Here is a 57,671-nt window from a genome sequence, read left to right on the forward strand (position 1 = left end):
TTTTGTGAACAGAACCAAGTTTTTTTGTTTCACGTGAAACAGTCGTGAAACAACAGAGAATTTTATTGTATAGATTTTCTCCACAAGTCTATTTTATTCGGTATGGAAATAATAATGTTTTGTTTTCTTTAAGTTTTCTTTAGCCTTCCTTTAAGTTTTCATCCGTAAAATGGCTCTAGTTACAAGAAAGACAAGGGGAGAATCCATGGCTAAAAAAACATTTAAAGATAAATTTCAACGATTTGAAACCAAATACATTATTTCCAAAGAAACTTTGGCCGATTTATTGACCGAGTTTGAAGGCCATCTGGTGGAGGATGAGCATGCTTATTCGACCATCAACAATCTTTACTACGACACCCCGACCTATCAAATGATTCGTGAGTCTTTAGAAAAGCCGTATTTTAAAGAAAAATTGCGCGTGCGGACCTACGATGAAAATCCAAGAGAAGACAGTCAAGTCTTTTTGGAAATCAAGAAAAAAGTGCGTAAAATTGTCTACAAACGCCGCATTTCGACAGATTTAGTCGCTGCAGAGGCTTACTTGGAGGGCGATCACAGTAAGATTGAAGATTGTCAGATTCGTGAGGAAATCGACTGGCTGAGTCAGCGCTACGGTGGCCTGCAGCCCATGATGTATATCTACTACAATCGTTATTCTATGAAGGGGATTGAGGATCCCAATGTTCGGATTACCATTGACCACGATTTGACCTACCGCAATTATGATTTGAGCCTCTTGCATGGTCATTACGGAGAAAATCTTCTGCCGGATCATCATGTGATTATGGAAGTCAAGGTGCCAGGAGCCTATCCGCTCTGGCTGAGTGAGATTTTGGATTGCCATCAGGTCTTCCCAAGCTCCTTTTCCAAATACGGGGTTGCCTACAAGAAAACGACAGACTATAAAGGAGTTGTAAATCATGCTTAATCACTTATTTTATGATATTTTTACCGATACGGCCGTAGATCCGGCCATGATGATGCTGGCAATCGGAGTGTCCTTGCTTTTGGGCTTGGTCGTTGCCAAGGTTTACCAGTTTAAGACAGTTTACAGCAAATCCTTTGTGATGAGTTTGGCGCTTTTACCGACCTTGATTGCAATTGTAATCTTCTTAGTCAATGGAAGTCTAGGAGCAGGGGTTGCTGTCATGGGGGCCTTCAGCTTGATTCGTTTCCGTTCCGCACCAGGAGGGGCAAAGGAGCTGGTGTCCATTTTCTTGGTCATGACAATCGGGATTGCCATCGGAATGGGCTATCTGGTCTTTGCGACCGTCTTTACCCTCATCATGTCGCTCGTCATGCTGTTGCTTGAGGTGGTTAATTTTGGTCAGATGAAGCATTCCATGCGCCAGCTGACTGTCGTCATACCAGAAAGTCTGGATTATGAGAGCATTTTTGATGATATTTTCAGCAAAGCTACCAATCATGTTGAACTGGCTAATGTCAAAACCTCTGATATGGGAAGTTTGTTCAAGCTTAAATACATCATTCAGCTGAATGGTCGAATGACCGAAAAAGAACTCATCGATGCCCTACGCACGCGCAATGGCAACCTAGAGATTGCTATCAGTCGCTACATTACGAAAGAAAATGAATTATAATATCTAGAAAGAGGCCGATCATGAAAACAGGCAAGAAAAAAATAGTTCAGAAAATAAAACTAATGGTGCCTCTAGCGCTAATGAGTGTCACCTTGGGAGCTTGCAGCTTGACCAGCCAGTCCAGCACTCCTACGAGTGCTAGTGCCACGACCACTCAAACGGCTACCAGTACGACAAAGGCAGATACATCTAGCTATTTCACGGATCGTGATCAGGATGCTTCTTATGATGAGTCGACAGCGACCAAAATTAGCTTGAGCGGCTCTACAGCCAAGACATCCGGTGACGGAGCCAGCGTTTCTGGCTCAACGGTGACCATTATGGCAGCTGGGACTTATGTCCTCTCTGGCAGCAGTGAAAATGTGCAGATTGTTGTCAAGGCTGGCGATCAAGACAAGGTTCAGATCGTCTTGGATGGCGTGACTATGACAGGGACGGATGCAGCGATTGTGGTAGAAAATGCGGATAAAACCTTCATTACCCTAGCTGAAGGCAGCAAGAATAGCATTTCTGACTCAGCCAATCACACCAATACTGACTACGATGCGGCCATTTACAGCAAGGACGATTTGACCTTTAACGGCTCAGGCAGTCTGACTATTGAAGGAAAATATGGTAACGCGGTCGAGTCTAATGATGACCTGCGTATCACAGGCGGGACTTATACGATTAAAGGCTACAAGAATGGCTTGTCAGCCAATGATGCCATTAACATCAAGGAGGCTAGTCTGGATATTACCGCGACGGAGGATGCCATCCACGCAGATAATGACGAGGACACTTCGCTCGGAAATCTCTATATCCAGTCTGGGATCATTACGATTAATGCTGGTGATGACGGTCTTCATGCCAGTAATGCAGCGGTGATTGACGGCGGAACGATCACAGTCAAGTCTAGTGTCGAAGCGTTAGAGGGAACAAATGTCACGATTAACGGCGGTACACTTGATCTTTATGCGACGGATGATGGTATCAATGCAGCTAGTACGGCGACTGGGGCTGAGATTTTCATCAAGATTACTGGTGGTGATATCAAGGTTGAGGTCGGCCAAGGCGATACAGATGCTCTTGATTCCAATGGCGATATCATCATGACGGGCGGCAACTTAGCTATCACTTCCACGGTATCTGCCTTTGACTTTGATGGCAAGGCTACCTATATGGGCGGGACTATCACGGTTAATGGGCAAAGCCGAACCGAAATCACAGCAGATGGCCCTGGTGGTGGCGGTGCCCCAGACGGCCAAGGTGGCGGTCCCGGTGGACACTAAGCCTAATCATGAAAGTTTAATTGAATAGAACCAAAAAGAAATCTCCCTCATTCCAGCTGGAACGAGGGATTCTTGTTTATTCATCAATTCTGATGGCCATCTTTTCCGTATCAACCGTCACCTGAGCACCGATGGTAATGGTAAAGAGTGGCTGAGTATGAGCAAAGTCCAAGTCATAGAGGACAGGAATTTGTTTGAGAATTGGATGTTTGTCCAAGATATAAAGGAGCAACTCCTCTGTCATCAGACATTCTTTTGGAAAGCGGCCGATGAGAAGGGCCTGTGGGTTAGGATAGGCCTGAAGGAGGGCAGCTAGATTGCGGTCAAACTCCACATAATCATCTTCCTCCGCCTCTTCAACAAAAAGGACATAGTTTTCATCTGTCGGGGCATAGGGTGTGCCACGTAGAAGCGAGAAGGTAGAGAGATTGCCGCCGATAGCAGTGGCTTGGGCTTGCCCATGGTTGTAGACTTTCCATTCTGTCTTATGGAAGGTCAGTGGCGCATCGGGCAGATACCAAGCATTACTGCCCCATTTTTCACTAGGAGTCAATTCATAAGAAGTCTGACTGACGGCCTTGAGCCAGCTCTCGGTCTGATAGTCCTGCAGGGCATCCATCTTAAAGCTAGAGTAGGAGGGACCCATGTAGGTTTTCATGCCAGTCTTACTATAAATTGCGCTGAGCAAGGCTGTTGTGTCCGAGTAGCCGCAGAAAATCTTAGGATTTCTAGCAATCAATTCAAAGTCCAGATAGGGCAGGAGCTCATTGCAGTTGAAACCGCCGATGGTGGCCAGAATAGCATCAACCGACTCATCTGCGAAGGCAGCATGGATGTCTGTCACCCGGCTTTCGATGGAGGCAGAGCCTAACATATCATTTTCCAGATAATGCTCCGAAAAAGACACGGTAAATCCTAGCTTTTCCAACCGCTCCTTGGCAGCTAGATTGGCCTCAAATCCTCCGATGTGCTCGATTGATGCCGAAGGGCTGACGACCCGAATGTGCATACCAGGTGTGAGTTTTTTCATAGGAACCTCCTTGTGATAAATTTTATAGAGTATCATAACATAAAGGCTATAGGAAGTAAAGGTGGAGTTAGAGAATTTTTAGCAGGTCCGATAAGGAATTTACAGTAAAATCAGGTTCTTCTGATGGTGATTGGATTGGACTATATGCACTAAATCCTTGTTTTATCCAAATAGTTTTCATGCCCAATGCCTTAGCTGGCGCAATATCATTATCAAGTCTGTCACCAATCATAGTAGCAGATGAAGCAGAGCATGAAGCTTGTTGAAGGGCTAGTTGAAAAATTTTAGAACTAGGTTTAGAAAATCCACAATCAGCTGATGAGATAACCAGGTCAATCCATTGTCTGATACCAAAGTTTTCTAACCGCTTTTCTAAGTTAGGTAGCTGATTAGCAATAACACCTATTTTATAGCGATTATGCAAAGTTTCTAAAACTATTTTTGCATCTGGATAAAGTATTTCTAGCTCAGATTTCCACTTTGGTTGTTCTAAACTATACTCTTGTAGCGCTATTAAATCCCCCTTTAGCCCCTCTTGAAATAAGACTAGCATTCTTTGATAAAATGTATCATAAGTGATATTTGTTTCTGCGATTGCTTGTTCAATCCTATCCTGATAAGCTTTCTCTTCATTGATTAAAGTAGAACCAATATCAAAAAATAGCCATTTATAGTTTGTCATTCGAAACACCTCTTTATCTTATTTTACCATTTGGACTATAAAAAACGGAACCAATCAGGCTCCGTTCTATTTTTAATGATTAATCTCAATGCTGCCGGTGCTGGTGCGGGCGGTCAGCTTGGCTTGGGCCCGTTCATTGGTGTGGATGACTCGATCGCCGATAAAGTCATCTTGTTCGTGGCTCGTCTGCATCTCCTTGGGTAGTTCAATGTCACCTATATCTGTCTGCAGATCCAGTGAGATGGCTTTGTAGGTCTCTTCGGTGAGATGGAGATCGATGGAGCCATTGTCGCTGGACATGTTGATATTGCCCTTGAGGGTTAATTTATCGCTATGAATACTCCCGTTGGCGAGACTGATTTGAGTATCGGTCAGGCTGGTTTGGACTAGCTCGATGCTACCGTTAGCACTTTCAATGCTACCGCTCTCAATCTGGCTGTGACTGAGTTCGATAGAGCCATTGCTGAGATCGGCTTTTAATTTTTTGATTGTCAGGTCATTGATTGATAGGCTGCCGTTAGCCAAACTGGCCTTAACCTCTTCCAAGTTCCTTCCCTTAGGCAGGGATAGGATAACTTGTTGAGTCCTTTCTAATTCTCCATTTATCAAGCCGAGTAAGGAGCGCAGGCCGCTGTTAATGTTGATAAAAAAGCTTGATTCGTTAATGTATAAACTTCCGTTTTCAGCTTTAGTGGTTACTTTTTCAGATGTCTTGCCATCTCCTTGATAATAGGTCAAGTGAACCTTATCATCGGGCGATTCTTCGATAATAACCGAGCGGTTGCTCAACTCTAGATTTAAGGAATGGATATTGTCATAGGTTTCTTCTTGCTTGGCCATCTTGGTGCTAGCGGCTGAGCTCTTCACCAGATCCTGCAGACCACCACTAGCTAGCCCTGCCAGTATGAGGCCTAGACCCAGCAGACAGGCAGCAATAGCAAAGCTGAATATGGTTTTTCTTACTTTAGACATGACGGCCTCCTTTCCGTGCCAAGGCTTGGGCGAGTTTGACAAAACTCAGTTTGATAAAGCAGAGGATAGGACCAATGCTGAGATAGAAGAGTCCAGCCAAGCCTAAGGCTAAGAGGCTCATTCCCAAACTGAGGGCAAAAGCAGGAATAGAAGTGCCCATGCCGAGAGTCAGACTGTCCCAAATCAGACTAGCCCCCATGACAAACATAGCAAAAGCAAAGGTGGCCATAACAAAAGCAAAGACACTGATGAGGAGGAAGAAAGTAAAGACCAAAGTCAAAGCCAAGATTAAGAGAGGGATTGCCAGCGGTGCTGCCAAGATGGACAGAATGGCAATCTGGACGATCTGCTTGCTGTTTTTGACAGAGCTATCTTCTTGGCTGTCTTCTTCTATTTTCTTGTCCAAAAGATTGATGATAATCTCGTGAGCCGCTTCCTTGGGACTGCCTAGCTCAGCCATAGCCGCTGCCTCGCCCTCAAGGCCGACCTCGTCAAAGTACTCGGTAAAGTAGTCCATGGCTTCTTGGTAGTCTTTTGCTGGCAACTTTTTCAAATAGTTATCTAGTTGAGCTAGATATTCAGTTCTTGTCATGGCGAACACTCCCTTCGATAATGCCATTAATCATGTTGGTATAAAGCTCCCATTCATCTTTGAGGCTGACCAGTTGTTTCTGACCTCTTGGGGTCAGAGAGTAATATTTTCGTTTTCGACCTTGATATTCCTGAGAGTATGTCTCTAAATACTGACTCTTTTCCAATTTTTTCAGGATAGGATAAAGAGTGGACTCCTTAATATCGGCAATGAGCTTGATGGTCTGGCTAATCTCGTAGCCGTAGGAATCCTCTTTATCTAAAATCGCTAAAATCAGAAATTCTATCAGGGTAGAAGATGTAGGAAAATACATGTACTACCTCCTATATATAAAAATATTATATATAAATTTTCTACATATAGGATAGCCCCTTTTGAACTAAAAGTCAAGCAATGTATATAAATTTTAGATATATGTTTTGAAAAGGATTTCATCCATGAAAAATAAGGGAATCAGCTTTTCTCCTCTTTATTTCCTTACAAGAACTTTACACAATCCATAGCTTTTATATTGAAATCTTTCTCTATAAAATGGTAAAATAATCTATGTCTATCTAAAAAAAGATAAGAGTGAATGAAATGACGAAATATAAGACGATTTATAAGTTTGTAGGGCAGACATTGCTATACTTTGTGATTTTCGTAGCCCTGCTTTATTTCTTTAGTTACCTTGGTCAAGGTCAAGGTGGCTTTATCTACAATGAATTTTAATGTAAGAGAGTACTATACACATGTCAAATACAGCAATTACAGATATGATTGAAGCAATTGAGCACTTTGCTCAGACGCAGCCAGATTTCCCTGTCTACAATGTCCTCGGACAAGTTCATACTTACGGAGATCTAAAGGCCGATTCCGATGCACTGGCAGCCAAGATTGATAGCTTGGGGCTGGCTCCTAAGTCACCCGTCGTTGTCTACGGTGGTCAGGAGTATGAAATGCTGGCTACTTTTGTGGCTCTGACTAAGGCAGGTCATGCCTATATTCCTATTGATAGTCATTCAGCCTTGGAGCGCGTGACTGCTATTGTGGAAGTAGCTAAACCAAGCCTGATTATCGCCATTGCAGATTTTCCGCTGGCTGATACAGATGCAGCTATTCTCAGTCTGGATCAGGTTCGAGCGGCTTACGCAGAGAAGACTGCCTATGAGATTAGTCATCCAGTCAAGGGAGATGATAATTACTACATTATCTTTACTTCTGGTACGACTGGTAAACCTAAAGGTGTGCAAATCTCTCATGATAACCTGCTCAGCTTTACTAATTGGATGATTACGGACAAGGAATTTGCGACACCGAGCCGTCCGCAAATGCTGGCGCAACCGCCTTATTCTTTCGACTTGTCAGTTATGTACTGGGCGCCTACTTTGGCGCTGGGAGGCACGCTCTATGCCCTACCTTCTAGTCTGACTCAGGACTTCAAGCAGCTATTTGAAACGATTCTCAGCCTCCCTGTAGCAATCTGGACTTCTACACCGTCCTTTGCGGATATGGCCATGCTTTCGGAGGATTTTAACAGCCAAAAGATGCCAGGCATTACGCATTTTTACTTTGATGGAGAGGAGCTGACGGTCAAGACAGCTCAGAAATTGCGGGAGCGTTTCCCTGAGGCTCGTATTATCAATGCCTATGGTCCGACTGAGGCAACGGTGGCTCTATCTGCAGTTGCCATCACAGATGAGATGCTAGCGACCCTCAAGCGCTTGCCAATCGGCTATACTAAGGAAGATTCTCCAACCTTTATCATCGATGAAAATGGGCAAAAATTGCCGAATGGTCAGCAGGGAGAAATCATTGTCTGCGGACCAGCCGTGTCCAAGGGTTATCTCAATAATCCTGAAAAGACAGCTGAAGCCTTCTTTGAATTTGAAGGGCTGCCAGCCTATCATACAGGTGATGTGGGTACGATGACTGATGAAGGTCTCTTACTCTATGGCGGTCGTATGGACTTCCAGATTAAGTTTAACGGCTATCGCATCGAGCTAGAGGACGTATCTCAAAACCTCAACAAATCCAAGTATATCGAGGCGGCAGTAGCAGTGCCACGCTACAACAAGGACCATAAGGTTCAAAACTTATTGGCCTACGTTATTTTGAAAGAGGGTGTTGCAGAGCAATTTGACCGCGAAATCGATATTACCAAGGCTATCAAGGAGGATCTACAGGATATCATGATGTCTTATATGATGCCGTCTAAGTTCCTCTATCGGGAATCTCTGCCCCTAACACCAAATGGCAAGATTGATATTAAGGGGCTGATTAGTGAGGTCAACAAGTCATGATGGATTTCTTGAAACAGCTTCCTCATCTGGAGCCTTACGGAGACCCACAGTATTTCCTTTATCTTATCTTGGCCGTTTTGCCAATCTTTATCGGACTCTTCTTTAAAAAACGCTTCCCAGTCTATGAAGCCTTGGTCAGCTTGGTCTTTATTGTCTTGATGCTGACCGGCCCTAGTCTGGCGCAGCTTTATGCTCTGCTCTTTTATGTCGTCTGGCAGACGGTCTGGGTTTATTCTTATAAATTCTACCGCAAAAAGCGGGATAGCAAGTGGATATTTTATTTGCATACAGCATTGGCGGTTCTGCCCCTATTCTGGGTCAAGGTCGAGCCGGCTATCAGTGGCCATCAATCGCTCTTTGGCTTTCTGGGAATTTCTTATCTGACCTTCCGCTCAGTTGGGATGATTATTGAGCTGAGGGATGGCGTACTGACTGATTTCAGCCTCTGGGAATTCCTCCGCTTTATGCTCTTTATGCCTACTTTTTCGAGTGGCCCCATTGATCGTTTCAAGCGTTTCAATGAAAATTATCTCCAAATACCAGAGCGAGATGAGCTTTTGGATATGCTGGAGCAATCGGTCAAATATATCATGCTGGGCTTTCTTTATAAGTTTGTCCTCGCCCATATCTTTGGCCACATGATTTTAGGGCATGTCAAGACCTATGCCCTCTATACTGGCGGTTTCTTCAATCTAGGAACGCTAGGCGTCATGTATGTATTTGGTCTGGATCTCTTCTTTGACTTTGCCGGTTATTCGATGTTTGCGGTGGCCATTTCCAATCTCATGGGCATCAAGAGTCCTATCAACTTTGACAAGCCTTTTGTTTCACGCGATTTGAAGGAATTCTGGAATCGCTGGCACATGAGCCTGTCCTTCTGGTTCCGCGACTTTGTCTTTATGCGACTGGTCATGGTGCTCATGCGCAACAAGGTCTTTAAAAACCGCAATACGACTTCCAGTGTGGCCTATCTGATCAATATGTTGGTCATGGGCTTCTGGCATGGTGTGACCTGGTACTATATCGCCTATGGTCTTTTCCACGGTCTGGGCTTGGTGGTCAATGATGCTTGGCTTCGTAAGAAAAAGACCATCAATAAAGAGCGTAAAAGCAAGGGACTGCCAGCCCTACCTGACAACAAGTGGACCCAAGCGCTGGGGGTTGTTATCACCTTCCATGTTGTCATGTTCTCATTCTTGATCTTTTCAGGATTTTTGAATGACCTTTGGTTTAAAAAATAAAATGTAAACGAGGAAACTATAATGGATGTAAAAGCAGAAGTAATTGAAATTATTGACGAATTATTTATGGAAGATGTTTCGGACATGATGGACGAGGATTTGTTTGATGCCGGCGTTTTGGATAGTATGGGAACAGTGGAGCTAATTGTTGAACTGGAAAACCGTTTTGATATCCGTGTGCCAGTATCAGAATTTGGCCGCGATGACTGGAATACAGCCAATAAAATCGTTGAAGGCGTAACGGAGCTTCGTAATGCTTAAACGACTCTGGCTGATTCTGGGGCCAGTCTTCTGCGCCTTGATCATGGTCGCCCTGCTCTTTTTCTTCTATCCGCTTGAGAAAAAGCATGATGTGGAAGCAGAGAAGCGGGCAGCTGTGACCCTTACAGCAGAAACTTTCAAGAGCCGTAGCAAAAAAATGACGGCCCTGACAGATCAAGATACCCGTTTTGTGCCCTACTTTGGCTCCAGCGAATGGCTGCGCTTTGACAGTATGCACCCAGCTGTTTTGGCTGAGAAGTATGACCGCAATTACCGACCTTATTTTCTAGGGCAGCGGGGGGCGGCTTCGCTCAACCAATATTTTGGAATGCAGCAGATGACCTCTGAGCTGGAAAATAAGACGGCTGTCTATGTCGTTTCTCCTCAATGGTTCACCAAAAAGGGCTATGATGCGGCGGCTTTTCAGCAGTATTTCAATAGCGATCAGCTAGCTGGTTTTCTTAGCTGGCAGGACGGTGGTGTAGGCTCTCAGTATGCAGCCCAGCGGCTTTTGCAGCTCTATCCTAACATTGCTATGGGGGATATTGTCAGGAAAGTGGCTGATGGACGCCAACTGACTTCTTTTGAGCAGCAGTATATCAACACCATGAGCCGGATTTATCAGCGGGAAGATGCTCTTTTCAGCACTCTTGCGGCTGGCAATAATGACAATTTTGACACGAAGGTCTTGCCTCAGCTTTCCCGTCTTCCGGATGAATTCTCCTATGAAGAATTGGAAAAACTGGCTACGGCAGATGCTATGGAGCGAACTAATAACAATGATTTAGGCATCGATAATGACTTTTATAAGAAGCGTTTGGCCAGAAAAATCAAGAAGTTTAAAGGTTTCCAATCCAAGCAGTCTTACGAAAAGTCTCCTGAGTACAATGATTTGCAGCTGGTTTTGGAGCAATTTGCCAAATCAAAAACCAATGTCATCTTTGTCATTCCACCGGTCAATGCCAAATGGATGGCCTATACTGGACTGAGCGAAGATATGTACCAGCGGACGGTTGAGAAGATTAAGTTCCAGTTGGAAAGTCAAGGTTTTACGAATATTGCTGACTTTTCTAAGGACGGCGACAAGCCTTACTTTATGCAGGATACGATCCACATGGGCTGGAATGGCTGGCTGGCCTTCGACAAGGCTGTAGATCCTTTTGTATCTAACTCCCAACCTGCTCCCAACTATCAGATCAATGAAAAATTCTTCAGTAAGGAGTGGGCTAATTACACGGGCAACTACGAGGAATTTGTCAAATAAGAATGCAAGCTGGAGGGAGAAGACATGATTCGCTTGGCGGAAACGCGAGATATCCCGGCAATTTTAGCAATTTTTGAGCAGGCTAGGGAATTTATGCGGACTATGGGAAATCCAAATCAGTGGCCGGCTTCCTATCCGAATCGTCAGTTGGTAGAGGAAGATATTCGGGCGGGTCACTGCTATGTCTTTGAAGAGGCTGGGCAAGTTGTTGGAACTTTTGCGTTCATCATCGGACCAGATCCGACCTACCAAGAGATTGAAGGTGCTTGGCATTTTTCAGAGCCCTACGGTACAATCCACCGTATCGCTTCAAATGGACAAGTCAAGGGTCTGGCTTACCAGTGTTTTGACTTTTGCCTGCAGCAAATTTCCTATCTCCACATCGATACGCATGCGGATAACCATCCGATGCAAGCAGCCATTCTCCGCTACGGCTTTAGCCAGTGTGGTACGATTTATTTGCCAGACGGTAGCCCTCGGCTTGCCTATGATTACCATCAATAAAAAAATCTGCTCAAGGGCAGATTTTTTCGTTACATCAAAACATACTTTTCAATAGCTTTTGCGACACCGTTCTGGTTGTTGCTTTTAGTGACAACTGTTGCCTCGAGTTTAACTGCTTCAGGGGCATTACCCATGGCGACTCCCAGACCAGCCATTCGCAGCATCGGAAGGTCATTGAAGTTGTCTCCAATCGTCATGGCCTGCTCTTTTGACACATGTTTATGTGTGACTTCCAAATAGTTGTCCTTGGACAGGTAGAAGGCTGTGTTGGGGAAATCCAGCGTTTGCAAGTAAGCATGCAGTTGCTGGATAACAGCTGCTTCATCAATCAATAGCAACTTATGGACTGGAATGAGGGCATCCAGAACGGGCAATAGAACATTTTGAATAAGAGGTCGCTCACCTGTAATCTCAGCTTCAATTTGTACCCACTTGTCCAAACGGTCAGTAATCCAATCTTTACCAGAGTAGAGATTGCTGGAAATACTAGGAAACTCAGTCTTGACCAACTCCAGAAAAGTGCGGATTTCTTTTTTATCCAATGGATGCTCGATAATGGTCTCGTAATCTTGCGGGTCACCCTTGATGACCAGAGCACCGTTGTAGCAGGCTAGTGGGTTATCACCCAGTCCCAGCTCGCGCGCAATTGGCTCCATTCCCAGAGGAGAGCGGGCAGAAGCTAGAATAAAGGGAATATTTTCTTTTTTCAGCAAGGGGATCTGCTCCCTCAGTTGTGGATCTACTTGGTGCTGGTCATCAAGGATTGTGCCGTCAATGTCGCTGATAATCAAACGAATAGGTTGCTTGGTCATGGTTGCTTCCTCCATAAGCTACAAAATGAAATCTTGTCGAGCTAGTAAATAATGGTGACTTTCCCAGTCAGAAGAGCTTCTAGCTCAGGGCTAGGTTTTTGATCCGTGATCCAGTAGTCAAAATCGCTGATATTTCCTAAAATATAGTTTGATTCTTTCTTAACTTTGGCCTGCTCGGCCAGCAGAATCTTTGTCTTAGCCTGCTTGAGAGCGAGCTTCTTCAGATAGGCATCTTCTTGGTCTTCAAAGCTGACTTGGCCATTTTTTAGCCCTGCAGCTCCGATAAAGGCTAGGTCGAAAGAAATTTCTCTGAGCAACTCAGCTTCATTGAGGGCGTAGTAAAAACGATTTCTCGGATAGAACCTCCCACCTAAAAGATGGAAATCAACCTGCTCTTGATCACTCAGCATGATGGCATTATCCAAAGAATGAGAAAAAATCGTCATCGGTTGCTGAACTTGCTGAGCCAGCTTGAGAACCACCGTTGATACATCAAAGAAATTGACCTGATTGGGTTTGAGAAAGTCCAGAGCCTTGTGAGCAATGGCCTTTTTTTCTTGGTTTAGTTGGCCGACACGGTCGTTGAAAGAAGGAATTTGCCGACTAGTTTCCAAAGGAATAATCCCGCCATGGGTTCGCTGAACCAGTTTTCGCTCGCTCAAAATTGAGAAATCACGGCGAATAGTGTCCTTTGAAACTTGAAAATAGTCTACCATATCCTTGGATGCCAGCTGCCCTTTGTCCTCCAAAAGTTCCAGCATCTTTGAAAGCCGCTGCTCTTGATACATCTTTCTCATCCTTTCTGCTACTTTATAAGTCCATTATAATTCATTTTATAAGCATATTCAAGTTTTTATAATGAAATGTAAGTTGTTTTGTCAAAAATAAGAAAAGTCCTTTTGAAACTATGTTATAATCAAAAAAATCAAGCAGGTAAGATGAGGAAAGATGATTTCAAGTGAATTTCAGCAATCACAAGAAACTTGGCAGCAAAAAACTCCTGATGGAGAATCAGAAGTTTTATAGAATCTTGTCAAATTTTTCTATGTAAAAGAGGCTCATGGTCATGATGACGGTCAGACCGAGGAGGATGAGGATGGCTGGTGTCCAAGAATGGAACAAATCAAAGCTGTAGCCAAAGAGGCTAGGTCCGAAGGCAGCTAGGATGTATCCTCCAGTTTGAGCCAGTCCAGATAGTTGGGCCGTTTGCGCAGGCGTAGAGGTCTTGAGGGAGAAGGTTACCATGAGATAGGGGAAGAGGGCACTGACAGACATGCCAATGAGGAGATTAAGAATCAACCAGTAAGCAAAGGAATCTGTCTGAATCAGGAGCATGGCAATACCAATCAGACCTGCTGCGGAAACTAAGCTAATCATGACCAGACGTTGACGAGCTTTCAAGCGGGCTGTCAAACTAGGAATTGTCATCGAAAAGGGCAGGCTAATTAGAGAAAAGACGGCTGCCAATAAGCCTGTCGTATCAGTAGAAAGGCCAGCTTGTTGTCCTAAAGTCGGCAACCAAGTCATACTTGTATAAAAGAGTAGTGACTGTAAACCACCAAATAAAATCAAGGCCCAGACTCTTGGATTTTTCAGAAGAGCTCCTTGCTCTTGCTTTCCTTGCTGCTTACTAGCCAAGCGATGGCTATATTTGACATTGGGTAGCCAAACCAAGAGAATCACAAAGCAAATCAGAGTCGACACCCATATGAGACCCCGCCAAGAGCTCATTTGAACGATGGGAACAGCTAGAGCAGAAAGAATCGTAATTGATAGCCCCATAGATGTGATGTAAAGGGTTGTCAAAAATCCGATTCGATGCGGCTGATTGGCCTGAATCAAGCTCGGAAGAAGGACGTTTAAGACAGCAATAGCCGCTCCTAAAATAATAGTCCCCGTATAGAGTAAGGGAAGATTAAACACGCGAATCAGTGAGCCTAGAGTTAGCACGACGAGCACAAGTGCAAACAGCTTTTCCAAGCTTATCTTTTGCGCCAAGCGCGGAGCAAAGACCGAGCAGAGGGCAAACATAATCAAAGGCAGGCTGGTCAAGAGGCCCAGAGAGCTAACTGGAACCTGTAGCCCCTCCGCAATGTCTGTCAGAACGATAGGCAAAACAGTAAAAGGAGCCCGTAGTGCTATCCCTATCATCACTATACCTGGAATTAAAAATGGTGAGTGTTCTTTTTTCATAAATAGTCAATCTCCTTTCCTGCGTCAAGGAACGATTATACCACATCTTCCCTGAAAATGATAGGTAAATTGCAGATTAGCTCATCAAATCTAGAAAATAGTGGGAAATCGTGTCCTCATCGATCTGCTTTCTTTGCTGCAGCCACCAGCTGACCGTCTCCACAAAAGTTGACGTCACATAATTTTTTAAAAAGTTGTCTGGCAGATGACTTTTTTTCTGCAATAATTTCTGCTGAATCATGGGGAAGAGATAGTGTTCCAGCTCGATTTTCAGGCGGTTGATGAAGTAAGTATTTTTAGCCAAGAGAAGGGTGGCTATCCGATCCTGATTTTTCCGAAAGTGATGGAAAATATGGGCTGTAGCTTCAAATAAATCGCGTCCTTCCGAGCGCTCGATAAAGGTATGCTGAAAGAGCTCTTGGCAAAGTTCCTCTAGCAGGGTTTCCTTGGTCTCAAAGTGGCTATAGAAGGTAGAGCGCCCGACATCTGCTAGGTCAATGATTTCCTGAACGGTGATGCTTTCGTAGCTTTTCTGATTGAGCAGGCTGATAAAGGCTTGGTAAATAGCTGCGCGTGATTTTTTTACTCGTCTATCCATGGAAATTCCGTACAAAAAGAGCTTTTTGTCTGCTAAGAGACAAAGGACATGAACTGGCTCTTGTTTCCTTTCTAATAATAGGAGATAATATAATTGAACAGAGTGTTCGGTATTGATTACATTATACCATAAGTATTATCTACTTAGAAAAATAAACAAGGAGGTTCACATGAAATCCAGTAAAAATATGACAATTGCCTTTCTCTTGAATTTTTCTTTTGCCATTATTGAATTTATCTTTGGCCTTCTCTTTAATTCCAGCGCTATCTTAGCGGATGCGATTCATGATTCGGGAGATGCTCTGGCTATTGGTCTATCGACTCTTTTTGAAAAGATTTCCACAAAAAAAGAAGACCGAGAATATACCTTGGGTTATAAACGATACAGCTTGCTGGGAGCCCTGTTGACCTCGGTGATTTTGCTGGTTGGATCAACCTTGGTCATTGTGGAAAATGTCCCTAAATTATTTGCGCCTGAGAAGGTAAATTATGATGGCATGTTAATTTTGGGGATTGTCGCCATTGTCGTCAATACAGCAGCCAGCAGAGTAGTCAGCCATGGCCACAGTCACAATGAATCCATTCTCAGCCTGCATTTTCTTGAGGATATTTTGGGTTGGCTAGCGGTTATTCTCGTATCTCTCATTTTGCGCTTCACCGATTGGTATTTCCTGGATCCGCTGCTTTCTCTTGTCATCGCAGGCTTTATTCTCAGCAATGCTCTGCCAAAATTTTGGGAGACTATCCAGATTTTCCTAGACCATGTGCCCAGCGATGTGGATCTCAGCCAGCTTTATCAGGAAATAGCAGCGCTGGAAAATGTGCGAGCCATCACCCAGCTCAATGTTTGGACGACAGACGGCTTGGAAAAATTTGCCATGCTCCATATCTGTTTGGAAAATCCTAATTTGCTGGCTGAAACGCAGGCTAACTTGCGCCAAAAGCTTCTAGCTTATGGCATTGCCAAAGTAACCATTCAGACCGATGAAAGCTTGCAGGAACACAAAGAATGTTGTATTGGTAAAGAATAAGCCAGCTCCCCAGAGAAATTCTGGGGCTTTTGTTTGCGGAAATAAAAAATTCCCAAATAGTACATAAATGCTTGTCTTTTATTCTTTTATGTGATATATTTATAACATAAAGGTGTTAAATATTTCTAACACAATGAAAGGAGTCTATCATGAAAAAAAGTCAAAAAACGGGTGGCCTCATTTTAGTCGCCACCGCTCTCTTTATTGATTTTACTGTTTTCCTTGCTCCCAGCAATCTCAGCTGGTCAGCCAAGTGGATGATTGTCGGTTTGGTAAGTATAGGTCAGCTTATAAGCATCTGGTCTTGGTTTCACATGAAACCGTGGCCTAAGAAGATGAAAGAGATTCAAGAAAAGCAGGTCTATGATCTGACCATGAAATTTTATAATCTGTTGAATCTTACGGCAACCTCTATCTATACTGTCGGAATTTGGTTGTGGACTCCGAGCACCAATCCGTCCATTATAAAGTACATTGCCTTGGGAGGGCTCCTCGCTATCCAGCTTCTCTTTCTTTTATTTTTTGCCTTAAAAAAGGTCAATGAGAAAGCAGACGAGCGCTTTTATGCCAATCTAGCAAAAGCAGCGACTTTGATGTTTGCTATTTGTATAGCAATTTTACTGGTGCTTGCAGGGCTTAGCGCTAATGTAGGTTCCATCACAGTCAATGCCGGAATATTCTTCATTATGATTGGTGTCTTGATTTTGCTCTTTGGCTTTGTCTTCTTTTTATTTGAAAAGAGAGGTTGAAGATGGCCAAGGAAAGCAATATTATCACCAAACTCAAATCTGTCCGTGAAACCAGAGGCATGACCCAGCAGGAATTGGCTGACCGCATCGGCATGCGGCGCGAAACGATCTTGCACTTGGAAAATAACCGCTATAATCCCTCGCTAGAGATGGCTTTAAAAATTGCTCAGGTTTTTGATTTGCGGGTGGAAGAACTCTTTCAATTAAAGGACACGGGAGGACAATCATGAAGACGGTTTTTGACTACCAAAGAGAAGGTGAAAAAGGAAGGATTCGTCGCTTTGTACTCCTATCTACGTCGCCCAGACGCAAGGAATTGCTGAGTTTTTTGAATCCAGAGATTCAGTCTGTAGAAGTGGACGAGCGAGCTATCGAAGAGCATTGCATGGCAACCATCGATGAACAGGATTTTCTGACCAAGGCAGCCAAGATTTGTTGTGAGATTTCCAAGGCCAAGTCCGATTTGGACTTGGAAGCTGAAACCCTTTATATTTCAGCTGATACCATCGTCGTAGTGGATGGTCAGATTTACAATAAACCACAGGATTTAGCTGAAGCTGATCGGATGTTTCGCTCTTACTTTGGCAAGAGCCACCATGTAGTGACCTCGGTCTGCCTACGTATGCAGGATTTTCTAGAAGTCTTTTACACCGTGGCGAAGGTGGACTTTGTAGATTATTACCCAGAATTAGAGCCTATCATCGAGGCCTATCTGCATGACAAGCGTCCGCTGGATAAGGCGGGTGCTTATGGCTTTCAGGAGCTGGATCCTCGCTTTATCCGCTCAATTACAGGTGATATGTACACCATCATCGGCCTGCCTGTCGCTGAGACCAGCTATCGGATTTATAGGGATAGCAAAGGAAAAGAATAAGGCTTTGATTCTATTCTAAAACATCAAAAATCTCCCCACAAGTGGTTGTCCACTTTCTTAGGGAGATTTTTTCTATGTTTTGAACGTGGGACTGAATCCTAGATGTTTACATCGCTCCAGCTGAAAGGCGTGTAGCCAAGCAACTCAATCCCGTCAATCTCAACGGATTTAATAATTTCTTGAACGTTGTCTTGAATGTTCTTAGCTAATTGCGGATGGTCAGAGACTTCAGAACAAGTCTCAATGACCAAGAGAGGCTTGTGGTAGCGCTCATATAGCTCAGACATGGCAATACGAAGAAGAACAGGTTGTGCCAGACAAGTTTCTACATTTTTGCGGACATATTTGCTGGTAAACAAATTCTGGATATTTTCTGCCGCATAATGTGAGAAGGCAATAAAGTCCACGACTCCTTCTCTTAAGGCGAAGACATCCTCTTCCGTAATGCCCAGATCCAGCTGATTTCGCTCAATGTAGCGAAGGAAGTGGTTTGGATAGTGGCCCTTGGTCTGCACATCTGTAAAAATGTAGTTTTTACGTCTGTTCAGCTCATGGCCCAAGGCATCGGTAGCTGAGTGATTTTCCTGGTGGGAATCACTATTGATGGTAATCAAACTACCAAATTGGAAGGTTGGATTGATGGTTTGACCGAGCTTAACCACATTTGCGGATGCGATTAGCTGATGGTGAGCAGCCAGCCAGATTTGTTGCTCCTGGTTTTCTGTGCTATCAAAGTGTAGCCCAGCGCCTAAGAATGGCAAATAGGGAAGAGCGCTCATTTCTTTAAAGGTAATCCAGTAAGTGACTTTTTCTTTAAAGTGGGTCAAAACGGCTTCACAATACTTTTCATACATGGCAATCATTTGCCGACTTTTCCATGCTCCGTATTTTTCATACAAATGAAGCGGGAAGTCAAAATGAGACAAGCTCACAATTGGTTCGATGTCATTTTCGAGAAGTGCATCGATAATTGACTCATAGAAAGCAAGAACCTTAGCATCGGGTCTCCGCTCTTCTCCTGTCGGGAAGAGGCGAGTCCATGAAAGGGATAGCTGGTAGGTATTGAAGCCCATTGTTTTAATTTTTTCAATGTCTGCCAGATAATCCTGTTTGCTGGAGCCTTGTTTGAACAAATCGTAGGCTCCTAGGGGAATTGTTCGATAGTCAACTGTTCCGTCCATGACAGAGAGACGATAGTCTTCACCATACTGGGGTAGAATGTCGGTGATTCCTAGACTTTTACCATTACTTGATAGAATATTTCTAATCATATTAGTTCCTTTCAGTATTCATTCGCTGTTTGTTCTGAGCTTATTTTTTATGTCTCTTGGTAATCATGGCCAAGGTTGATAAATTCTGTGTGACAGTAGTAAACTCAGAAGCCATGCTTTGCGATTGATATACGGCAGCAGACAGACTGATCGAATGGGCTCTCTCTGCACTGATTGATTGTTCAATGATCATTCTTTGAGATTGTGATTCAGCGATAGATAGACTGATTGAACGCTCTCTTTCCACGCTCATTGATTGCTCAATGGCGATACTTTGAGATTGTGATTCAGCAATAGCTAGGCTGCGTGACTGTTCTTGCTCTAGGCTGATAGACTGCTCAATAATAATGCTATGTGCTTCAGATTGGGCAAGGTAAATGCTGAATGAATGATCCTGTTCGACGCTGATTGATTGTTCAACGGCTCTGCTGAGGACTTTAGATTCTGCAGTAGATAAACTAAATGATTGTTCTTGCTCCAAGCTGGTAGACTGCTCAATAGTATCTCTTTTCGCTCTAGATTCCGCAGCTGCCAAACTGTATGAATATTCCTGTTCCAGGTTGCGAGATTGTTCTACCGCTGCATGTTGTGATTGCGATTCAGCGATAGATAGGCTGCGTGACTGTTCTTGTTCCAAGCTGATAGACTGCTCTACGGCCACGCTTTTCGCTTGAGCTTCTGCCATAGACAGGTTAGTAAATACTTCATTTTCTAGGCTGATAGACTGTTCAATTGCGATGCTTTGAATTTCATTTTCTGTAATAGATAGGCTTAGTGACGCCTCGTTCTCCGCACTGATAGACTGTTCAATTGCCCGACTTAAGGCTTCAGATTCCGCTACAGACAGGCTGATAGACGCTTCATTTTCCGCGCTAATTGATAACTCGATCGCTTTACTTAGTGCTTCAGACTCTACGATAGATAAGCTAGTAGACACTTCGTTTTCCGTGATAATAGACTGTTCAATAGCTCTATCTAAGACTTCGGCTTCCTCGACAGCCAAGCTAGTGGACGCTTTGTTTTCAGCACTGGTTGATTCTTGGATAGCAATGCTTTGAGAAACAGACTCAGCTACAGATAAGCTGGTAGACGCTTCGTTCTCTGCACTGGTTGATTCTTGGATGGCAATGCTTTGAGAAACAGACTCTGCCACAGACAGGCTAAGCGACGCTTCCGTTTCTGCGCTGATTGATTCTTGGATGGCAATGCTTTGAGAAATAGATTCCGCCACAGACAGGCTAAGAGATGCTTCCGTTTCTGCACTGATTGATTCTTGGATGGCAATGCTTTGAGAAATAGACTCAGCCACAGACAGGCTAAGAGATGCTTCCGTTTCCGCACTGATTGATTCTTGGATGGCAATGCTTTGAGAAACAGACTCAGCTACAGACAGGCTAAGCGACGCTTCGATTTCCGCGCTGATTGATTCTTGAATCGCGATGCTTTGCGAAATAGACTCAGCTACGGACAAGCTGGTAGACGCTTCGATTTCTGCGCTGATCGATTCTTGAATCGCGATGCTTTGCGAAACAGACTCAGCTACAGACAAGCTCAGAGATGCTTCTGTTTCCGCGCTGATTGATTCTTGGATGGCGATGCTTTGGGAAACAGACTCAGCTACAGACAGGCTGATAGACGCTTCGTTCTCTGCGCTGATTGATTCTTGAATAGCAATGCTTTGCGAAATAGATTCCGCCACCGACAGGCTAAGCGATGCTTCTGTTTCTGCGCTGATTGATTCTTGGATGGCGATGCTTTGGGAAACAGATTCGGCCACAGACAGGCTAGTAGACGCTTCGATTTCTGCGCTGATTGATTCTTGGATAGCAATGCTTTGGGAAACAGACTCAGCCACCGACAGGCTAAGAGACGCTTCGCTATCTGAACTGATAGACTCTTCAGCGGCCATGCTTTGCGATACCGACTCAAAAATAGATAGGCTTAACGATGCTCTATTTTCTTCAAAGATAGATTGTTCGATGGCATAACTTTGTGCAATCGACTCAGCCACCGATAAGCTGGAAGAAGTATCAGCTTCCTTGCTGTCAGATTGGCCAACTGCCAAACTTTGTGTTTGTGATTTGGAGACGGATAAGCTCCGAGACGCTTTTTTGCTTTCAATACTCAATGATAAGGATATTGAGTCTGCAGCGCTCTTCAAGCCCCGCTTTTTCCGAGAATCTACCGCTGTTGAGAGGCTTGTTTCAGCAGAATCTGCCTCGCTAGTCGAAGGCCCCTTAACTGTCACTTTTTCTTGAGCCAGACTAGATTCACTTTCTATCGCTTGAGATTCGTCTGGATCTTCTTCTCCGCCGATATTCATAACATCTAAGCGGTCGTAGTATTGGATAGATTCCAAAGCTTTCTCAATGAGGAAATTCTCTCTATCTTCTTGGGTCATATTGACCTGTGGGGTGCTTCCTTGATTATTATTGGAAGCAGACGATTCTTCCTCCTTCTCTTCTCCTTTTATAAGACGCTTAAAGCCCCCTAAAAAATTACGCAACATACCTTTGTTATCTTCATTGCTTGGCATGGACATACTCTCCCTAATTCTAATAATAATACTATTATAAAGGCTAGCAGACCATCTGTCAAAATTTATTGCATTAAAATGAAAATTTCCAAAAGAAAGGGTTTTCTTGCTTCTTTCTGAGAACTTTTTTCCGAATTTTATCCATTTTCACACTCTGTTTGAAGGATTTGAAGTCGATAGAAATAATATCTTAGAAATGCTATAATATGAGCAGTTATTCTCAGAATCGTTAGAATTGATAGAGGTATTAGGTTGGAAAATTGTGTTTATATTGTTTCTGGACCTCCAGGCGTTGGAAAAAGCACGGTCAGCAAAGAGTTAGCTTACTCTTTTGACAAAAGTGCGGTGATCGAAGGCGACATGATCTACTTAATGATTAAAAGCGGCCTAGTAGCACCTTGGGAGGATGATGGTTATTACATGGACTTGTTTTGGGATAATATCATCAGTCTGACCAATAATTTCATGGCCCGAGGCATTACAGTCATCATAGAATACGTCATATTTGAGGAACAACTTAAGAAAATTGCGGAGTTCTTAAAGGCAAAACAGATAAACTTAAAATACTGTGTCTTGCTAGCAGAAGAAGAAACACTTAGAGACCGAGATTCTTCTAGAAAAGAAATTGAAAGAACAGGCGATTTATCTATCCAGTCAAGAAATGACTTCTTAGCTAAAAATATTACTCAAAATCATTTGCTGTATACAGATGATTTGGACGTCAAAGAAACAGCACATATCATAAAAACTTCGGATAGATTTTTGGTTGATTAAAATTGAGTTTGATAGCTGGAAATTAGAAAGTAAAGAGATTAAGACAGGTTGACAAGTTGGCAAGTAGATTGATTGTATGACAAATTTGAATTTATTAAGGTGTGCATATGAAAGCAAAAAGACCTGATTTTGGAGATATAAAATCATTTGAAGAATTTAATAGATACTATTGGTATCGAGAAGAACTTTCACAAATTTGTAAGTCTCTTGGATTAGAGTATAGATGCACGAAGTAAGAGTGATAGATTTGGCTGAAATTATCTCTAAATGATTATAATCAGTTAAAATTCAATTCTTCTGCTAAAATCAAAAGAAAAAGCCTTTGAAATCAACATTTCAAAGGTTTTAAACATCATTTGTGATTTCTATAAATTAGTATTCCAATAGACAAAAGTATAGTAATCAAAGCACTTATTGATAAAATTTTAATATTATCAGTAAAAATATCTACAACTTCAAGAACAGAGACAGAACCGACAAGGAACAATACTTTATTCGGCTTTTGGATTGTATATTGTGCTTATTATTGGAGGAAATGGATAGTAAAATAGATAAAAGAGGTAAAACATGAAACATGACCAATTACAACAATATATTTCACTCAGAATAAGGGAGTGTAGAAAAGAAAAAAGCTTAGTCAAGAAAAATTATCGGAGATGGCTGGGTTAGGTATTAAAGCAATACAAAATATTGAGATTCAAAAATATGATTTTAAAATTCAAACTCTAGAGAAAGTTATTAGAGCATTAGATATTTCAGTAGAAGACTTCTTTGATTTTCAATTTTCAGAGAATGCTGTATCATTAGAGACTTTGAGCAAAAATATTTCAAGTTTGTCAAACGAGAAGCGGCAAAAGTTAATCTCTTCGTTTAATGAGATTACTAAAAATATGAATTAAGGAGGAATTTGAAGCAGATTCCTCTTTTTATATTGTTTAAATGACATTTTTATAAAATTTTACGTGATTGGCAATGAAAAGGTTTAATGAAATACTGAAAAGATGTTATAATGTTTAAGTTAGGAGTTGAGAATAAATGTTTTTAACTGAATTTGAGTTAGTGGATTCGTTTATAAAATTTTCAAAGAAAAACAAAAGATTCTATATTAGAGAATTGCCAACAAATTTTGGAAGACCAGATATTATTGAGCTATCAATAAACACATCGTTATTAGAAAAAAGACTTCTTAATTCTAATGTCCCTCATATACAAAGGGTAGATACATATATACTTTCTTATTTAAAAGGCAAGTCTTATGTGAAGAAGGAAACAGTTTTACGAAACTTAAATCTAGATTTACCCGTTTTAAACTCTTCTTTAAGTCGGCTAATGAACAGAGATATGATAGATATCGATGGAAATCTCATAAGATTGAAGAGCATTACCGACCTTCTCTTTATTTCTTCTTTATCAGTTTATGAAGCTAAATTGACAAATTGGAAATATGTTATTGAGCAAGCTGAGCGTCATCTTTGGTTTTCAAATCAGTCTTTTATTTTGTTGCCGGAATTATCAGAAGATATACAGCAGAAAGCTAAGGAGTTAGCACATAGAAGAGGGGTTGGAGTAGCTGTTACGAATAATCATAAGATTATTTTTAAAATAAAAAATAGGAAAAATAAACTAATAAACACACCACTTCTTTGGGAAATAAATGAAGGGATAATAGATGGAAAATTTAAGATTGAATAACGATGATTTTTTTAGACTTGTATTAGATAAATTGTTTCTTACATATCCGTATTTAGAGATAAATCCCAATCCTATTGGTCATGGTGGTATGAAAACTGTTTATCAAGCTTTCGATAAGAATTTAAAGAGAAATTTAGTTATTAAAGTAATTAAGTTTACGAGCGATGATGGTGAGAAGAGAACTAAAAGAGAGATTGATATTTTAAAGTTATTATCATCAAGATATTTTCCAGTAATTTTGGATACTCAGATAATAAAGATTGGACAGCAAGAAATCTTTATAATTCTTGAAAGTTTTGTCACAGGAAAAACATTGAGAGAGTTTAATAAAAGCGGTCTAGCATTTGAAGAAGCTGTTATAATTGGGAAGGAATTGCTAGAAGCATTAGCTTTAGTTCACCAAAAAAAATTAGTGCATAGAGATGTGAAGCCCGAAAATATAATGATTACAGAAAATGGAGAGTTAGTGTTGTTAGATTTTGGAATCGCAAGAGATTTAACTGATGATTCAATAACTTCTGACTTAGCCATTTTTGGACCGATGACAATTGGTTATGCAGCCCCAGAGCAAGTTGCAAATAAAAAAAAGTTAATTTCGGAGAGAACAGATTTGTTCTCATGGGCTGTTGTATTATATGAACTATTAACTAGTGCAAATCCTATAGTGCAAGGAGAAATATCAAAGGAGAGAATTTTACAAAAAACATTAAAATTTTCTCCAGATTCAGTTGACTTTAATAATATTCCAGAAGATTTAAAATATGTTATAAAAAAGAATTTATCTCCAGCAGTACATAAACGTTCGGGTTCGGCACTTGAAATATTAGATTTTTTAAAAAGGAAAGGTTATTAAATGAGAATGATTTTACAGCAGGGCTATGGAATGATGGCTCTGAATAAAGAATTTTCCAGCAAATACAATAATATTGAAGTTATATTATCTCCGCGAGCTCTGCAATCAGGACAAAGACCTCAAAGATTGAAAGAGCATGCTAATGAAATAAAGAAGAACGGCGGGAAGATTTTATTTGATCCCCAATTTTACCAACCGAGAACAAATTTAGATAAAATTTTGAATTTTCCCTACTTTGAACAATTAGATTATAAAACAACTTCATTTATGGGTGAAGAAGCAAAGCAATTTTCAAAAAATGTTATCAATTTTCAAAAAAATACATTGGGTGTAGATGAATATATTATTCCAGGAACATTTTCTAACAGTTTTAGTGAAGATTGGATACAACAACAAGAAGACCTTATGTACGGTGGTTTATCGAGCGGTATTGATGGCATTTTTTATCAGACTATTTCAATTGGAAGTGACTTTGTGCTAGACGAGAGGTTTAGCGATTTTATTGGATTTTTAGTATTATCTAAAGTCAATGGATACTATTTAACTTTAAGGAAACCGAATGAAGAACCTTTCGTATCAAATTCAGTTTATTTATACAATCTTTTGGATGCGATACTTAGTTTAAAGTTATCTGGGAAAAAGATTATTATAGGTTATGCTAATCCGCAAGATTTGATGTTTGCATCTGTTGGACTTGATGGTATTGCAACCGGGAACTATCAAAATGTTAGAAATTTTAACCCGGATATGTTTTTTATGGATGAAGAAGAGTCTATAAAGCGAAGAAGTACTTGGTATTATGATAATAATACGTTCAGTGAGTTTAAACCTGAGCAGCTAGCATTAGCACAGAATAGGGATAAGTTACATCTATTCCAACCTTCAAATGATTATACTGCTGAATATCTAGGAGCAAATCCTATAACTTCATATTTATGGAATGAGAGTATGAATTTTAAGAATTATCTTTATAGTATGTACTTGAACTGTAATGATATTTCTTCTAGTGCAAAAAAATTTAGCTTTGTTGAAAGCATGTTTTTGGAAAAAGAAAAAAATTTAAAAACTCTTTTTGAAAATGGTATTCGAGAAGGAAATAGAACTTTTAGAGCTGATGCATTTGAAGCTACTTTATCTGCATTTTCTGCAATCAAAAATGATAGAGAAGAAGATATAGAAGAATTAGAGTTATTGGTCTAAGAGAATTACTAATGACAGTTGAAATATTTGTCAAGCTATAATTTGGAAAGTTTCTAACTAGATTCAATATCAATTGAAAAATTAGAATCATCAGATATTGGGGCACATGATAATCCCAAAGATTTTGTCTATACAAAAATAAAAAAACATAAGATTTGATATAATTATAATAAATGAATTATTCCAGATTTTAGAGTTTTTGTTATAATAAAGGAACACCTCATACGAAGTGTTCCTTTATTATCTGCATGTTCTACTTAAATTTTATTATCTAAAAAGTGTAGAGAAAAATGTAGAGACTCCACTGATTTATACCACAATCTATTGAAATTCAAAATTTCAAAAATCGCTTTAAATCAATGTTTTTCGTCTTAACTGACGTGTAATGAATGTCTACTTAACCTCGGTGAACACAACGTGTTTGCGAAGTTTTGGTGAGTATTTCTTCAATTGAAGACGGTCTGGAGTGTTACGTTTGTTTTTAGAAGTAAGGTACAAGCGTTCACCAGATTCTTTGTGTTCAAGTGTAATATTTACGCGCATGGTATCTCCCTTCTATTATTCAGCTGCTGCAGCTTTAGCGATTTTACGTCCTTTGTAGTATCCTTTAAGTGATACGCGGTGAGAACGTGAGTAATCTCCAGTAGTTTCGTCAAAGTTTACAGATGGAGCTGTTACTTTGTAGTGTGTACGACGTTTGTTTTTCTTCGCTTTTGAAGTGCGACGTGCAGGTACTGCCATTGTTTGTTTCTCCTTTTAGAATGTAATTCGATGCAATCTCATGATTTTCATCAACTTTAACAGTATAACAAAACTTTTTTGTAAAGTAAAGTTACTTGACAGAATTTTTTGATTTTCTTTTTGACAATAACAAAGCTTTTTTGCAGATGCACCTATTTTCAGCTTTATTATTCCAATATTCTGAAAATTTAAATATTTTCTTCTATCCAATAGAGCCTAAGTGTGGTATAATAAAGCACAAAGATGACTGCAATGAAAGGGAAAGATATGACAGATAAGCTAGATACACGCCACAGAAGTAAGATTTATGACAGTATGGTCAAATCTCCTAACCGTGCCATGCTTCGTGCGACAGGAATGACAGACAAGGACTTTGAGACTCCGATTGTCGGAGTGATTTCGACTTGGGCTGAAAATACGCCTTGTAATATTCACCTGCATGATTTTGGGAAATTAGCCAAAGAAGGAGTAAAAGAACAAGGTGCTTGGCCTGTTCAGTTTGGTACGATTACCGTAGCAGACGGGATTGCCATGGGGACACCGGGCATGCGCTTCTCTCTGACTTCACGCGACATCATCGCAGACTCTATCGAAGCTGCCATGGGCGGACATAATGTGGATGCCTTCGTCGCTATCGGGGGCTGTGATAAGAATATGCCTGGCTCCATGATTGCCATCGCTAACATGGATATTCCAGCTATTTTTGCCTACGGAGGAACCATTGCACCGGGAAATCTTGACGGGAAAGACATTGACTTGGTTTCTGTCTTTGAAGGAATCGGGAAGTGGAACCATGGCGATTTGACTGCTGAGGAAGTGCGCCGTATCGAATGTAATGCCTGCCCTGGCCCTGGTGGCTGTGGTGGTATGTACACGGCTAATACTATGGCGACAGCTATTGAAGTTCTAGGTATGAGCTTGCCTGGTTCTTCTTCTCACCCAGCAGAATCCCAAGATAAAAGAGACGATATCGTGGAAGCTGGCCGAGCAGTTGTTCGGATGCTGGAAATGGGGCTTAAGCCGTCTGACATTCTGACTCGCGAAGCCTTTGAGGATGCCATCACTGTGACCATGGCTCTGGGCGGCTCGACCAATGCCACTCTTCACTTATTAGCTATTGCCCATGCGGCAAATGTGGAGCTGACCTTGGATGATTTCAATGTCATTCAAGAGCGCGTGCCGCATTTGGCGGATTTGAAACCATCTGGCCAGTATGTCTTCCAAGACCTATACAATGTCGGTGGTGTGCCTGCCGTTATGAAATATCTCTTGGCTAATGGCTTCTTGCACGGTGATCGCATCACTTGTACAGGTAAGACAGTCGCTGAAAACTTGGCTGACTTTGCAGATCTGACACCAGGTCAAAAGGTCATTATGCCGCTTGAAAATCCAAAACGTGCGGATGGTCCATTGATTATCCTGCATGGTAATCTAGCTCCAGACGGCGCTGTTGCCAAAGTTTCTGGAGTGAAGGTACGCCGCCACGTGGGACCGGCTAAGGTCTTTGACTCAGAAGAAGCTGCTATTGATGCAGTGCTGGCTGATGAAGTAGTCGATGGCGATGTAGTCGTGGTTCGTTATGTTGGTCCAAAGGGTGGCCCTGGTATGCCAGAAATGCTGTCACTTTCTTCTATCATCGTAGGGAAAGGTCAAGGAGACAAGGTAGCCCTTCTGACCGATGGTCGCTTCTCAGGCGGTACTTACGGTCTCGTTGTCGGACACATTGCTCCAGAAGCTCAGGATGGCGGTCCGATTGCCTATCTTCGTACAGGGGATATGGTCACAGTTGACCAAGATACCAAGGAAATTTCCATGGCAGTTTCTGAAGAAGAACTTGAAAAACGCAAGGCAGAAACAACCATTCCACCGCTTTATAGCCGTGGGGTACTTGGTAAATATGCCCACATGGTATCTTCTGCAGCAAAAGGTGCTGTTACCGACTTCTGGAAACCAGAAGAAACAGGTAAGAAATAGTTTGTATAGTTACCAAAAGAACCCGCTAGTTTTTCTAGCGGGTTTACTATTTGCATTTTAGATGTGGATGAGTGTTCATCTTTTTATCTAGGACTAATCCCCAAGGCAATGCGGCCGAAACGGCTGATACGGGTGATTTTCCAAGCGGGAGACCAAGTGACTTCAACAGAGACAGTTTCGATGCCCTCGATTTGCTTCAGGGACTCGACGATTTCAATGGGAACGGTCTCGGTACAGTCGCAGGCTGTGTCTGTGAAGGTCATGACAATCTTGCAGTGGCCAGTCTCGTCAAGATTGATTTCATAGATGAGCCCGAGATTGTAGACATCAAGCTCGACCTCTGGATCGTAAATCGTTTCGAGTTTTTTAATTAATTCTTCTTGGATAGCTGCTGCTCGGTCATTGATTTTGATATCGTCTCTCATCTTCAGTCCTTCTTTCTCTATAGAATGGTGGTCTTATTTTCTCATAATTCTGACAATTTTTCAAGAAATTCTGGCGAATGAAAACGGATTTAGTCTCTCGGGGGGAATTTTTCTGCTCTAACTCCTCAAAACATCTGATTTATGGTAAAATAATAGATATCATATAGTTGCAGAGGATTAGAAAATGAAATTACAAAAACCTAAAGGAACTCAGGATATCCTCCCTCAGGAATCTGCTAAATGGCAGTATCTGGAGGAGTTTGCTCGTAAGACGTTTAAAAAATACAACTATGCGGAAATTCGAACACCGATTTTTGAGCACTATGAGGTTATCAGTCGCTCGGTTGGAGATACGACAGACATCGTGACCAAGGAAATGTATGATTTCTACGATAAGGGAGACCGTCATATTACGCTACGGCCAGAAGGAACTGCACCGGTCGTTCGTTCTTATGTCGAAAACAAACTCTTTGCACCAGAAGTTCAAAAGCCAGTCAAGCTTTATTATATGGGCTCTATGTTCCGCTATGAGCGACCTCAGGCTGGTCGCTTGCGCGAATTTCACCAAATCGGGGTGGAGTGCTTCGGCTCTGAAAATCCAGCGACAGATGCAGAAACGATTGCTATGGCTGCTCAGTTCTTCAAGGAAATTGGAATTGGGCAGGTGACGCTGCAGCTGAATAGTTTGGGCAATGCAGCGAGTCGAGCTGCCTACCGTCAGGCCTTGATTGATTATTTGACTCCGCTGAAAGACAGCCTTTCTAAGGATAGCCGGCGTCGTTTGGATGAAAATCCGCTGCGGGTGCTGGATTCGAAGGAAAAAGAAGATAAGGCAGCCGTTGAGCAGGCTCCTTCGATTTTGGACTTTCTGGACGAGGAGAGTCAGGAGCATTTTGCGGCTGTCCGCTCAATGCTAGAGTCTTTGGACGTTCCTTATGTCATTAACACCAATATGGTGCGCGGTCTGGACTACTACAATCACACGATTTTTGAGTTTACGACTGATGTGGCAGGCAGCGAACTAACTATCTGTGCGGGTGGCCGTTATGATGGCTTGGTTGACTACTTTGGTGGACCAGAAACCCCTGCCTTTGGTTTTGGTATGGGAATGGAGCGTCTCCTCTTGATTTTAGAAAAACAGGGAGTAGCTCTGCCACTTGAGACAGGTTTGGATGCCTATATTGCCGTTCTAGGTGAAGCTGCCAATCGCAGTGCTTTGGAATTAGTGCAAGCTCTCCGTAATCAAGGATTTGCGGCTGAGCGGGATTATCTGAACCGCAAGCTTAAGGCTCAGTTCAAGTCAGCAGATGCTTTTGGAGCCAAGACCATCATTACTTTAGGTGAAAGTGAGATCGAAAGCAACCAAGTCACTGTGAAGAATAATGAAACTCGTCAAGAAGTGGTGGTTGGACTGGATCAAGTTCAAGAAAACTATCAGGCTGTTCTCGAAAAATTGGGTTGTTAATAGACTTTTAGATTTAAATAACCAATTTATTAAAGCTGAAAAACTAGGCTGAATCCAGTAAATCAAATTACAATTAGGCTTTAAATTATCTGTAGATTATTAGTATTTAGATAAAAATGTATTTATTTTTATCTAAATACTTGAAATTATAGATATTAATTGTTACAATTATATTATCATTATTTATTTTAAGGAGAAAAATATGGCACAAATTAAATTAACTCCAGAAGACCTTCGTCAGTCTGCAACTAAATATACTAGCGGTTCTGAAAATGTGACCCAAGTTCTTAATGACTTGACTCGTGAGCAAGCAGTTATTGCTGAAAACTGGGACGGTTCTGCTTTTGATAGTTTCGAAGCACAATTCAATGAATTGTCTCCAAAAATCAAAGAATTTGCACAATTACTTCAAGATATCAATGCTCAGTTGGTTAAAGTTGCTGACATCATTGAGCAAACTGACCAAGATATTGCAGCACAGATCCATTAATTTTTTATAAGTGGCTTTAGGAAGGCGAGAGCCTTCCTGTTTTTATATCATAACAACATAGAGATTAAATAAGGTAAATGCGAAACAATAAAATTTTAAAATATATAGGTAATACTTTAATAGTGGCTTTCTTACTTGCTACGATGATTATTCTAAATATAGCTGTACAAAAAAATACGAGCAGTAGTAATGAAACGAAGCTAAAGGCAAGCCAGCAGACGAAGCTTAATGTGGCGATTGTCAATGAAGACCAATCCGTTAATGTAGACAAGAAAGAATATAATCTTGGCGCTAGCTATGTTAAGAATATTGAACGAGACAATTCACAAAATTGGTTTGTTGTGACACGCGGAGCAGCGGATTCTGGTCTGGAAAAAGGGAAGTATCAGTTGGTTCTGACCATTCCGAGTGACTTTTCTGAAAAGATTCTAGATATCAACAATATCAATGTGGATAAAACAACAGTGACCTACAAGGTCAATGCATCAGGAAATTTGCAGGTTGAAAATGATGCGAATAAGCTAGCAAAGGATATCATTGCTGACCTGAACAGTCAATTGGTTGATATGTATATGGCGAGTATCTTGAGTAATCTTTATACGGCTCAACAGAATGTGCGAGCTAGTTCTCAGGTTCAAATTACCAATATCGGGAATTATAAAACGAATTTGCTAGATACTGCTATTAGTTCTAAAAATATTTTTCCAACACTATATAGTTTATCCACATCTTCTGTTGATGCGAATAACACGTTAAAAACGACCTTAGAAAGTTATTCTCAAGTATTTGATACTTTCGGTCACTCTCAGACAACTTATGGTAATAACTTTAATAGTTTATTGAAGCAAAGAGGTGAGGATCAGATTAGCTATGCTGATTTCATGAATCAGCTGATGGGGATGAGCCGTGATACTTTAAGTGCTGAGACGAAGAAGCTTTATGACGATTTACAAACAGGGCAGGAAGCTCTTGATAAAAAGATTGGTTCGTTGGGGCAAACTGATGTGAAAGATGCTAGGACCTATGCGGGATTAACAGAGAATATTACACAACAGGTTGATGATTTAGAGAAAAATCTTGAAGCTGAGCGTACAAAGTTTAAAGAACATGAAAATAGGATTAATGAATTTATTTCTAAAAAGCTGTCAGACTACTATAGTGTAAAGGAAGGTGATGTAATTACTCTAAGTCAAGTACTTGATAAGGGTAATATTACTGCATTGACCGATGTAGAAAATACACTAAAAGCAGAACTAAGTTCAGCTATTGCAGCTTTACCGTCTGAAGACTTTAGTGGAAAAAGCTTCACTGCTTTTGACCTTTCTATAAATATACCGACTCTTAATCCTGATGTAAAAAACTTTGGGACTCCTAGTGATAGCACTACTAGCGCTGAACTCAATGCTTTAGCTGCTAAAGCTATCACGGCTAGCAATCCTCTTCCTGCACCAGCTGGTACGAAGGTAAAAGTAGCTTGGAAGGCGAAAACGGGTGTAACAGTGGACTCAGTTTCTTATAACGGTGCTACTATCACAGAAAACCAAGAGGTCCTACTAGCTGAGAATGCACAGTTTGAAATTCACTATAGTGTGACGAATGATGTTGCATCTACAACGACAGCAGGGGCTATAGAGATTTTTCTAGATGGGGTACCTGCTGCTAGTGCACCTATTGATGTTCAAGCTCTTCAGCAGGCAGCGGCTAGTTATGGAGATAAAGCGCAAAGAATCGCCTCCTCTTATCAGCATGTCAATTCTTTACTTCAAGTTTATTCTTCCATAGAGCAATTGAAAACAGGGAGAATGAATGAAGTGCTAACATCTCTTCTATTGGAAGCTATCCAATCTAATTTAGATGAGTATAAAGGAAGCCTTTCTAAGACGGAAAACACTTCAGATAACAAAAGTGTGCAACAAAGACTTGATGATACATTGGGGCAGTTGAAAAAAACAGGTCCTGAGTTAAAGCAGAATTTAGAAGAAATTGCTAAGAATAATGAACAGCTAGCGAGCGGTATTACTAAACAGATGGCGCATTATGAGAGTTTGAAGGAGCGCTTGGCCAATATAGCTACTGCTCAGACTAGCAGTACGGCAGCTTTAGCTAAAACGGACTCCGATTTGTCTGCGCTTAATTCTGAATTTAGCTCGTTGTTAACAGAAACATCGGGTGTGAAGGCGTCATCTCAAAGTAATATTCAGGCCGCTGAATCTGCAAATCAAATCTTTACTAACTTTAATCGTGAGCTAGCCAATGCTCAAGGTAGTACAGAAAAGTTGTCTACTGATGCGGAGACTCTAATGGCGCAGTTTAATGAAGAGTTAGCTACTAATGGAAACTTTGTTGAATCCTTTGTCAAAGTTCTTAATAATGCCTATGAAAATGGGGTTCCAAATGAAGTTCTACTCAAATTCTTATCTAATCCAGTGGCACAAAATTCATCTTCTGTTAAGGCAACAATCAATGTTTATCGTCCATTTACCTGGATTTTATTATTAGAGATTGTCAGCTTATTTACAGCTTATCTTTTTGCGACACAAAATATTATCCGCAAGGTCAAAGATAAGTTTAAACTAGATAGACTACATGATACAGATGTTATGAATGTCGGCATCTTATCTTTCTTGGCTTTGACTATTGGCTTGATTGTTGGGGTTGTATCTAGCGTCCAGCTTCAAGTTGGTAGAGAATATTTACCGTCATGGGTCCTATTAATAGTCTCAGCTTCCTTCATTCTGGTTCAAGGACAATATTTGTTGCTTAAGCATTCTCGTGTTATTGGTATGGGCCTTGCCTTCTTTATGATGATTAGCTTTGTTTATCTTTCGAATGCTATCGGTACAACAGCTAGCTTGACAGGCTTCCCTTCCTTTATCAAGAGTCTCAATGTCTTGTCAGTTTTAGAAGGCCTTCTTTCAGGATACTTTGACGGTCAGCCAGCGAACTTCTTTGTCTTCTTTGCGATGTTGATTGTTATAACTTTGTTACTTATGACAAATATCTTTGTTAAAGTGAAAAGTTTGCAATATCAAACGCTTCAAACTGAGAAAGTATAGAAAATAAGGATATGAAAAAAATAGTTCTCTTATTTCTTTCCTTGGGGATAACTGCAGCAGTCTCAATGGTTGCTGCAGATGACCTGAAGGACAATAGCCTACAAATTGATAATTCCAGACTTGAGAGAGAAGAGGAATTGAGTTTTGGTGTGCAGTCTGAACAAATCAAGGATCTTTTTAATGAATCGACTCGACAGAAACTGCAGGAAATCCAACACTATCAAGACAAACAGTTGATCACCGAAAGGGGCCAGCTGTTTTCTGCTATACAGGGGCCAATGAAAAAATCACCTGAAGAGCAGCTGTTTCAACTTGATTCTCAAAAATTATCTAAATTACAAACAAACATAGGCGATGAAGACGCTAGTGATTTGAGTGACGTTCTTCCTGGGATTCTTTACTCTGTGCTCGTTATATTGCTTATTGGAGCAACAGGTATTATGAGCTATCGAGTAGCGAAGGCGGAGATGGATTAGCTGCATTTTGGGAAGACGGCTTTGTGTGATTAGCTGAATCGACTCAGTAAGTAATAATCATAGAATGACATATCAAACAGGAGAGACGTGAGAAATGGAACAACATATCAATATTACTCTGCGCTTAAGAAATAGGGATGTAGATATCAGAATTCCCCAGCGGATTGAAGTACGCAGGCTGATTCGAGAAATTGATAATATTTTCAATCCAGATATAAAGCGAAAAAAGTACCAGCTACGGATTGTCAATAAAGGTTTACTAATTGATGAGGGTAAGTATTTGTCGGATTATCCTATGACGACAGGAGATTTAGTAGAGATAGAGGAGATACTAGGTGACTGAAGAAAGATTTGTATTTGGCGAACAGCCATTTATCTATGAAAAAAATGAAACAAGCTGGCAGCTGAGACTGAAGAGATCTGATGTAGCCAGTCAGGATTTGCGGGAGCTCCTGCTTTTGGATTTGCATCATCCCCTCTTTTTGGAGCAGACCATGGAGGCAGATGAGGATAGTGTGACGTTTACATATGAATTAGAGCCTCACGGACTTAGCTATGGAGAACTCAAGACTCGTACGATTTCAGAGCGGCTTCGTTTAGCGCTGAATGTTTTTTCTCTAGAGTCAGCCTTAGATCTACCAGTGACTTTTCTGCTCCATCCAGATAATCTCTTTATCACTAAGAATGCTCAAGCTAAAATCGCTTATAGAGGTGTACCAGGGATCATGACTCCCCAGTCTTTATCAGCAGAGGACTTTTTACGTCAGGCTAAATGTTTTACAGTGACACTTTTTAGCGACTCAGACTTTATGGATCTCTACAATGGATCGCTAGAATTAGAAACTCTACCAGACTTTCTTAACGAGCTACGCCAGACAACGACCATATCAGATGCGATAGCTGTCTTAGAAAAATATTATTTGGAGAAAGCGGCTCAGGAAAAGGCAAATTTAGTTTTGGTGCCAAGCAGGCGCCACCGAGTTTTTAAATTAGCGACGATCTGGTTGACAGCAGGTATCATTCTGCTCTTCATTCCTTTAGTCTATCTGATTTTCCTACAAAATCCTTTTAAAGAAAAACTTTTGCAGGCAGATACTGCTTTCATCAAGGTTGACTATAGTGGGGTAATCACAGAGTTAGAAGGAATAGCACCCTCTAGCCTGCCAAATACTCAAAAGTATGAATTAGCTTACTCTTATATCCAAGGGTTGGAGTTTTCTTCCGATCAAAAGAAGGTTATTCTTAATAATGTGACCCTTAAGTCAGATGAGCTTTATCTGATTTATTGGATTCAAATTGGTCGCAATAAGTTTGAGGATGCTCTAGATACTGCGAAACGTATTAATGATAGCGACTTGATTCTTTATGCTTTGACCCAAGAAATCAAGCAAGTTCGTGAGGATGATAAGTTGTCAGGTAAAGACCGTGAAGCTAAACTGGATTCCTTGGAAAATGAGTACAAGAAATATTGGGATAGTCGAAGTGAGCTTTTAGCAAGTGAGTCTAGCTCTAGTGCATCCAGTCAGCAAGATGAAGCCTCTGATAGCAAGTCTTCAACTGAGACGAAATCTAGTGCGTCCTCGAGCAACTAAAATAGGCCAAGGAGTAAGAAAACATGACAAAACAAGTAATTTTCTATACAAAAGGCCTACGCTATGAAGTAGGAGTGGAGGGAGATAAAACATTCCTGCTCGGTGCAACGGAGAAGGCTCAAGTCTATCTCCAGCAACAAGACAGACCTATACAGCTGAAGTCAGATGGTGAGGAGGTCTTCTACCAATATGGTGAGGAAGTTGGACTATTGAAGGACGGCTTGGCACTAGGGGATATAGTCTTTTATCTGCGGGATGCCGAGCCACGAGTCTATGATCTTTTAGATCAGCAGGAGCTCCATGTCGGATCTCAAAAAGGCGCTCTTATCAAACTGGACGAAGATATTGAGCTTCTTTTGAAAAAGTCTCAAGGTAGCTGGACTCTGACACGACTCAAGGGAGACTTTTATCGAAACAACCACTTAGAAAAAAAGGATCAGCAGCTCCTCAACTTTGGTGATGAAATTAGTATTGGGTCTGTGACTATCAAGATATATCCAGATGAAGTATGGCTTTATGGCTTTGCTCAGGCCGGTAGTCAGTTAGCTTTGAGAGATCCATCTCGTTACGGCTTTTATGAAGATTATCCCGACTATCATCGTTCTCCTCGGATTATCTATCGGAGCTCAGAGGAAAAAATCCAGATTGCTCCGCCAAGTAAAGAGCCTAATAAGCCTAGTGATGAGCTCTTAAGACTGATTGTGCCTCCCCTTCTCATGGTTGGGGTGACGGTGCTGATTACACTAGTCCAGCCACGGGGGATTTATATTCTGGCTACGGTTGTTATGTCTATTGCCAGTGTTATCTTTTCTGTTCGTGGCTTCTTTAAAAATCGTAAGAAATATAAGGCTGAAAAGAAGGAACGGATCGATCTTTATCATCTCTATCTGAAAGATAAGGCTATGGAATTGGCTCGTTTGGAGCGGGAACAAAAAGAAGGAATGCATTATCACTTTCCGACTGTTCTGGAGTTGACCGATCTAGTTGAGAGCTACAATCACCGGATTTATGAAAAGACATCACTCCATTTTGACTTTCTTTACTACCGTTTAGGGCTAGGCAAACTCCCAACTAGCTACCAGCTAACCTATGGGCAAGAGGAGCGCAGTGGGAAGAAAGATGCGCTAGAGGAAGAGGGATACGCTCTCTACAGTCGTCATAAAAAGATTCCAGATATGCCTATTCCTGCTAATCTTAGCCATGGGCCGGTGGGCTATGTTGGCCCGAGAAATCTTGTTTTAGAACAGCTCCAGCTTTTGGTCATGCAGTTAGCGACTTTCCACTCTTATCACGATGTGCAGTTTATTACCATCTTGCCTGAAGAGGAAAGGGACCAGTGGTCTTGGATGCGCTGGCTTCCTCATGCTAAGCTTCAAGAGCTAAATGTCCGTGGTTTTGTCTACAACCAACGGACACGGGACCAAGTTTTAAACAGTTTGAATCAAATCTTAAAACTGCGCCGTAGCCAAAAAGAGGAAGCCTCTCATAAGGAGAGCACGGTTTTCCATCCCCATTACGTGGTTTTAGTGACAGATGAAAAGCTGATCTTGGATCATGTGATTATGGAGTTCTTTACCGAAGATCCGACGGAATTAGGCTGTTCTCTCGTATTTGTAGAGGATGTGATGAGTTCCTTGTCTGAGAATATCCAGACAGTGATCAATATCAAGGACCGCAATACGGGACAACTGGTTATGGAAGAAGGGGTTTTGAAAGAAACCGACTTCCACTTGGATCATTTTCCAGCAGATTATGACAAGGAGCAGATTGCTCGTACCTTGGCACCGCTCAATCACCTCCAAAACCTCAAGAGCTCAATCCCAGATTCTGTGACATTTATGGAAATGTATGGGGCAGAGACTTTTGAGGACTTGCAGGTATCGAGTCGTTGGAAAAAGAATGCCCCTTATAAGAGCTTGGCTGTTCCAATCGGTCTACGTGGCAAGGATGACCTGGTTCAACTCAACCTCCATGAAAAGGCCCATGGGCCACATGGTTTGATCGCAGGTACGACGGGTTCAGGGAAGTCCGAAACGATCCAATCCTATATCCTGTCCCTTGCCGTCAACTTTCACCCTCATGATGTAGCTTTCTTGCTTATCGACTACAAGGGTGGGGGAATGGCCAATCTCTTTAAAAACCTACCCCACCTCTTGGGAACTATTACCAACTTGGATGGAGCCCAATCCATGCGGGCCCTGGCTTCGATCAATGCGGAGATCCATCGCCGGGAACGGCTCTTTGGAGAGTTTGAAGTTAATCACATCAATCAATACCAGAAGAAATTTAGGAATGGGGAAGCGACCGAGCCCTTACCTCACCTCTTTCTCATCTCGGATGAGTTTGCGGAGCTCAAGGTCAACCAGCCTGACTTTATCAAGGAGCTGGTATCTATCGCTCGTGTCGGGCGTTCCCTTGGGGTCCACTTGATCCTAGCTACTCAGAAGCCGTCTGGGGTGGTGGATGATCAGATCTGGTCCAACTCCCGCTTTAAGTTGGCGCTTAAGGTAGCCGATCGAGGCGATTCTATGGAGATGCTTCATACTCCAGATGCGGCAGAGATCACCCAGACAGGACGAGCTTATCTGCAAGTCGGTAATAATGAAGTCTATGAACTCTTCCAGTCAGCCTGGTCGGGGGCAGACTACCAGCCGGACAAGGATGATATGGGCATTGAGGACCATACCATCTACCTGATCAATGACTTGGGCCAATATGAAATCTTGAATGAAGACCTATCAGGCTTAGAAGAGGTAGATGAGATCAAGGAAGTTCCGACAGAACTGGACGCGATTGTGCAGAACATCAAACTTCTGTGTGAAGAGCAGAATATTCCTCCAGTACCACAGCCTTGGCTGCCACCGTTGAAAGATAGAATCACGCTAGAGGACTTGGAAGTCGTGCAGCCAGCAGAGGCTTGGAAGCAGAAGAAACCTGTCTCTGTACTACTGGGGATGGCGGACATCCCACAGGCCCAGAAGCAAGAAGCTGTGTCTATCGATCTATCCAAGGATGGTCACATCCTCCTTTACGGAAGTCCGGGTACAGGAAAGACGACCTTCCTTCAAACCGCAGCCATGGACTTGGCGAGAAAGTTCAGTCCCAAGGACCTTACCATGTACTTGATGGACTTTGGGACCAATGGTCTAGCGCCCTTGTCTAAGCTACCACAGGTGGCTGACACCATGCTTTTAGATCAAACAGAGAAGATTGCTAAGTTTGTTCGTATCATGGAGCGTGAACTTAATCGTCGTAAGAAACTTCTATCAGACTATGGTGTAGGAACCTTGGAGCTCTACCGTCAGGCTAGCGGTCAAGAAGAGCCGGCTATCGTCATCCTCTTAGACAGCTATGAGTCTATCAAGGAAGAGGCTTATGAGGCGGAGCTCTTCAAACTCTTGGTGCGCACCTCTCGTGAAGGTCTCAGCATCGGAGTGCATCTCTTGATGACAGCGGGTCGTCAGTCTAACCTTCGTGCTCAACTCTACTCTAACTTCAAGCACCAGCTGAGTCTGCCACAGAATGATGTGAGCGAAGTTCGCTCTATTGTGGGATCTACGCCATTAGCTATGACCATGGAAGACATCAAGGGCCGTGCGCTCATGAAGCGTGACGAGGTGGATGTCATCCAGCTGGCTCTGCCAGTAGCAGGTGCCAATGACGCGCAAGTCCTCAACAACCTGCGTCAGGAAGTGGCTTCCCTCCAAGAAGCTTGGACAGGACAACGCCCAAGTGCCATCCCGATGGTGCCAGAGGAGTTGACGATGGAAGAATTTCTCAATCTGCCTACAACTCAAGAAGCGATTCAGAATCGTGAGTTGCCGATTGGTTTGGAGTTTGAGGAAGTTCAAACTATGAGCTTGCCATTTGATAGGTTTAAGCACTTACTTGTATTATCGGATAAGGATACAGCTATGAGCGCTGTGACAAATCATATAATCAAATTACTTACTCATCTATTTGATAGAGAAAATATTACAATCTTTGATCCTATTGATGAATATCATTCAGTTTCAGATAGGGTTGAGCATTACATAGGAAGTGGTATGTCTTACCGTTCTACACTTGATTCTTTGAAAGAACAGGTTCTTATTGCTAGAAAACAGCGTAGAATGTTAGAACATTTTGTTGTAATAACAGATGTTGGGCAATTTGTGGCGGAAAGTAATATTGAACCAAATGAACTTGCACTGTTGATGGAAGAAGGACAGAGAGTAGGTCTTCATTTAATCTTCGCTACTCACAAATCGTATCTATCGGGTTATACAGACATACCTAAATACATGAAAACTCAATTAGATACGGCTATTATAGCCATGAAGATGGGGGAACAGTCAATCTTTAATCGTTCTGCTACTGGACGTGAAGAAGCATTGCTGGATGATCAAGTTTACCTCCACTATCAAAATGTACAAACAAAATTGAAAATTACAAAACAATAGGAAAAAGAGGTAATAAGTAGATGACCCAAGAAGAATACCTGCGGATAAAAAAAGAATATAAAATTCGCTTAGGATTAGTGATATTTCTCTTTACTATATTTGCAATACTAAGCATAGTACTCATTTTTAACCTTTCTAGATTTATCCCACTTGCAGCAACAGCTATGGGAACAGTTGTGCCTTTTAATCACTTTCTGCTAGTTCCGCTATGGGAACAAAAAAAAGAGATAGAAAAAGAGCATCCTGAATGGAGAGAGCTTAGCACCAGTGGTGTTAAAATTTCCTCATCAGAATCCAGTAAAAGAACTTTAGCAGCTATTGGAACAGTTCTGGCCTTATTCTTCTCTTTTGCGATGCTCTACAGACCAGTTAAAGTGAATAAGCCAATACCTAGTGTTGAAGAAATCAATAAGATACCAAAATTGGACCGCAAAACACCTAAAACACCAAGCGCTTCTAGTTCTGAAAGAGCTAACTCCTCAGATTCCGGAGCATCGTCTTCTACTAAAGAGAGCACCAAGGCAGAAAGTTCAGGAACGGAATCTTCAAAAGAAGAGACACATAACTATGATTTCCATATTCCCGGAGTTGATGATGAGGAATTGCGTAGAATCATTGATAAATCCAAAAAAGATTTTAGTGAGAATCATGCTAAGGAACAGTCTACGGAAGATACGGAGGATAAAAATGAGTGATGCGAGTTTAAGAGCGCAAATTGATAGTGATAAAGCCCAAAAAGAAAAGTACAAGAGAGTACGAAATTCTATCCAATCACATGGTTTGGATTCAGATGTTGACCTTAGTCGTTTTGAAGGCTATGTTGAACTTTGCGATAAAACTATTACGAAAATCGATAGTAATGAGGGGTATCATTATCTTTCAAACTTAAAGTCAAAACTGGAATCTGATAAAAAGACGCTCAAAGAATACATTGATTTTGTTAAGGATGCTAACTCGTCATTTAAAGATTTATATGTAACTCTTGGGGAAAAAATATCAGATTTAGATAATGCCATAGCTAGTAATAGAGCAGCATATAATAAAGGGAAACCATGGTGGGAACAACTTTGGTGGTAAAAGGAGGTGTCTATGGATACAAATATTAATACTATTGATAGTAGTTATACAAGTGATGTAGTAACATATGATGATAGTCAGATTGACACAGTTATCAATGAATTGAATGAAATCGTGAATCTTCTTTCTAGTATAGATACTGAGATATCTGGTTTGGACTCAAATGATACGGAATGGAAGGGAGAAAGCAAGAATCAATACTTAGACCTAAAGCTATTTCTAAAATCTTATCATTCGGACTATGGAAAGAGTATAGAAGAACTTAGGAAAGTGGTATCAGGTTTAAAAACATTACTCGGTTCTATCTCCACTTCAAATGTCATAAAGGAGATTGATAACGCATGATATTTACATTAGAAGCCTTATACACACTACATATATTTAATAATTACTCAGATGATTTGGCATTCCTCCCACTTCCAACTGCTATTGAAGGGAATGAAAATAGAAAAGACAACCTTTTGTGGGTAATTGAGAAAGGTTTTGAAGATTTAAAGGAGATGGGGCTTATCGTTGATAATCGACCTACAGAGGAATGTGTTCAATATGGAGCGTATTTGAAGGAGTATCACGAAGCTAACTATCATTGTCAGATTGATCATCTCCTATCCTATGCGCCTGGAGTGGATGAGTTCAAACGAATGGCTGTTATTATCATGGAAGTCGGTGACAATCAATTTCAACTAGACCGAGCAGGTAGTGCTGTTTTCCTAGCCTTTTTGATGGAGATGCACCCTGTCTTACAAGAAATTGATGATACTATCAAAGATTATATTCATTCGCAATGGGAAGAGGAAGCATTGATGCGCTTGATAGTCCGTCATGGGAATGAAGAGGCCCTTCGTATCCGAATCAATGAGTTTTCCAAAGACACACAAGACATTATCTATCTCACAAGTGATCATCATTTATATGAATATGATGTATCGAAGCAAATGCGCCGTTCGATTGATAGTGAACAGCTAAAAACACAACTGATAAAAAAATTGAAAGTGAGGATGTGATATGGGGGTAGATTTCAAACTCGTTTTAAATGATCAAGAACAACTCATTTACCACTGTCTTAACATAGTCACACTTACGAATCAGGTTTCGACCAAGATTCAACATGTCATTTCAACACTTCCCGACCTATCATCTGAGGGTGCCTATCATGATTTGATTAGTAACAGTAGTAGCAATATGGGCTTGAAGCTATTTTATCTAAAAGCGCAGGAGTTTGAGACACTCAGTGAAGTGCTCTATAGACATGCGCAAAATACTTATAATCAAATGGTAAATACAGATAAGGTTTTAGCTACATCGATTGCCAACCTTTTGTTAGAAGAACCAACCACAAGTGCCGAATATAAGGAGGCTATCAAAAAGGATCCTAAAGGCTCAGTTGAACAAATCATGCGAAAACGCCAAGCAGATGCGAAAGAAAGTGGGGCCCAATGACGAATTATTATAGTAATAAACCCGATTTTACTGGTGATCCAGCCTATCCTCTGCTTTCGTCCAGCAGTTATTTCAAGTCAATGAGTTCTATCATGGATGATATCGAAGCAGCGGGTAAGGTTGTAACAGACGAGGGAGTTGAAGATCTCTATGTTCAAAAAGGAGAGGCCTCATTAGGGACGACAAAGGATAGTTCGACCTTTGACAAATCCCTGAAGCGGATTTACAACATGATAATGAGTGGGAAGAAGATTCATTCAGACATCATGCAGAATATAGATAGCAAGTTCACCAAGGGGATGGATGCGGCCTTCGTGACATTAAATGATGTTAATGGAGCCAATAAACCCTATAAGAGCAAGTATACGAAAAAAACAATTCCGACGAAAGTCTTGGCCGGCTATAGGAGTGATAATACTGCGGTCTATATTGATAGCACAGAACAGCAGTCCTATAGTCTAGCAGAAATCCTAGATGGGAAGGCTAGTCCCATTCAAGCGGCTAAGGATGTCTATGATGATCGTATAAAAGCTGTTAAGGAGATGATGGCTAAGAAGGACCAGCTATCAGATGAGCAAATAAAGGCCTTAGAGGGCAAGAGCGCAGAGGAAATCGTGGCTGTTCGCTATCCTGGACAACTGCCAGACTATCAGAGACTCAAATCCAGTCGCTATTACGAAGAAAATAAGGAAAGTCTTCAGTATGTGGATATCGGCCTCAAGGCTCTAGCGGTTTTAAGTATGATAGGGGGAACTGTCTTAGCACCCGCGACAAGTGGCGCCTCGCTGTATGCCACCTACTCTGGTGGCGCTTATCTAGCAGCTGATAATGCTTATTCGGCCTTTAATGGTCACACCATGATTACCGGAAATCAGTTATCGACCGAGGAGCGAGTATGGGCTGGTATTGATGCGGTGGTTACTCTTGTGAGTATGGGTTCGGCAGGTTATCTGACCAAACTAGCTCAGAGTGAAAAGAACGGCTCTACGATATTGAAAGGTCTAGCAACGGCGGGGAAACATGCGGATGATGTAAACGATGTTTCCAAGGTAGTCTACTCCTTTGCGACAGATCAAGATCCGAACGCGGCGCTTCAGAATTTGGTGCTGGGCCAAGTGATGGGTATTGGGATGAACTCGGCAGGGAATTATATTGGTAAAAAGTTTGGTGTACCAGCCGTAGATGTGCCAAGCACCAAAACATCTCATCTGGATGTCCCGCTTCAAGGCAAGCAAATACCCAAGCTGGATCTAGCTAATGTACGTTTGAGTAGTAGGGCAGACCTGCATCTAAAAGCCAGCCCAGCTGATACGAACCTAGCTAAACTGAAAACCCATCCAACAGTTAGTGCGGATTTGCCGAAGATGAAGCAAATTAGGGCTGATTATAATGATTATGTCGCTCAAAAGACGAGCGTGGGAGAAAAACCGCTCTCTATGTCAGATTGGAAACTGAAAAATAACGTATCTGAACAAAATTTTACTAACTATAAAGAGTTTTCAACTACAAAGATTGATGACTTCAAGACAAATTTCAAAGATGTTGAAACGAAAATAACCGTTGAGACTCGTAATGCAGCAGGTGAAATTCAACGTATCCAATTAAAAGCTGTCGGTGTAGATGAAACTGGAAAAATTCATATTCAAGATTACACGACTGCGAAAGACGGTTTATCTATTAAACGCCAAGGAATCCTTGAGAATTTATCGAAATATGGCGGTACTGTCGTAGGTAAAGGGAAAGGTCGTTTTACGGGTGGTACTAAAATTGAACCAGGAACTCGGATTGATGTGATTTCCAAACAAACAGACAGTTTTACAATTGATAAAGTATCAAGCTTTGACAAGGTGACGCAGTATACCAGTGAATTATACAAAGCTGACTTAAGTTTAGAAGAAAAGGTTCAAAAACTTCAAAAGTATTTTTCTGAGCTTGATGATAAAGTAGATATCAATGTCCCTTCTGATGCTCAATATGTTAAGTCAATTGAAGATGGTTGGATTTCATATGATTGGCCAGAAAGATTAGGATTTAAAAAAGGAACTGTACGTCCTATAACGAGAACTTCTGGTTTACCAAAGCGATGGGACAGATTTGGGCATATGGGAGGAGGTAACTTCTCGGATATTCCTAGCGAAGGGCCATATACGTACAGTCAACGTTCAATTCCATATGTTGAAAATCTTAAAGCTTACCATAACGGTGAATTTAAAACCGATAGTTATTTTGACAAAATTGATGCTATCAGTGAAGGTGATATCAAGACTTTTAATAGGATTTTGAGAGAAGAAGGAATTGAAGCGGTATCACAAGATCAATTTTTAGAACTGTCGGATAAGTATCGAAAGTATATATCAAATACATCTACTTCTTTAGATATGCCTATTGACGATGTTAAATATGGAGTTCATGGGAAAGCAGCAGAATGGGGTGATATGTCAGGTGGTGCTGAACAGATTGTAACACCTTTTGGAGGGATTGATATGATGAATGTGGGTATGATGGAGGAATTTAAATGACGAAACAAGAACTAGTAAATTTCATTAATAAACATAGAGATAAGATAGGGATATTTCATATTGCGCTTGATGAACGATTTGAAGGCCAATTTACCTTGGGATACTATTACGATGAGAAATCTAGCCAATATAAAGTATATGAGGTAAATGAGCGCCAAGATATCTGGATAAGAGACGAATATAAAAATGAAAGTGATGCAATAAATCGACTTTATCGTTTGATAAAAACAAAATTTTGGATAAAAGAACCTCTCATTCAGTTAGATGTTTCAGAGATTGATGCAATCGGAACGAGTGATACAGACTTGGAACTTTTATTAATAGATGGCAATCTTTGGCTTCCAGATACCGAAGAAGAGCATCTCTTGAAACTTCAAGAAAAACTCAACAACTACATCTACTTCCTCGAAAGCAAGCAGTATGTGGAGCGATATGGTGATAAGTTTGATAAAAAAGTCATCCATATTACATTCCAGTATTCTCCATCTGATAATGGACTAGCCTTTCTCGCTGCGGTTCAGAAGGTATTACAGCCTACAGATATGAGCCTAAAGGTAGAATTACCAGAGTGATAAAGAGAGCGGAAACGCTCTCTTTTTGTGGTATAATGGAATAAAGACACCACAGAACAGCAGTCCTATAGTCTAGCAGAAATCCTAGATGGGAAGGCTAGTCCCATTCAAGCGGCTAAGGATGTCTATGATGATCGTATAAAAGCTGTTAAGGAGATGATGGCTAAGAAGGACCAGTTATCAGATGAGCAGAAACGTACTGACGAAAATGGTCTTATTTAAGTTACGTAACTGGAGTTGGTGCAGGAGGAAACTGATACGATGAGGAAGATATTAAAAAATAAGCGTGCTTTTCAATTTGTGTTAGCTAGCCTAATTCTTATCCCTTTTATTATAGTAGGTACTGTTGGGTTCCAACAATTATTTAAAGAACCTGAAAAAGTCGAATATTCTATTGAAGAATACCATTCTGCAAATGAAAACGTATATTTTTTCGGGAATCAACGGAAATTCGTCTTAATGAACACAGATTCCAATGTGAGACCTGGGAGTAGTATCTATCTTTATACAACCGAGCGGAAAGTGATGACAAATAAAGGCGGAGTTGATTTAACATTTAGAGAAAACATGCCCAAATCAGATTATTGGAAGATCCGTCTTTATGACTATAGAACAGAAGAATTAGCCGTTAAAGAAGTGGATCTAAACAAAGTGGTCGAAGACTATGAGGCTGGTTTTTTTCCGATGTATTTTAAATTTGCAGAATATCGTAATAATCCCAAGAACGTCATCAATATAGAAGTTAAAGATAATCAAGGTACTATGAAAACCTTTGTTTTAAACATTGATAGCGGAAAAGTAGAAGGAGAGTATCAAAAGCGTGTAGATATCTATGAAGAGGGTCCTTACTTTTATTATACGACACTGGATCAACATACAGAGAATAAGGGATACTTGGTAAATCACGTCATCGGTACTTATGGTGATTGGAAGGCAGAGGGAAAAGTTATTGATACCAACATCAACCTCTTTGAGGAATATCCTGAAATTGAGAAAAAAATAACTGAAGAAGGTTGGATTCTTAATCCTCAAGAAGAATACGTGACCTCAGAGGAATGGTTTGACAAAGTTTTGTACTGGATGGCGCCTAAGGGAGAAGAGAAACTGACGATTTATGGTATAGATACTAAGGGTCAAGTTTCTGATACCCCACTCACAACCTATGCAGAATATGAAGCCTGGGTTCAAAAACAACGATCAGAAGGGAAAATAAATGAAACGAATTGATCCTGAGAGAATAAAGAGTATAAAAGCGAGTATCAACGCATCTACTAATGAAATACCAGATGACATTCGCTCGCTGATTGATGCGCCAGTGACAGGTAATTTTGAAGACTGTGTTAAGCGAACCAAAGCAACAATGGAGAGCTTGGTAACAACGGTTGATTCGCTCGATCAGTATTTAGATAGTGTAGCGGATGCTTTTGCGGCAACAGAAGCTAGTTTAGTTGCGGCAATTGATGGAGGTATCTATATTAAAGCATCTGAGTCACGAGCGGAGCGTAGAGAACGACATATCCAAGGTGGAAAAAATTCCCAAGAATGCCACAATCGTAGAAAAATGGTTGAAATTGCAGAAAGTCAATATAGCGATTTTCCATAAATATATGAATCACCTGAATTTATTTCAGGTGGTTTTCTTTTGCTTTTTTATTATTACTCTTCTTGTAGTATCATTCATATGGTATAATGGGACAAAGACATTTTTCTTCTAGTATTTTGGAAATTCTATATTTTTCGCTTGTTTATCCCTTCAGCTATTTACAAAAAAATATATCCTGTCCCTCGCTGTCAACTTCCACCCTCATGATGTGGCATTCTTGCTGATTGACTACAAGGGTGGTGGGATGGCCAATCTCTTTAAAAACCTACCCCATCTCTTGGGAACTATTACCAACTTGGATGGCGCCCAATCCATGCGGGCCTTGGCTTCGATCAATGCGGAGATCCATCGTCGTGAACGACTCTTTGGAGAGTTCGAAGTCAACCATATCAATCAATACCAGAAGAAATTTAAAAACGGAGAAGCGACAGAACCGCTCCCTCACCTCTTTCTCATCTCGGATGAGTTTGCGGAGCTCAAGGTCAACCAGCCTGACTTTATCAAGGAGCTGGTATCTATCGCTCGTGTCGGGCGTTCCCTTGGGGTCCACTTGATCCTAGCGACTCAGAAGCCGTCTGGGGTGGTGGATGATCAAATCTGGTCCAACTCCCGCTTTAAGTTGGCGCTTAAGGTAGCGGATCGTGGAGACTCTATGGAGATGCTTCATACGCCAGATGCGGCAGAGATCACCCAGACAGGACGAGCTTATCTACAGGTCGGCAACAATGAAGTCTATGAACTCTTCCAGTCAGCTTGGTCGGGCGCAGACTACCAGCCGGATAAGGATGATATGGGCATTGAGGACCATACGATTTACCTAATCAATGACCTAGGTCAATATGAGATCCTGAATGAAGACCTATCAGGCTTAGAAGAGGCTGACGAGATCAAAGAAGTACCGACAGAGCTGGACGCGATTGTACAGAACATCAAACTTCTGTGTGAAGAGCAGAATATTCCTCCAGTACCACAACCTTGGCTGCCACCACTCAAAGAGCGGATCTACTTGACAGATCTACGTAAAGGAAAGTTCAAAGAATTTTGGGGACATACCGACCGACCTTTAAAAGCAGTGATTGGTTATGTGGATGTGCCAAGCCAACAAGCTCAATACGCATTAGAACATGATTTTAATGAAGATGGGAATATTGCTCTTTTTGGAGGTCCTTTAACAGGTAAGTCTACTTTTATTCAAACTTTGACGATGGATTTAGCTCGTCAGTTTACCCCTACTCAAGTTAACTTTTACTTGTTGGATTTCGGAACAAATGGACTTTTGCCACTTCGACAACTGCCCCATGTAGCTGATACCATTATGATTGACGATCAGGAAAAAATAACAAAAGTGATTAGCCGTATAAAAGGAGAGATTCGCTATAGAAAAGCTCTTTTACGCAAACATATGGTTGCTGATGTAAATCTTTATCAAGAAATCAGTGGTCATCAAATTCCTAGACTTTTCTTTATGTTAGACGGTTACGATGCTATCAAAGAATCTCCACTAGTTTTGGATATAGAAAATACTTTTTAAGTTATAGCTCGGGAAGGCCTGAGTCTAGGGATATATCTTGTAATTACAGCTGGACGATTAGGAGTTGTGAAAAGTGCTCTATTATCTAGTATTAAAACTCGTATCTCTCTAAAGTTAACAGATGATGCAGACACTCGAACATTAATTGGACGCACCCAATTGATAATTGAAGATAAACCTGGTCGTGCTATGATTAAGCTAGATGAACCAGAGATTTTCCAAGTGGCTCTACCAACGAACGGAAATGATACATCTGAATTAATTGAGCAGATTAGCTCTGAGGCAGGAATGATGTCAGAAGAGTGGGGCGGAGATAGGCCTAAGCCTATTCCGATTGTTCCAGAGGAATTAAGCTTTGATACGTTTGCTAAAACTGCAAGTGTTCAAACAGCTTTGAAAGAAAATAACTTACCGTTAGGTCTAGACTTTGTTAATGTTGAGAGTGTTGATATACCGATGAAAGGTTTCAAACACCTACTATATATAGCTAACGAAGGTGAACATTTGGAGAATATTACACGCCACCTTTTAGAAATGTTCACCACCCTCATTCCAAGTAAGAAAGTCATGTTTATGGATGTAGATGATGAATATGATGGTCAGTTTGATTTATTTGCTCGTATTTCTGAACCAGAAGCTCTTGCGGATATGGCGAATCAACTTATGCTTGAATTAGAGGATCGTAAAAAAGGTGAAACTGGACACGACTTTATCATCTTTATCCCTAATTTAGAGAAATTTGTTCAGGCAAGCGGGCTGACAGGCGAACAAGTATCAACACTCTACCAAGAGGGATGGAAATACAATATGCATTTTGTTGTTGGTAGTTTTTATTCTTATATTAGCAACAATGCTATTGGCAGCCCTGCTCGTCAGGTTAAGGCATATAATCAATACTATCTTTTGGGAATGCGCTTAACAGATCAAACAATATTAGAAAAGCCTTATAACAGCAAGGAACCTTATTTAAATAAGGATGAGTTGTACTTATATGGACATCAATCAAGCGTTAAAATAAAAATAACAATATAAAAGGAGGATCTTATGTCAGTAGGAACAACACAGGGGGTAGGCATTCAGTCTGATCCAGGGGCTGTTCAAACCTATGCAAATGGAATCGCTACAGCTTATCATTCAGTAGGAAAAGAAACTGCTACAAAGGATTCAATTAGTCAGTATGCTGCTTCTGCAACTATTAGTAGTCATATTGATAATGAAGTTAAAGCAAGCGAGCAGGCAGCAGAGCAAGCTGTTGATTTTATACAGGTCTTACATGGTATTCATGCAGAGTTTCAAACAACGGATGCAAAGATTGCCAATTATATTAACAGAAATACAGGCCCAGTCGAATCAGGAACTGCTGGTAGTAATTCTGGAAAGAAGAAAAATAAACAGCTATTTAGTGAGGGAACTAATTAATTATTGTTCAACTAGAAAGGAAGTATATGGTAAAGGTAAATTATGCCAGCCTACAGACGCAGTCTTCCACGATGTCGTCTGTCTCACAGTCACGTGTAGCGGGCTTCAATCAGTTGCTTAGTGCCTTTAATAGCTTTGGCGACAGTGGCAATGAGCTGATAGGAACAGGTTATGATGCAGCCCGTGTATATGCGACAAGTGTCATGAGTCCCTATTATAAAGGTTTCATTCTCTACTCTGAAGCCGTTGCAGATGCGGCCAACACACTGGCGGATAACTATGTAGCCAAGTGCGGGGCTGAAAATTTAGATGAAGAACAGTTACAAGCAGAGATTCACCATGCAACATCGGCTTGCATTAGTTTAGGTAATTCGATTGTTAGGCTAGAGTCCGTTAAGCAAACAGAAGCTATCAAAACTAGACTTAATAATCTTAGAAATCAATACGATGCTGCTCAGAGTCAATTAACTGTAGCCCAGGAGAAACTGGACAAGCTGTTAGCTTTCAGCGCAGAGTCTCTCCTTGCCTGCACCTCAGCAGATACATATCAGCTCTTGATTTATCAGGCTATGTCAGGTATTTCAACCTCCTTTGGAGGAGGTAGCTTTGCTTTGCCACAGGACTTATCGTGGGTAGGTGATGTTGAACAAGGCTGGGCTGACCGAGAGATAGCAATGGAGAATAATTACCTGTCAGCGCTGGAGAAGGTGAACAATGGGGAATCTCTGACTGAAGCGGAGCTGACAGCGATAGAGCGATATGCGGCAGCCTATCCGGATCGTGTGGATGATTCCGTTATACAGTATGTACAGCAAGCACGTCAAGTCAAGGAAGAGGAGATGAAATATCGATCTATCATTGACAAGGTGGATGCAGGGAAAGAGTTGACAGATGAGGAATTTGTCAATCTAGTAGCCTGTGCAGAGCAAAAACCAGATAAAGTATCAGATGTTCATAAAGAAAAAATAAATAAAATGCTTAAAGACTACAGAGATGCTAAAACAGTGGTAAATAAATTAGAAAAGAAATCTGGAACTAATACAGACAAAAAGCAGACGGTTTTAGATTATTTGAATAATGTTTTAATTGAATCTGGTTATTTGGAAGAGTTTAATGAAGGTATGTTAGAGCAATTAATTACTCAAACGGATAAAACGATAGCTTCAAATCCCCAGTTGTTGAAACAATTAGAAAAAGCAGGAATTACATGGGAATTGATTAAACAATTAAAGGCGTATGCAATGGGAATAGACAATATTCCTGTTGGGTCTGGTGCCGGTATTGTTTCGTCCACTCAAGTTGTCGTATCTAATGGAGTTCCATCTCTTCAACTTCAAACTGAAACACCAATAGGACAATTATCTGGTCCTTTGTCAGCTGGATTAGCTATCTTAGATTTTAAGGAGCAAATGGATAAGGGCGAAGATATTGAAGATGCAGCTTTAAAGACAGGTGGTCATTTTTTGATAGGATTAGCTGCAGGGAAAGCTGGAGCAGTAATTGGAGCTGGAATCGGTTCAATTGTTCCAGGTCCTGGCACTGCTATCGGTGGAGCGATAGGCTTTATAGCTGGAATTGGTATGAGTGTTTATACAAACAGTAAATTTAATGATTTTTATGATAAAGAAATAAATCCTGTTGTAGAAAAGATTAAAACTGCTATTGATGATGACTTAAAAGTAAAAACGCCCGGCAGATCAGGTTATCTGGATAACATTGGTTTAGCTGATTAATCAAAACAATCAAACTGACAAGGTTTATAAAGTCAATTAAAAAATTTATGCAATTGGGATGATATATCTTCAATATCATGTAGTCGTTTAATCTTGTAACTCATGAATTATTTTAACTTCCTTTTGTGCGCTATAAATTATAGTTTTCATAATTTGAATTCCTAAAATTATAATGAGTTTTATAAAAATTGATATCTGGTGTTCCAAGATGTTAAGATGTTTTTAAGTGTTAAAAGCTTAAAAAGTTATTTTAAATTTGCATTTAAATTTTTCTCTCTTATACTTTAATCAAGGGGAATAAACGCAATCAAAATTGGTCTTCTGAATAATAATTTCAGATAGGACTATGATTTTAAATGTATCAAACAGGAAGATTATAGTCTAATTAATACAACGAAATCCTAGATATAAAGCAGTATGATTATTACATTAGTTTTATTTCAAGAAAGAATACAATTCTAACAATATTAAAATATTCAATGATTAAGGAGAATAAAATGCCTACATTAAAAAAATTATTGTTTCTTGGAAATTTTCAAGAACAAGATATTTTCTATCATTTTGAATCAGGGAAACTCTATTCTTACTCTTATAAACCAGATAAGGTATGGGACATTAAATGGGCCGTTTTAGCTTCTGGACTGGTTCTTACCAACCTACTCTCTTCAATCGGTTTTCTTACTTTTACAAATTTTTTTGTAAAATACGGTTTACTTATAAGTATGATATTCGCCATTGTTGTTTTAGCAGAATGGGCTTTGAGACTCAAACATGATCAAGAATTGATGAGTTTTAATCCTAGGAACTATTTTGGCTGGTCTGACTTTATTAAGAAGTGCAAACATAATTTGTTGTTCCTCTTATTGACAGGTATTGTTTTCTCCGTAATGACATTTCAATTTTTATTGACCTATCTTCAAGAAGCGAACTTGTATAACTATATCCTGTTTAGCCTTTTTTTCCCAGTTTCTTATTTTTCAACATTTAAGGTTAGACCAATCAAAAGATTTTTTATGTTAAAGAAATTATCAGAGGAGGTATCTAATGGTTACCACATATAAAGATAAGCTGATTCAAAAATGGCAAAATTAATATCTGCAAATAATGGCTTGGAATCTATCCCAATGGAAAATAAAAAAGCTGCAGAAAAGGAAAAAATTCGCTCGAATGATTATTATAATGAATTGAAAAAAAGTAGATAATCTCTATACTTTTTCCGATTTTATATTTAATGTGATGATATAACAATGTGGTTATTTCTTTTAGAGCGAGTGATACTTCTCTAGTTTTCATCAGCAATTCTGCCCTGTTATTCTCCAAAGGGTTATAGTTTTTGCCCTAACCTTCCCTGCTTATGCTATAATAGTCTATGGAAAGTTGAGGAAATGATGAAAAAAGTATGGTTTGTAGCGCTGGTGCAGGGAGTGGCCTTGTTTGTGATAACGGGTCTGCTCTGTTATTTTATGCGAGGGGATTTTTTCTTCCGTGCTTTGGCGCCGATTTTTGGTCTGGCAGCTGGAGCCTTTCGCTTCTTGACGGCCATGGTGACAAAAACGTTGGCTCCTAGTCTTTATGAGAATGGGAAGAAAAAGGAATAATCTATATAGCGTTAGCAGGTCTGGGAATATTGATTCCAGACCTTTTTATAAAAGTGGGTACTTTAAATAAAGACTTTTAATTTTTTTCAGAAAAAGGACAGGTAGGGGGGCTTTCCTAGGCTCTTTGTGGTAAAATAGTAACAGAATTAAAATTTTGGAGAGTAAAGATGAAACGTTCAATGTATGCGGGACGTGTTCGTAGTGAGCATGTCGGTCAGGAAATTACTTTGAAAGGTTGGGTTGCCCGCCGTCGCGATTTGGGAGGCTTGATTTTTATTGATTTGCGTGACCGTGAAGGCATTATGCAGCTAGTTATTAACCCTGAGAGTGTTTCAGATGAGGTCATGAAGACAGCTGAGAGCCTGCGCAGCGAGTTTGTCATTGAGGTGACAGGTAAGGTAGCCGCACGTGAGCAGGCCAACGACAAGCTGGCTACAGGAAGTGTAGAGCTTCACGTGGACAGTCTGACGGTACTGAATACTGCTAAAACAACTCCTTTTGAGATTAAGGACGGGATTGAAGCCAATGATGATACGCGCTTGCGTTACCGTTATCTGGATCTGCGTCGTCCAGAAATGCTGGAAAATCTCAAGTTGCGTGCCAAAGTGACCCATTCCATTCGCAATTATTTGGATGAGCTGGAGTTTATCGATGTGGAGACACCGTTTTTGACCAAGTCAACGCCTGAAGGGGCGCGTGATTATTTGGTGCCGAGCCGGGTTAACCAAGGTCATTTCTACGCCCTGCCTCAAAGTCCACAGATCACTAAGCAACTGTTGATGAATGCTGGCTTTGACCGTTATTACCAGATTGTCAAGTGTTTCCGAGACGAGGACTTACGTGGAGACCGTCAACCAGAGTTTACACAGGTGGACTTGGAAACTTCTTTCCTATCTGAGCAAGAAATCCAAGACATTACAGAAGGTTTGATTGCCCGTGTCATGAAGGAAACTAAGGATATTGAAGTGACCTTGCCTTTCCCACGCATGAAATATGACGATGCCCTGGCTCTTTATGGTAGCGACAAGCCAGATACTCGCTTTGACATGTTATTGCAGGACTTGACAGAGCTTGTCAAGGGTGTTGACTTCAAGGTCTTTTCTGAGGCACCGGCTGTCAAGGCGATTGTAGTGAAAAATGCTGCTGACAAATACTCGCGTAAAGACATTGATAAGCTGACAGAGCAAGCCAAGCAGCATGGAGCCAAGGGACTTGCTTGGGTGAAATTCACTAGTGGAGAACTGGCTGGACCTGTTGCTAAGTTCTTGACAGACTTGTCAAGTGAGTTGACAGCTGCTTTACAGCTTGAAGAAAACGACTTGGTTCTCTTTGTGGCAGATACTTTGGATGTTGCCAACGCAGCTCTAGGAGCTCTTCGTGTACGCCTAGGCAAGGAATTAGGTTTGATTGACCCTGCTAAGTTTAACTACTTGTGGGTAGTAGATTGGCCAATGTTTGAGTGGTCTGAAGAAGAAGGACGCTATATGAGTGCCCACCATCCATTCACTCTGCCTCAAAAGGATTCTGAGCAGGAGCTAGAAGGAGACCTGAGCAAGGTTCGTGCGATTGCCTATGATATCGTACTCAATGGCTATGAACTAGGTGGTGGTAGCCTACGGATCAACCAAAAAGATTTGCAAGAACGGATGTTTAAGGCTTTAGGCTTCTCAGCTCAAGAAGCGCAAGACCAGTTCGGCTTCCTTCTAGAAGCCATGGACTATGGTTTCCCACCACATGGAGGTCTGGCTTTGGGTCTCGATCGCTTCGTCATGCTTTTGGCTGGGGAAGAAAATATTCGTGAAGTCATTGCTTTCCCTAAGAATAACAAGGCTTCTGACCCAATGACGCAAGCACCAAGCTTGGTTGCTCCAGCACAATTAGAGGAATTAAGTTTACAAGTAGAATCACATGAAAAAGACTAGTTTGCGGAAACTCTTTCGCTATTATCTTCATCGCTTTGCCTACCATGTCAAGTTGCTAGAAGTCCTGAAAAGTATTTCGCGTGAAAAATATGATGAGAAATTTTCAGCCTCTCTGGTATATGGCTTTCTCTCAGCAGTAGCGGTCAATTTCTTCTTTCAGCCAGGGCATGTTTACTCAAGCGGGGCAACAGGCTTGGCGCAGATTGTCTCGGCTTTGAGTGGTCGCTTTATCGGCTTTACCATTCCAGTTTCCATCACTTTTTATGCCATCAATATTCCACTGATGATTTTGGCTTGGTACCAAATCGGGCATAAGTTTACTGTTTTTACTTTTATCACTGTTTCGATGAGCTCGCTTTTTATCCATTTTGTGCCAGAAGTGACATTGACGACCAATCCCATTATCAATGCTTTGTTCGGGGGAGTTGTCATGGGGACAGGGATCGGCTTTGCCCTCAAGTCAAGCATTTCAAGTGGAGGGACAGATATTGTTAGCTTGACCATTCGCAAGAAAACAGGCCGCAATGTAGGCAGTATCTCCCTGATTGTCAATGGGATTATTATGCTGATTGCTGGTCTGACTTTCGGTTGGGAATACGCTCTTTACTCGATGATTACCATCTTTGTATCCAGCCGTGTGACGGATGCCGTCTTTACTAAGCAAAAGCGGATGCAGGCCATGATTATCACCAGTCATCCTGACGAAGTAATTAACAAAATTCACCACAAGCTCCACCGTGGTGCAACCATTATCAATGGAGCGGAGGGAACTTACAATCACGAGCAAAAGGCGGTGCTGATTACAGTCATTACGCGTGCTGAATTTAGCGAATTTAAGTACATCATGAAGCAGACGGATCCTACCGCCTTTGTCTCCGTATCTGACAACGTACATATTTTAGGAAGATTTGTAGAAGAGTAGTCTCGATTATCGACATTGCTAGTGAATCTTACTCAAACTCAGTGCATACATTTATACATAAAAAAGGAACAAGTTCAGCTGGATGTCTTTCCATCCAAAATGAACCTGTTCCTTTTTATATTTTTACTTTATTTCAGAACCAAGACTTGCTTGGCAGGAACTGTATAAGAGTCTGCTAGCGGGGCGATTGGTTTTTTAGCGTTAATGTGCGGATACTGAAGATGGATGCCTTGCTTGGTTTTATTTTCATAAGTCGCTGCTTCAGTACCAAAGTTAATCAAGATGGTCAGCGCTTGCTTATCTTTTTGAATCTTATATTCAACGAGGCTAGGGCTGAGCCATTTGACCTGACAAGCTTTTTGAATAGCAGAGCTAGTTGCCAGAGTCAG

The 57,671-nt window shown here is 41.1% G+C and carries 58 protein-coding genes and 2 pseudogenes (1 of these 60 only partly in view); 45 read left to right on the plus strand and 15 right to left on the minus strand.

The features are described from left to right. Positions 1 to 205: 205 nt before the first annotated feature. From FXF62_RS03205 to FXF62_RS03215, 3 genes are read left to right on the plus strand one after another with little or no spacing between them, the layout of a single operon-like run. Entirely contained in the window at positions 206 to 931 is a 726-nt protein-coding gene (locus FXF62_RS03205; RefSeq protein ID WP_149517609.1) for a polyphosphate polymerase domain-containing protein, read from the plus strand. Beyond that, positions 924 to 1,604, plus strand: coding sequence for a DUF4956 domain-containing protein (locus FXF62_RS03210; RefSeq protein WP_149517610.1), 681 nt, complete (start codon positions 924 to 926; stop codon positions 1,602 to 1,604). The genes FXF62_RS03205 and FXF62_RS03210 overlap by 8 nt, the downstream gene beginning before the upstream one ends. 20 nt (positions 1,605 to 1,624) lie before the next feature. Continuing rightward, positions 1,625 to 2,875, plus strand: coding sequence for a carbohydrate-binding domain-containing protein (locus tag FXF62_RS03215; RefSeq protein ID WP_149517611.1), 1,251 nt, complete (start codon positions 1,625 to 1,627; stop codon positions 2,873 to 2,875). A gap of 76 nt (positions 2,876 to 2,951) precedes the next feature. Here FXF62_RS03215 and FXF62_RS03220 read toward each other — a convergent pair whose 3' ends face one another. From FXF62_RS03220 to FXF62_RS03240, 5 genes are all read right to left on the minus strand, one after another. Continuing rightward, the gene (locus FXF62_RS03220) at positions 2,952 to 3,905 is read right to left on the minus strand and encodes a S66 family peptidase (RefSeq protein WP_149517612.1); all 954 of its coding nucleotides are present in this window, start codon (positions 3,903 to 3,905) and stop codon (positions 2,952 to 2,954) included. 67 nt (positions 3,906 to 3,972) lie between these two features. Next, positions 3,973 to 4,587 carry an HAD family hydrolase gene (locus FXF62_RS03225; protein WP_149517613.1) on the minus strand — a complete coding sequence of 205 codons (615 nt, stop codon included), beginning with the start codon at positions 4,585 to 4,587 and terminating at the stop codon, positions 3,973 to 3,975. A gap of 72 nt (positions 4,588 to 4,659) precedes the next feature. Next, positions 4,660 to 5,559: a DUF4097 family beta strand repeat-containing protein gene (locus FXF62_RS03230; protein WP_149517614.1), complete on the minus strand. Its 900-nt coding sequence runs from the start codon at positions 5,557 to 5,559 to the stop codon at positions 4,660 to 4,662. Next, positions 5,552 to 6,151, minus strand: coding sequence for a DUF1700 domain-containing protein (locus tag FXF62_RS03235; protein ID WP_149517615.1), 600 nt, complete (start codon positions 6,149 to 6,151; stop codon positions 5,552 to 5,554). The genes FXF62_RS03230 and FXF62_RS03235 overlap by 8 nt, the downstream gene beginning before the upstream one ends. Beyond that, positions 6,138 to 6,464, minus strand: coding sequence for a PadR family transcriptional regulator (locus FXF62_RS03240; RefSeq protein ID WP_149517616.1), 327 nt, complete (start codon positions 6,462 to 6,464; stop codon positions 6,138 to 6,140). The genes FXF62_RS03235 and FXF62_RS03240 overlap by 14 nt, the downstream gene beginning before the upstream one ends. A gap of 266 nt (positions 6,465 to 6,730) precedes the next feature. Here FXF62_RS03240 and FXF62_RS03245 point away from each other — a divergent pair, with 266 nt between their 5' ends. Genes FXF62_RS03245 through FXF62_RS03270 form a run of 6 tightly spaced genes read left to right on the plus strand, consistent with a single transcriptional unit; the run spans position 6,731 to position 11,703 of the window. Beyond that, positions 6,731 to 6,862: a teichoic acid D-Ala incorporation-associated protein DltX gene (locus tag FXF62_RS03245; RefSeq protein WP_005591428.1), complete on the plus strand. Its 132-nt coding sequence runs from the start codon at positions 6,731 to 6,733 to the stop codon at positions 6,860 to 6,862. A gap of 20 nt (positions 6,863 to 6,882) precedes the next feature. After that, a complete protein-coding gene (dltA, locus tag FXF62_RS03250; protein WP_149517617.1) occupies positions 6,883 to 8,433 on the plus strand; it encodes a D-alanine--poly(phosphoribitol) ligase subunit DltA in 1,551 nt (516 codons plus the stop codon). Next, complete coding sequence (gene dltB, locus FXF62_RS03255) at positions 8,430 to 9,674, plus strand: D-alanyl-lipoteichoic acid biosynthesis protein DltB (protein WP_149517618.1); 1,245 nt, start codon at positions 8,430 to 8,432, stop codon at positions 9,672 to 9,674. Before dltA ends, dltB begins: the two co-directional genes overlap by 4 nt. Before the next feature lie 21 nt (positions 9,675 to 9,695). Further along, a complete protein-coding gene (gene dltC / locus FXF62_RS03260) occupies positions 9,696 to 9,935 on the plus strand; it encodes a D-alanine--poly(phosphoribitol) ligase subunit DltC (RefSeq protein ID WP_005591431.1) in 240 nt (79 codons plus the stop codon). After that, positions 9,928 to 11,199 (plus strand): D-alanyl-lipoteichoic acid biosynthesis protein DltD, encoded by a 1,272-nt coding sequence (gene dltD / locus FXF62_RS03265; protein ID WP_149517619.1) that lies wholly within the window; start codon positions 9,928 to 9,930, stop codon positions 11,197 to 11,199. Before dltC ends, dltD begins: the two co-directional genes overlap by 8 nt. Before the next feature lie 24 nt (positions 11,200 to 11,223). Next, positions 11,224 to 11,703 carry a GNAT family N-acetyltransferase gene (locus FXF62_RS03270; RefSeq protein WP_149517620.1) on the plus strand — a complete coding sequence of 160 codons (480 nt, stop codon included), beginning with the start codon at positions 11,224 to 11,226 and terminating at the stop codon, positions 11,701 to 11,703. A 29-nt stretch (positions 11,704 to 11,732) separates the two neighbouring features. Here FXF62_RS03270 and FXF62_RS03275 read toward each other — a convergent pair whose 3' ends face one another. The 4 genes from FXF62_RS03275 to FXF62_RS03290 form a co-directional block, all read right to left on the minus strand. Continuing rightward, positions 11,733 to 12,515 (minus strand): Cof-type HAD-IIB family hydrolase, encoded by a 783-nt coding sequence (locus FXF62_RS03275; protein ID WP_149517621.1) that lies wholly within the window; start codon positions 12,513 to 12,515, stop codon positions 11,733 to 11,735. Positions 12,516 to 12,556: 41 nt separating this feature from the next. Next, a complete protein-coding gene (locus FXF62_RS03280) occupies positions 12,557 to 13,303 on the minus strand; it encodes a DeoR/GlpR family DNA-binding transcription regulator (protein ID WP_149517718.1) in 747 nt (248 codons plus the stop codon). A gap of 232 nt (positions 13,304 to 13,535) precedes the next feature. Next, positions 13,536 to 14,708: a CynX/NimT family MFS transporter gene (locus tag FXF62_RS03285; RefSeq protein WP_149517622.1), complete on the minus strand. Its 1,173-nt coding sequence runs from the start codon at positions 14,706 to 14,708 to the stop codon at positions 13,536 to 13,538. A 76-nt stretch (positions 14,709 to 14,784) separates the two neighbouring features. Then, positions 14,785 to 15,306 carry a TetR/AcrR family transcriptional regulator gene (locus FXF62_RS03290; protein ID WP_149517623.1) on the minus strand — a complete coding sequence of 174 codons (522 nt, stop codon included), beginning with the start codon at positions 15,304 to 15,306 and terminating at the stop codon, positions 14,785 to 14,787. Between the two features lie 169 nt (positions 15,307 to 15,475). On the opposite strand from FXF62_RS03290, the gene FXF62_RS03295 reads away from it, so the two are divergent. The 4 genes from FXF62_RS03295 to FXF62_RS03310 all read left to right on the plus strand — a co-directional run bounded on the left by FXF62_RS03295 (position 15,476) and on the right by FXF62_RS03310 (position 17,959). Next, on the plus strand, positions 15,476 to 16,336 hold the full coding sequence (locus tag FXF62_RS03295; RefSeq protein ID WP_149517624.1) for a cation diffusion facilitator family transporter: 861 nt from the start codon (positions 15,476 to 15,478) through the stop codon (positions 16,334 to 16,336). A 149-nt stretch (positions 16,337 to 16,485) separates the two neighbouring features. Beyond that, positions 16,486 to 17,085, plus strand: a complete 600-nt coding sequence (locus FXF62_RS03300; RefSeq protein ID WP_149517625.1) for a DUF3796 domain-containing protein — start codon at positions 16,486 to 16,488, stop codon at positions 17,083 to 17,085. A gap of 2 nt (positions 17,086 to 17,087) precedes the next feature. Then, positions 17,088 to 17,315: a helix-turn-helix transcriptional regulator gene (locus tag FXF62_RS03305; RefSeq protein WP_149517626.1), complete on the plus strand. Its 228-nt coding sequence runs from the start codon at positions 17,088 to 17,090 to the stop codon at positions 17,313 to 17,315. Further along, positions 17,312 to 17,959 (plus strand): Maf family protein, encoded by a 648-nt coding sequence (locus FXF62_RS03310; protein ID WP_149517627.1) that lies wholly within the window; start codon positions 17,312 to 17,314, stop codon positions 17,957 to 17,959. The genes FXF62_RS03305 and FXF62_RS03310 overlap by 4 nt, the downstream gene beginning before the upstream one ends. Positions 17,960 to 18,057: 98 nt before the next feature. On the opposite strand, the gene FXF62_RS03315 is transcribed toward FXF62_RS03310, so the two are convergent. After that, positions 18,058 to 19,230: a family 1 glycosylhydrolase gene (locus FXF62_RS03315; protein ID WP_149517628.1), complete on the minus strand. Its 1,173-nt coding sequence runs from the start codon at positions 19,228 to 19,230 to the stop codon at positions 18,058 to 18,060. A 40-nt stretch (positions 19,231 to 19,270) separates the two neighbouring features. Then, positions 19,271 to 21,766 carry a serine-rich family protein gene (locus tag FXF62_RS03320; RefSeq protein ID WP_149517629.1) on the minus strand — a complete coding sequence of 832 codons (2,496 nt, stop codon included), beginning with the start codon at positions 21,764 to 21,766 and terminating at the stop codon, positions 19,271 to 19,273. A gap of 252 nt (positions 21,767 to 22,018) precedes the next feature. Between FXF62_RS03320 and FXF62_RS03325 the strand changes: the two genes are divergently transcribed. From FXF62_RS03325 to FXF62_RS03345, 6 genes and pseudogenes are all read left to right on the plus strand, one after another. Further along, entirely contained in the window at positions 22,019 to 22,540 is a 522-nt protein-coding gene (locus FXF62_RS03325) for an AAA family ATPase (RefSeq protein ID WP_149517630.1), read from the plus strand. A gap of 107 nt (positions 22,541 to 22,647) precedes the next feature. After that, a pseudogene (locus FXF62_RS10785) lies at positions 22,648 to 22,773 on the plus strand (hypothetical protein); the annotation flags it as partial. Between the two features lie 423 nt (positions 22,774 to 23,196). Then, positions 23,197 to 23,439 (plus strand): XRE family transcriptional regulator, encoded by a 243-nt coding sequence (locus FXF62_RS03330; protein ID WP_262881574.1) that lies wholly within the window; start codon positions 23,197 to 23,199, stop codon positions 23,437 to 23,439. Positions 23,440 to 23,575: 136 nt separating this feature from the next. After that, on the plus strand, positions 23,576 to 24,232 hold the full coding sequence (locus tag FXF62_RS03335; protein ID WP_149517631.1) for a hypothetical protein: 657 nt from the start codon (positions 23,576 to 23,578) through the stop codon (positions 24,230 to 24,232). After that, positions 24,210 to 25,085 carry a serine/threonine-protein kinase gene (locus FXF62_RS03340; RefSeq protein ID WP_020999255.1) on the plus strand — a complete coding sequence of 292 codons (876 nt, stop codon included), beginning with the start codon at positions 24,210 to 24,212 and terminating at the stop codon, positions 25,083 to 25,085. Before FXF62_RS03335 ends, FXF62_RS03340 begins: the two co-directional genes overlap by 23 nt. Continuing rightward, positions 25,086 to 26,285, plus strand: a complete 1,200-nt coding sequence (locus FXF62_RS03345) for a hypothetical protein (protein ID WP_149517632.1) — start codon at positions 25,086 to 25,088, stop codon at positions 26,283 to 26,285. It begins immediately after the preceding gene. A gap of 393 nt (positions 26,286 to 26,678) precedes the next feature. Here FXF62_RS03345 and rpmG read toward each other — a convergent pair whose 3' ends face one another. Beyond that, positions 26,679 to 26,828, minus strand: coding sequence for a 50S ribosomal protein L33 (gene rpmG, locus FXF62_RS03350; RefSeq protein ID WP_001265622.1), 150 nt, complete (start codon positions 26,826 to 26,828; stop codon positions 26,679 to 26,681). Positions 26,829 to 26,843: 15 nt separating this feature from the next. Next, positions 26,844 to 27,026 (minus strand): 50S ribosomal protein L32, encoded by a 183-nt coding sequence (gene rpmF / locus FXF62_RS03355; RefSeq protein WP_000290416.1) that lies wholly within the window; start codon positions 27,024 to 27,026, stop codon positions 26,844 to 26,846. Between the two features lie 252 nt (positions 27,027 to 27,278). Between rpmF and ilvD the strand changes: the two genes are divergently transcribed. Continuing rightward, a complete protein-coding gene (gene ilvD / locus FXF62_RS03360) occupies positions 27,279 to 29,000 on the plus strand; it encodes a dihydroxy-acid dehydratase (RefSeq protein WP_376739438.1) in 1,722 nt (573 codons plus the stop codon). An 83-nt stretch (positions 29,001 to 29,083) separates the two neighbouring features. On the opposite strand, the gene FXF62_RS03365 is transcribed toward ilvD, so the two are convergent. Then, positions 29,084 to 29,425: a metal-sulfur cluster assembly factor gene (locus FXF62_RS03365; RefSeq protein WP_005591447.1), complete on the minus strand. Its 342-nt coding sequence runs from the start codon at positions 29,423 to 29,425 to the stop codon at positions 29,084 to 29,086. Positions 29,426 to 29,609: 184 nt separating this feature from the next. Between FXF62_RS03365 and hisS the strand changes: the two genes are divergently transcribed. From hisS to FXF62_RS03480, 25 genes and pseudogenes are all read left to right on the plus strand, one after another. Continuing rightward, positions 29,610 to 30,890 carry a histidine--tRNA ligase gene (gene hisS, locus FXF62_RS03370; protein WP_149517633.1) on the plus strand — a complete coding sequence of 427 codons (1,281 nt, stop codon included), beginning with the start codon at positions 29,610 to 29,612 and terminating at the stop codon, positions 30,888 to 30,890. Positions 30,891 to 31,092: 202 nt separating this feature from the next. After that, entirely contained in the window at positions 31,093 to 31,380 is a 288-nt protein-coding gene (locus FXF62_RS03375; protein WP_045500081.1) for a WXG100 family type VII secretion target, read from the plus strand. Positions 31,381 to 31,457: 77 nt separating this feature from the next. Continuing rightward, on the plus strand, positions 31,458 to 34,436 hold the full coding sequence (gene esaA / locus FXF62_RS03380) for a type VII secretion protein EsaA (RefSeq protein ID WP_149517634.1): 2,979 nt from the start codon (positions 31,458 to 31,460) through the stop codon (positions 34,434 to 34,436). A gap of 11 nt (positions 34,437 to 34,447) precedes the next feature. After that, positions 34,448 to 34,912 (plus strand): type VII secretion protein EssA, encoded by a 465-nt coding sequence (gene essA / locus FXF62_RS03385; RefSeq protein WP_149517635.1) that lies wholly within the window; start codon positions 34,448 to 34,450, stop codon positions 34,910 to 34,912. A gap of 94 nt (positions 34,913 to 35,006) precedes the next feature. Continuing rightward, positions 35,007 to 35,255 (plus strand): EsaB/YukD family protein, encoded by a 249-nt coding sequence (locus tag FXF62_RS03390; protein WP_045500090.1) that lies wholly within the window; start codon positions 35,007 to 35,009, stop codon positions 35,253 to 35,255. Further along, the gene (gene essB, locus FXF62_RS03395) at positions 35,248 to 36,504 is read left to right on the plus strand and encodes a type VII secretion protein EssB (protein ID WP_149517636.1); all 1,257 of its coding nucleotides are present in this window, start codon (positions 35,248 to 35,250) and stop codon (positions 36,502 to 36,504) included. The genes FXF62_RS03390 and essB overlap by 8 nt, the downstream gene beginning before the upstream one ends. Before the next feature lie 23 nt (positions 36,505 to 36,527). Further along, positions 36,528 to 40,946 (plus strand): type VII secretion protein EssC, encoded by a 4,419-nt coding sequence (gene essC, locus FXF62_RS03400; protein WP_149517637.1) that lies wholly within the window; start codon positions 36,528 to 36,530, stop codon positions 40,944 to 40,946. A 20-nt stretch (positions 40,947 to 40,966) separates the two neighbouring features. Continuing rightward, a complete protein-coding gene (locus tag FXF62_RS03405) occupies positions 40,967 to 41,641 on the plus strand; it encodes a hypothetical protein (RefSeq protein ID WP_149517638.1) in 675 nt (224 codons plus the stop codon). Then, a complete protein-coding gene (locus tag FXF62_RS03410) occupies positions 41,634 to 42,023 on the plus strand; it encodes a hypothetical protein (RefSeq protein WP_149517639.1) in 390 nt (129 codons plus the stop codon). The genes FXF62_RS03405 and FXF62_RS03410 overlap by 8 nt, the downstream gene beginning before the upstream one ends. Positions 42,024 to 42,035: 12 nt before the next feature. Next, a complete protein-coding gene (locus FXF62_RS03415) occupies positions 42,036 to 42,368 on the plus strand; it encodes a hypothetical protein (protein WP_149517640.1) in 333 nt (110 codons plus the stop codon). Continuing rightward, entirely contained in the window at positions 42,365 to 43,027 is a 663-nt protein-coding gene (locus FXF62_RS03420) for a hypothetical protein (protein WP_149517641.1), read from the plus strand. The genes FXF62_RS03415 and FXF62_RS03420 overlap by 4 nt, the downstream gene beginning before the upstream one ends. 1 nt (position 43,028) lies before the next feature. Further along, on the plus strand, positions 43,029 to 43,463 hold the full coding sequence (locus FXF62_RS03425; protein ID WP_149517642.1) for a hypothetical protein: 435 nt from the start codon (positions 43,029 to 43,031) through the stop codon (positions 43,461 to 43,463). Further along, positions 43,460 to 45,982, plus strand: coding sequence for a hypothetical protein (locus FXF62_RS03430; RefSeq protein ID WP_149517643.1), 2,523 nt, complete (start codon positions 43,460 to 43,462; stop codon positions 45,980 to 45,982). The genes FXF62_RS03425 and FXF62_RS03430 overlap by 4 nt, the downstream gene beginning before the upstream one ends. Next, on the plus strand, positions 45,979 to 46,554 hold the full coding sequence (locus tag FXF62_RS03435; RefSeq protein WP_149517644.1) for a DUF6572 domain-containing protein: 576 nt from the start codon (positions 45,979 to 45,981) through the stop codon (positions 46,552 to 46,554). The genes FXF62_RS03430 and FXF62_RS03435 overlap by 4 nt, the downstream gene beginning before the upstream one ends. Positions 46,555 to 46,815: 261 nt before the next feature. Further along, a complete protein-coding gene (locus tag FXF62_RS03440; protein WP_262881575.1) occupies positions 46,816 to 47,781 on the plus strand; it encodes a hypothetical protein in 966 nt (321 codons plus the stop codon). After that, entirely contained in the window at positions 47,768 to 48,157 is a 390-nt protein-coding gene (locus FXF62_RS03445; protein WP_149517645.1) for a hypothetical protein, read from the plus strand. Before FXF62_RS03440 ends, FXF62_RS03445 begins: the two co-directional genes overlap by 14 nt. A gap of 163 nt (positions 48,158 to 48,320) precedes the next feature. After that, positions 48,321 to 49,685, plus strand: a pseudogene (gene essC, locus FXF62_RS10825) (type VII secretion protein EssC); the annotation flags it as partial. Between the two features lie 69 nt (positions 49,686 to 49,754). Continuing rightward, the gene (locus FXF62_RS10830) at positions 49,755 to 50,720 is read left to right on the plus strand and encodes a hypothetical protein (RefSeq protein WP_262881576.1); all 966 of its coding nucleotides are present in this window, start codon (positions 49,755 to 49,757) and stop codon (positions 50,718 to 50,720) included. A gap of 12 nt (positions 50,721 to 50,732) precedes the next feature. Beyond that, positions 50,733 to 51,107, plus strand: a complete 375-nt coding sequence (locus FXF62_RS03455) for a TIGR04197 family type VII secretion effector (RefSeq protein ID WP_149517646.1) — start codon at positions 50,733 to 50,735, stop codon at positions 51,105 to 51,107. A 26-nt stretch (positions 51,108 to 51,133) separates the two neighbouring features. Continuing rightward, entirely contained in the window at positions 51,134 to 52,840 is a 1,707-nt protein-coding gene (locus FXF62_RS10835; protein ID WP_262881577.1) for a hypothetical protein, read from the plus strand. Between the two features lie 497 nt (positions 52,841 to 53,337). Beyond that, positions 53,338 to 53,901, plus strand: coding sequence for a DUF368 domain-containing protein (locus FXF62_RS03465; RefSeq protein WP_149517647.1), 564 nt, complete (start codon positions 53,338 to 53,340; stop codon positions 53,899 to 53,901). A gap of 18 nt (positions 53,902 to 53,919) precedes the next feature. Then, complete coding sequence (locus FXF62_RS10840; protein ID WP_262881578.1) at positions 53,920 to 54,042, plus strand: hypothetical protein; 123 nt, start codon at positions 53,920 to 53,922, stop codon at positions 54,040 to 54,042. Between the two features lie 183 nt (positions 54,043 to 54,225). Next, entirely contained in the window at positions 54,226 to 54,438 is a 213-nt protein-coding gene (locus FXF62_RS03470) for a hypothetical protein (protein WP_149517648.1), read from the plus strand. Positions 54,439 to 54,605: 167 nt separating this feature from the next. Next, positions 54,606 to 56,360, plus strand: a complete 1,755-nt coding sequence (gene aspS, locus FXF62_RS03475; RefSeq protein ID WP_149517649.1) for an aspartate--tRNA ligase — start codon at positions 54,606 to 54,608, stop codon at positions 56,358 to 56,360. Then, positions 56,347 to 57,282 carry a YitT family protein gene (locus FXF62_RS03480; RefSeq protein ID WP_149517650.1) on the plus strand — a complete coding sequence of 312 codons (936 nt, stop codon included), beginning with the start codon at positions 56,347 to 56,349 and terminating at the stop codon, positions 57,280 to 57,282. Before aspS ends, FXF62_RS03480 begins: the two co-directional genes overlap by 14 nt. A gap of 128 nt (positions 57,283 to 57,410) precedes the next feature. On the opposite strand, the gene pulA is transcribed toward FXF62_RS03480, so the two are convergent. Next, positions 57,411 to 57,671, minus strand: the final stretch of a protein-coding gene (gene pulA, locus FXF62_RS03485) for a type I pullulanase (protein WP_149517651.1). It continues 1,815 nt past the right edge of the window; the window shows 261 of its 2,076 coding nt (coding positions 1,816-2,076); its start codon lies off the right edge, out of view; the stop codon is at positions 57,411 to 57,413.

It is taken from the genome of Streptococcus cristatus (assembly GCF_008369405.1).
Classification (GTDB): domain Bacteria; phylum Bacillota; class Bacilli; order Lactobacillales; family Streptococcaceae; genus Streptococcus; species Streptococcus cristatus_G.

Coding starts and splice junctions, on each gene's coding strand:
- FXF62_RS03205 (WP_149517609.1), top strand. CDS start 206: ATGGCTAAAAAAACATTTAAAGATAAATTTCAACGATTTGAAACCAAA.
- FXF62_RS03210 (WP_149517610.1), top strand. CDS start 924: ATGCTTAATCACTTATTTTATGATATTTTTACCGATACGGCCGTAGAT.
- FXF62_RS03215 (WP_149517611.1), top strand. CDS start 1,625: ATGAAAACAGGCAAGAAAAAAATAGTTCAGAAAATAAAACTAATGGTG.
- FXF62_RS03220 (WP_149517612.1), bottom strand. CDS start 3,905: ATGAAAAAACTCACACCTGGTATGCACATTCGGGTCGTCAGCCCTTCG.
- FXF62_RS03225 (WP_149517613.1), bottom strand. CDS start 4,587: ATGACAAACTATAAATGGCTATTTTTTGATATTGGTTCTACTTTAATC.
- FXF62_RS03230 (WP_149517614.1), bottom strand. CDS start 5,559: ATGTCTAAAGTAAGAAAAACCATATTCAGCTTTGCTATTGCTGCCTGT.
- FXF62_RS03235 (WP_149517615.1), bottom strand. CDS start 6,151: ATGACAAGAACTGAATATCTAGCTCAACTAGATAACTATTTGAAAAAG.
- FXF62_RS03240 (WP_149517616.1), bottom strand. CDS start 6,464: ATGTATTTTCCTACATCTTCTACCCTGATAGAATTTCTGATTTTAGCG.
- FXF62_RS03245 (WP_005591428.1), top strand. CDS start 6,731: ATGACGAAATATAAGACGATTTATAAGTTTGTAGGGCAGACATTGCTA.
- dltA (WP_149517617.1), top strand. CDS start 6,883: ATGTCAAATACAGCAATTACAGATATGATTGAAGCAATTGAGCACTTT.
- dltB (WP_149517618.1), top strand. CDS start 8,430: ATGATGGATTTCTTGAAACAGCTTCCTCATCTGGAGCCTTACGGAGAC.
- dltC (WP_005591431.1), top strand. CDS start 9,696: ATGGATGTAAAAGCAGAAGTAATTGAAATTATTGACGAATTATTTATG.
- dltD (WP_149517619.1), top strand. CDS start 9,928: ATGCTTAAACGACTCTGGCTGATTCTGGGGCCAGTCTTCTGCGCCTTG.
- FXF62_RS03270 (WP_149517620.1), top strand. CDS start 11,224: ATGATTCGCTTGGCGGAAACGCGAGATATCCCGGCAATTTTAGCAATT.
- FXF62_RS03275 (WP_149517621.1), bottom strand. CDS start 12,515: ATGACCAAGCAACCTATTCGTTTGATTATCAGCGACATTGACGGCACA.
- FXF62_RS03280 (WP_149517718.1), bottom strand. CDS start 13,303: ATGTATCAAGAGCAGCGGCTTTCAAAGATGCTGGAACTTTTGGAGGAC.
- FXF62_RS03285 (WP_149517622.1), bottom strand. CDS start 14,708: ATGAAAAAAGAACACTCACCATTTTTAATTCCAGGTATAGTGATGATA.
- FXF62_RS03290 (WP_149517623.1), bottom strand. CDS start 15,306: ATGGATAGACGAGTAAAAAAATCACGCGCAGCTATTTACCAAGCCTTT.
- FXF62_RS03295 (WP_149517624.1), top strand. CDS start 15,476: ATGAAATCCAGTAAAAATATGACAATTGCCTTTCTCTTGAATTTTTCT.
- FXF62_RS03300 (WP_149517625.1), top strand. CDS start 16,486: ATGAAAAAAAGTCAAAAAACGGGTGGCCTCATTTTAGTCGCCACCGCT.
- FXF62_RS03305 (WP_149517626.1), top strand. CDS start 17,088: ATGGCCAAGGAAAGCAATATTATCACCAAACTCAAATCTGTCCGTGAA.
- FXF62_RS03310 (WP_149517627.1), top strand. CDS start 17,312: ATGAAGACGGTTTTTGACTACCAAAGAGAAGGTGAAAAAGGAAGGATT.
- FXF62_RS03315 (WP_149517628.1), bottom strand. CDS start 19,230: ATGATTAGAAATATTCTATCAAGTAATGGTAAAAGTCTAGGAATCACC.
- FXF62_RS03320 (WP_149517629.1), bottom strand. CDS start 21,766: ATGCCAAGCAATGAAGATAACAAAGGTATGTTGCGTAATTTTTTAGGG.
- FXF62_RS03330 (WP_262881574.1), top strand. CDS start 23,197: ATGGCTGGGTTAGGTATTAAAGCAATACAAAATATTGAGATTCAAAAA.
- FXF62_RS03335 (WP_149517631.1), top strand. CDS start 23,576: ATGTTTTTAACTGAATTTGAGTTAGTGGATTCGTTTATAAAATTTTCA.
- FXF62_RS03340 (WP_020999255.1), top strand. CDS start 24,210: ATGGAAAATTTAAGATTGAATAACGATGATTTTTTTAGACTTGTATTA.
- FXF62_RS03345 (WP_149517632.1), top strand. CDS start 25,086: ATGAGAATGATTTTACAGCAGGGCTATGGAATGATGGCTCTGAATAAA.
- rpmG (WP_001265622.1), bottom strand. CDS start 26,828: ATGCGCGTAAATATTACACTTGAACACAAAGAATCTGGTGAACGCTTG.
- rpmF (WP_000290416.1), bottom strand. CDS start 27,026: ATGGCAGTACCTGCACGTCGCACTTCAAAAGCGAAGAAAAACAAACGT.
- ilvD (WP_376739438.1), top strand. CDS start 27,279: ATGAAAGGGAAAGATATGACAGATAAGCTAGATACACGCCACAGAAGT.
- FXF62_RS03365 (WP_005591447.1), bottom strand. CDS start 29,425: ATGAGAGACGATATCAAAATCAATGACCGAGCAGCAGCTATCCAAGAA.
- hisS (WP_149517633.1), top strand. CDS start 29,610: ATGAAATTACAAAAACCTAAAGGAACTCAGGATATCCTCCCTCAGGAA.
- FXF62_RS03375 (WP_045500081.1), top strand. CDS start 31,093: ATGGCACAAATTAAATTAACTCCAGAAGACCTTCGTCAGTCTGCAACT.
- esaA (WP_149517634.1), top strand. CDS start 31,458: ATGCGAAACAATAAAATTTTAAAATATATAGGTAATACTTTAATAGTG.
- essA (WP_149517635.1), top strand. CDS start 34,448: ATGAAAAAAATAGTTCTCTTATTTCTTTCCTTGGGGATAACTGCAGCA.
- FXF62_RS03390 (WP_045500090.1), top strand. CDS start 35,007: ATGGAACAACATATCAATATTACTCTGCGCTTAAGAAATAGGGATGTA.
- essC (WP_149517637.1), top strand. CDS start 36,528: ATGACAAAACAAGTAATTTTCTATACAAAAGGCCTACGCTATGAAGTA.
- FXF62_RS03405 (WP_149517638.1), top strand. CDS start 40,967: ATGACCCAAGAAGAATACCTGCGGATAAAAAAAGAATATAAAATTCGC.
- FXF62_RS03410 (WP_149517639.1), top strand. CDS start 41,634: ATGAGTGATGCGAGTTTAAGAGCGCAAATTGATAGTGATAAAGCCCAA.
- FXF62_RS03415 (WP_149517640.1), top strand. CDS start 42,036: ATGGATACAAATATTAATACTATTGATAGTAGTTATACAAGTGATGTA.
- FXF62_RS03420 (WP_149517641.1), top strand. CDS start 42,365: ATGATATTTACATTAGAAGCCTTATACACACTACATATATTTAATAAT.
- FXF62_RS03425 (WP_149517642.1), top strand. CDS start 43,029: ATGGGGGTAGATTTCAAACTCGTTTTAAATGATCAAGAACAACTCATT.
- FXF62_RS03430 (WP_149517643.1), top strand. CDS start 43,460: ATGACGAATTATTATAGTAATAAACCCGATTTTACTGGTGATCCAGCC.
- FXF62_RS03435 (WP_149517644.1), top strand. CDS start 45,979: ATGACGAAACAAGAACTAGTAAATTTCATTAATAAACATAGAGATAAG.
- FXF62_RS03440 (WP_262881575.1), top strand. CDS start 46,816: ATGAGGAAGATATTAAAAAATAAGCGTGCTTTTCAATTTGTGTTAGCT.
- FXF62_RS03445 (WP_149517645.1), top strand. CDS start 47,768: ATGAAACGAATTGATCCTGAGAGAATAAAGAGTATAAAAGCGAGTATC.
- FXF62_RS03455 (WP_149517646.1), top strand. CDS start 50,733: ATGTCAGTAGGAACAACACAGGGGGTAGGCATTCAGTCTGATCCAGGG.
- FXF62_RS10835 (WP_262881577.1), top strand. CDS start 51,134: ATGGTAAAGGTAAATTATGCCAGCCTACAGACGCAGTCTTCCACGATG.
- FXF62_RS03465 (WP_149517647.1), top strand. CDS start 53,338: ATGCCTACATTAAAAAAATTATTGTTTCTTGGAAATTTTCAAGAACAA.
- FXF62_RS10840 (WP_262881578.1), top strand. CDS start 53,920: ATGGCAAAATTAATATCTGCAAATAATGGCTTGGAATCTATCCCAATG.
- FXF62_RS03470 (WP_149517648.1), top strand. CDS start 54,226: ATGATGAAAAAAGTATGGTTTGTAGCGCTGGTGCAGGGAGTGGCCTTG.
- aspS (WP_149517649.1), top strand. CDS start 54,606: ATGAAACGTTCAATGTATGCGGGACGTGTTCGTAGTGAGCATGTCGGT.
- FXF62_RS03480 (WP_149517650.1), top strand. CDS start 56,347: ATGAAAAAGACTAGTTTGCGGAAACTCTTTCGCTATTATCTTCATCGC.